This is a genomic window from Moritella dasanensis ArB 0140 (genome assembly GCF_000276805.1).
Lineage (GTDB): Bacteria > Pseudomonadota > Gammaproteobacteria > Enterobacterales > Moritellaceae > Moritella > Moritella dasanensis.
In genome coordinates this window covers 1-57,671 of sequence record NZ_AKXQ01000027.1, presented here as the reverse complement: position 1 = coordinate 57,671, position 57,671 = coordinate 1, and the positions used below count along the sequence as shown (strand labels likewise).

Annotated in this window: 45 protein-coding genes and 1 tRNA gene (1 of these 46 running past the window's edge); 22 read left to right on the top strand and 24 right to left on the bottom strand. The window is 42.4% G+C overall.

Annotated features, from left to right (window positions below; all coding sequences use genetic code 11):
* On the top strand, positions 1–706 hold the 3' portion of the coding sequence (locus tag A923_RS0118500) for a YeeE/YedE thiosulfate transporter family protein (RefSeq protein WP_017223183.1). The gene continues 209 nt to the left of window position 1, outside the view; the window shows 706 of its 915 coding nt (coding positions 210–915); its start codon lies off the left edge, out of view; it ends in the stop codon at positions 704–706.
* Between the two features lie 116 nt (positions 707–822).
* On the opposite strand, the gene A923_RS0118495 is transcribed toward A923_RS0118500, so the two are convergent.
* From A923_RS0118495 to rpsU, 4 genes are all read right to left on the bottom strand, one after another.
* Positions 823–899: transfer RNA gene (locus A923_RS0118495), tRNA-Ile, on the bottom strand.
* Between the two features lie 251 nt (positions 900–1,150).
* Positions 1,151–2,977 (bottom strand): RNA polymerase sigma factor RpoD, encoded by a 1,827-nt coding sequence (gene rpoD, locus A923_RS0118490; RefSeq protein ID WP_017223182.1) that lies wholly within the window; start codon positions 2,975–2,977, stop codon positions 1,151–1,153.
* Between the two features lie 249 nt (positions 2,978–3,226).
* Complete coding sequence (gene dnaG, locus A923_RS0118485) at positions 3,227–4,966, bottom strand: DNA primase (protein ID WP_017223181.1); 1,740 nt, start codon at positions 4,964–4,966, stop codon at positions 3,227–3,229.
* A gap of 276 nt (positions 4,967–5,242) precedes the next feature.
* Entirely contained in the window at positions 5,243–5,458 is a 216-nt protein-coding gene (gene rpsU / locus A923_RS0118480; protein ID WP_006032380.1) for a 30S ribosomal protein S21, read from the bottom strand.
* 219 nt (positions 5,459–5,677) lie between these two features.
* Here rpsU and tsaD point away from each other — a divergent pair, with 219 nt between their 5' ends.
* The 5 genes from tsaD to A923_RS0118455 all read left to right on the top strand — a co-directional run bounded on the left by tsaD (position 5,678) and on the right by A923_RS0118455 (position 10,725).
* Complete coding sequence (gene tsaD / locus A923_RS0118475; RefSeq protein ID WP_017223180.1) at positions 5,678–6,721, top strand: tRNA (adenosine(37)-N6)-threonylcarbamoyltransferase complex transferase subunit TsaD; 1,044 nt, start codon at positions 5,678–5,680, stop codon at positions 6,719–6,721.
* A gap of 192 nt (positions 6,722–6,913) precedes the next feature.
* Positions 6,914–7,405 (top strand): LPP20 family lipoprotein, encoded by a 492-nt coding sequence (locus tag A923_RS0118470; protein WP_017223179.1) that lies wholly within the window; start codon positions 6,914–6,916, stop codon positions 7,403–7,405.
* Positions 7,406–7,459: 54 nt separating this feature from the next.
* Positions 7,460–8,062, top strand: coding sequence for a penicillin-binding protein activator LpoB (locus A923_RS0118465; RefSeq protein WP_017223178.1), 603 nt, complete (start codon positions 7,460–7,462; stop codon positions 8,060–8,062).
* A gap of 9 nt (positions 8,063–8,071) precedes the next feature.
* A complete protein-coding gene (locus tag A923_RS0118460) occupies positions 8,072–9,652 on the top strand; it encodes a COG3014 family protein (protein ID WP_017223177.1) in 1,581 nt (526 codons plus the stop codon).
* A 74-nt stretch (positions 9,653–9,726) separates the two neighbouring features.
* The gene (locus tag A923_RS0118455; protein ID WP_017223176.1) at positions 9,727–10,725 is read left to right on the top strand and encodes an LPP20 family lipoprotein; all 999 of its coding nucleotides are present in this window, start codon (positions 9,727–9,729) and stop codon (positions 10,723–10,725) included.
* A gap of 109 nt (positions 10,726–10,834) precedes the next feature.
* On the opposite strand, the gene fis is transcribed toward A923_RS0118455, so the two are convergent.
* From fis to prmA, 3 genes are all read right to left on the bottom strand, one after another.
* On the bottom strand, positions 10,835–11,134 hold the full coding sequence (gene fis / locus A923_RS0118450) for a DNA-binding transcriptional regulator Fis (RefSeq protein ID WP_006032374.1): 300 nt from the start codon (positions 11,132–11,134) through the stop codon (positions 10,835–10,837).
* A gap of 15 nt (positions 11,135–11,149) precedes the next feature.
* A complete protein-coding gene (gene dusB, locus A923_RS0118445; RefSeq protein ID WP_026006344.1) occupies positions 11,150–12,115 on the bottom strand; it encodes a tRNA dihydrouridine synthase DusB in 966 nt (321 codons plus the stop codon).
* A gap of 326 nt (positions 12,116–12,441) precedes the next feature.
* Entirely contained in the window at positions 12,442–13,323 is an 882-nt protein-coding gene (gene prmA, locus A923_RS0118440) for a 50S ribosomal protein L11 methyltransferase (RefSeq protein ID WP_017223174.1), read from the bottom strand.
* A 436-nt stretch (positions 13,324–13,759) separates the two neighbouring features.
* Between prmA and A923_RS0118435 the strand changes: the two genes are divergently transcribed.
* From A923_RS0118435 to A923_RS0118415, 5 genes are all read left to right on the top strand, one after another.
* Positions 13,760–15,115, top strand: a complete 1,356-nt coding sequence (locus tag A923_RS0118435) for a TolC family protein (protein WP_017223173.1) — start codon at positions 13,760–13,762, stop codon at positions 15,113–15,115.
* The gene (locus A923_RS0118430) at positions 15,116–16,114 is read left to right on the top strand and encodes an HlyD family secretion protein (protein WP_017223172.1); all 999 of its coding nucleotides are present in this window, start codon (positions 15,116–15,118) and stop codon (positions 16,112–16,114) included. It begins immediately after the preceding gene.
* 9 nt (positions 16,115–16,123) lie between these two features.
* Positions 16,124–17,332, top strand: a complete 1,209-nt coding sequence (locus A923_RS0118425; RefSeq protein WP_157532876.1) for an ABC transporter permease — start codon at positions 16,124–16,126, stop codon at positions 17,330–17,332.
* On the top strand, positions 17,325–18,491 hold the full coding sequence (locus tag A923_RS0118420; protein ID WP_026006343.1) for an ABC transporter permease: 1,167 nt from the start codon (positions 17,325–17,327) through the stop codon (positions 18,489–18,491). Before A923_RS0118425 ends, A923_RS0118420 begins: the two co-directional genes overlap by 8 nt.
* Before the next feature lie 92 nt (positions 18,492–18,583).
* Positions 18,584–19,093 carry an aminoacyl-tRNA deacylase gene (locus A923_RS0118415; RefSeq protein WP_017223169.1) on the top strand — a complete coding sequence of 170 codons (510 nt, stop codon included), beginning with the start codon at positions 18,584–18,586 and terminating at the stop codon, positions 19,091–19,093.
* Positions 19,094–19,211: 118 nt separating this feature from the next.
* On the opposite strand, the gene A923_RS0118410 is transcribed toward A923_RS0118415, so the two are convergent.
* The 5 genes from A923_RS0118410 to A923_RS0118390 form a co-directional block, all read right to left on the bottom strand.
* The gene (locus A923_RS0118410) at positions 19,212–20,045 is read right to left on the bottom strand and encodes a mechanosensitive ion channel family protein (protein ID WP_017223168.1); all 834 of its coding nucleotides are present in this window, start codon (positions 20,043–20,045) and stop codon (positions 19,212–19,214) included.
* Between the two features lie 253 nt (positions 20,046–20,298).
* On the bottom strand, positions 20,299–21,024 hold the full coding sequence (gene phnR / locus A923_RS0118405) for a phosphonate utilization transcriptional regulator PhnR (RefSeq protein ID WP_017223167.1): 726 nt from the start codon (positions 21,022–21,024) through the stop codon (positions 20,299–20,301).
* An 89-nt stretch (positions 21,025–21,113) separates the two neighbouring features.
* Entirely contained in the window at positions 21,114–22,832 is a 1,719-nt protein-coding gene (locus A923_RS0118400) for a putative 2-aminoethylphosphonate ABC transporter permease subunit (RefSeq protein WP_017223166.1), read from the bottom strand.
* 1 nt (position 22,833) lies between these two features.
* Complete coding sequence (locus A923_RS0118395) at positions 22,834–23,937, bottom strand: putative 2-aminoethylphosphonate ABC transporter ATP-binding protein (protein ID WP_017223165.1); 1,104 nt, start codon at positions 23,935–23,937, stop codon at positions 22,834–22,836.
* A gap of 240 nt (positions 23,938–24,177) precedes the next feature.
* Positions 24,178–25,185, bottom strand: coding sequence for a putative 2-aminoethylphosphonate ABC transporter substrate-binding protein (locus tag A923_RS0118390; RefSeq protein ID WP_017223164.1), 1,008 nt, complete (start codon positions 25,183–25,185; stop codon positions 24,178–24,180).
* Between the two features lie 304 nt (positions 25,186–25,489).
* On the opposite strand from A923_RS0118390, the gene phnW reads away from it, so the two are divergent.
* The 3 genes from phnW (at position 25,490) to A923_RS0118375 (ending at position 29,178) form a co-directional block, all read left to right on the top strand.
* Positions 25,490–26,596, top strand: a complete 1,107-nt coding sequence (gene phnW / locus A923_RS0118385; protein ID WP_017223163.1) for a 2-aminoethylphosphonate--pyruvate transaminase — start codon at positions 25,490–25,492, stop codon at positions 26,594–26,596.
* A 145-nt stretch (positions 26,597–26,741) separates the two neighbouring features.
* On the top strand, positions 26,742–27,584 hold the full coding sequence (phnX, locus tag A923_RS0118380; RefSeq protein ID WP_017223162.1) for a phosphonoacetaldehyde hydrolase: 843 nt from the start codon (positions 26,742–26,744) through the stop codon (positions 27,582–27,584).
* Positions 27,585–27,714: 130 nt separating this feature from the next.
* A complete protein-coding gene (locus tag A923_RS0118375; RefSeq protein ID WP_017223161.1) occupies positions 27,715–29,178 on the top strand; it encodes an FAD-dependent oxidoreductase in 1,464 nt (487 codons plus the stop codon).
* A gap of 135 nt (positions 29,179–29,313) precedes the next feature.
* Here the strand turns inward: A923_RS0118375 and A923_RS0118370 are convergent, their stop codons facing one another.
* The 5 genes from A923_RS0118370 to acs form a co-directional block, all read right to left on the bottom strand.
* Positions 29,314–30,966 carry an immunoglobulin-like domain-containing protein gene (locus A923_RS0118370; protein WP_017223160.1) on the bottom strand — a complete coding sequence of 551 codons (1,653 nt, stop codon included), beginning with the start codon at positions 30,964–30,966 and terminating at the stop codon, positions 29,314–29,316.
* Between the two features lie 439 nt (positions 30,967–31,405).
* Positions 31,406–32,764: an acetyl-CoA carboxylase biotin carboxylase subunit gene (gene accC / locus A923_RS0118365; protein WP_017223159.1), complete on the bottom strand. Its 1,359-nt coding sequence runs from the start codon at positions 32,762–32,764 to the stop codon at positions 31,406–31,408.
* 14 nt (positions 32,765–32,778) lie between these two features.
* Entirely contained in the window at positions 32,779–33,225 is a 447-nt protein-coding gene (accB, locus tag A923_RS0118360; protein ID WP_017223158.1) for an acetyl-CoA carboxylase biotin carboxyl carrier protein, read from the bottom strand.
* A gap of 11 nt (positions 33,226–33,236) precedes the next feature.
* Complete coding sequence (aroQ, locus tag A923_RS0118355; RefSeq protein ID WP_017223157.1) at positions 33,237–33,695, bottom strand: type II 3-dehydroquinate dehydratase; 459 nt, start codon at positions 33,693–33,695, stop codon at positions 33,237–33,239.
* Between the two features lie 346 nt (positions 33,696–34,041).
* Positions 34,042–35,988 carry an acetate--CoA ligase gene (gene acs, locus A923_RS0118350; RefSeq protein WP_017223156.1) on the bottom strand — a complete coding sequence of 649 codons (1,947 nt, stop codon included), beginning with the start codon at positions 35,986–35,988 and terminating at the stop codon, positions 34,042–34,044.
* A 296-nt stretch (positions 35,989–36,284) separates the two neighbouring features.
* On the opposite strand from acs, the gene A923_RS0118345 reads away from it, so the two are divergent.
* Positions 36,285–37,427 (top strand): 3-phenylpropionate MFS transporter, encoded by a 1,143-nt coding sequence (locus tag A923_RS0118345; protein ID WP_017223155.1) that lies wholly within the window; start codon positions 36,285–36,287, stop codon positions 37,425–37,427.
* An 81-nt stretch (positions 37,428–37,508) separates the two neighbouring features.
* Here the strand turns inward: A923_RS0118345 and A923_RS0118340 are convergent, their stop codons facing one another.
* Together A923_RS0118340 and A923_RS0118335 are read right to left on the bottom strand one after the other, a co-directional pair.
* On the bottom strand, positions 37,509–39,377 hold the full coding sequence (locus A923_RS0118340) for a methyl-accepting chemotaxis protein (RefSeq protein ID WP_017223154.1): 1,869 nt from the start codon (positions 39,375–39,377) through the stop codon (positions 37,509–37,511).
* Between the two features lie 254 nt (positions 39,378–39,631).
* Positions 39,632–40,081 (bottom strand): protein-disulfide reductase DsbD domain-containing protein, encoded by a 450-nt coding sequence (locus A923_RS0118335; RefSeq protein ID WP_017223153.1) that lies wholly within the window; start codon positions 40,079–40,081, stop codon positions 39,632–39,634.
* Positions 40,082–40,293: 212 nt separating this feature from the next.
* On the opposite strand from A923_RS0118335, the gene A923_RS0118330 reads away from it, so the two are divergent.
* Both A923_RS0118330 and cobA read left to right on the top strand, forming a co-directional pair.
* Positions 40,294–40,830 carry an FxsA family protein gene (locus A923_RS0118330; protein ID WP_017223152.1) on the top strand — a complete coding sequence of 179 codons (537 nt, stop codon included), beginning with the start codon at positions 40,294–40,296 and terminating at the stop codon, positions 40,828–40,830.
* Positions 40,831–41,011: 181 nt separating this feature from the next.
* Positions 41,012–41,815, top strand: a complete 804-nt coding sequence (gene cobA / locus A923_RS0118325) for a uroporphyrinogen-III C-methyltransferase (protein WP_017223151.1) — start codon at positions 41,012–41,014, stop codon at positions 41,813–41,815.
* Between the two features lie 106 nt (positions 41,816–41,921).
* On the opposite strand, the gene A923_RS0118320 is transcribed toward cobA, so the two are convergent.
* Positions 41,922–42,536, bottom strand: coding sequence for a TetR/AcrR family transcriptional regulator (locus A923_RS0118320; RefSeq protein WP_017223150.1), 615 nt, complete (start codon positions 42,534–42,536; stop codon positions 41,922–41,924).
* 191 nt (positions 42,537–42,727) lie between these two features.
* Here A923_RS0118320 and A923_RS0118315 point away from each other — a divergent pair, with 191 nt between their 5' ends.
* Entirely contained in the window at positions 42,728–43,930 is a 1,203-nt protein-coding gene (locus A923_RS0118315; protein WP_017223149.1) for an efflux RND transporter periplasmic adaptor subunit, read from the top strand.
* Positions 43,927–47,049 carry an efflux RND transporter permease subunit gene (locus A923_RS0118310; protein ID WP_017223148.1) on the top strand — a complete coding sequence of 1,041 codons (3,123 nt, stop codon included), beginning with the start codon at positions 43,927–43,929 and terminating at the stop codon, positions 47,047–47,049. The genes A923_RS0118315 and A923_RS0118310 overlap by 4 nt, the downstream gene beginning before the upstream one ends.
* 201 nt (positions 47,050–47,250) lie before the next feature.
* Here the strand turns inward: A923_RS0118310 and aspA are convergent, their stop codons facing one another.
* Positions 47,251–48,702 carry an aspartate ammonia-lyase gene (gene aspA, locus A923_RS0118305; protein WP_017223147.1) on the bottom strand — a complete coding sequence of 484 codons (1,452 nt, stop codon included), beginning with the start codon at positions 48,700–48,702 and terminating at the stop codon, positions 47,251–47,253.
* Between the two features lie 710 nt (positions 48,703–49,412).
* Between aspA and A923_RS0118300 the strand changes: the two genes are divergently transcribed.
* Positions 49,413–51,485, top strand: a complete 2,073-nt coding sequence (locus A923_RS0118300; RefSeq protein ID WP_017223146.1) for a methyl-accepting chemotaxis protein — start codon at positions 49,413–49,415, stop codon at positions 51,483–51,485.
* A 71-nt stretch (positions 51,486–51,556) separates the two neighbouring features.
* Here A923_RS0118300 and A923_RS0118295 read toward each other — a convergent pair whose 3' ends face one another.
* A complete protein-coding gene (locus tag A923_RS0118295; protein ID WP_237716242.1) occupies positions 51,557–52,930 on the bottom strand; it encodes an MATE family efflux transporter in 1,374 nt (457 codons plus the stop codon).
* A gap of 311 nt (positions 52,931–53,241) precedes the next feature.
* On the opposite strand from A923_RS0118295, the gene A923_RS0118290 reads away from it, so the two are divergent.
* Together A923_RS0118290 and groL are read left to right on the top strand one after the other, a co-directional pair.
* A complete protein-coding gene (locus tag A923_RS0118290) occupies positions 53,242–53,532 on the top strand; it encodes a co-chaperone GroES (RefSeq protein ID WP_017223144.1) in 291 nt (96 codons plus the stop codon).
* An 80-nt stretch (positions 53,533–53,612) separates the two neighbouring features.
* Entirely contained in the window at positions 53,613–55,250 is a 1,638-nt protein-coding gene (gene groL, locus A923_RS0118285; RefSeq protein WP_017223143.1) for a chaperonin GroEL, read from the top strand.
* 418 nt (positions 55,251–55,668) lie between these two features.
* On the opposite strand, the gene A923_RS0118280 is transcribed toward groL, so the two are convergent.
* Positions 55,669–56,427, bottom strand: a complete 759-nt coding sequence (locus A923_RS0118280) for a DUF1826 domain-containing protein (protein WP_017223142.1) — start codon at positions 56,425–56,427, stop codon at positions 55,669–55,671.
* The gene (gene zigA / locus A923_RS0118275) at positions 56,424–57,629 is read right to left on the bottom strand and encodes a zinc metallochaperone GTPase ZigA (protein ID WP_026006339.1); all 1,206 of its coding nucleotides are present in this window, start codon (positions 57,627–57,629) and stop codon (positions 56,424–56,426) included. Before zigA ends, A923_RS0118280 begins: the two co-directional genes overlap by 4 nt.
* Between the last annotated feature and the right edge of the window lie 42 nt (positions 57,630–57,671).

Genomic DNA, 57,671 nt, shown 5'->3' with positions numbered 1-57,671 from the left:
CACATGGTTTTCGGCTGTTGGTGGATTATTATTTGGTTTTGGCGCGGCAGTAAATCAGGGTTGTGGTGTATCGACCGTTAGTCGCTTGACTCGTGGAGAGACAGCCATGTTAGTGACTATACTTGGCTGGTTAACGGGTTGGGTTTTGCTTGCCTCGTTTATTGATAAAGTCGAAAGTGATGTTTATATCCTGCCGCCAAGTATGCATTTTATGGGAATGGCGTTATTGTCGATATTGTTAGTTGTCGCCTTGTTTCGTTTCAATAACGATAATAAAAAACTGTGGTTGTCGATGTTAAGTATTGGCATGATGGCGAGCATAGTATTTTTGTATGAGCCACACTGGACGCCAAGCGGGCTACTTAAAGATATTAGTTTGTTTGTGTGGTACGGGAATGAGCAACAATGGCCGTCAGCAGAGCGATTTTTATTGATACTTAGTTTAATCTTGGGAATGCTTATTGCGGCTATTTTTACTCGGGCATTTGTTTTCAAATGGATGACGATAAGACAAGCAGTGAGACATTTATTCGCAGGAATACTGATGGGTATGGGGGCTGTACTGGCCAGTGGCGGTAATGATACGCAGTTGTTGTTAGCTTTACCGGCATTTTCACCAGCAGGGCTCATTGCTGTGCTTTGTATGCTGCTTGGTATTTATGTAGGTGGTGTAGCGTCTAACATGACTGTGTTGAAAGTTAATTAGGGGAATATTAGGTCGCTAGGCGTTTATTACTTGCCTAACTATTTGACTAGATTAGTCATTCAGTTTATTACAGACATAAAAAAACACCTGATGTTGCCATCAAGTGTTCTAAAATTTGGTGGGCCCTCCCAGACTTGAACTGGGGACCTGCCGATTATGAGTCGGATGCTCTAACCAACTGAGCTAAGGGCCCTGATCTTTCAAACGTTCTTACGACGCTTTAAGATGCAGAAAGTATATAAGTATAGTTTCAGTGTGTCTAGGTCATATTCAATAACTTAGACAAGTAACCAACTAACTGTTCAATTATTCATCGAAGATACTGCGTGTTCTACTCGTGCTCACAGATAGGCACATTATTATTCATTTTATTGCAGGCATAAAAAAACACCTGATGTTGCCATCAGATGTTTTTGTAATGCAGAAGAGTATCTAACGATTCAATTACTCGTCTAAGAAGCTTCGTAGCTGTTCGCTGCGGCTAGGATGACGTAATTTACGTAATGCCTTAGCTTCAATCTGACGGATACGCTCACGCGTTACATCGAACTGTTTACCCACTTCTTCAAGTGTGTGGTCGGTATTCATATCGATACCAAAACGCATACGTAGAACTTTCGCTTCACGGGCTGTTAGGCCTGCTAGAACGTCGTCTGTTGCGCCTTTAAGGCTATCTTTTGTAGCAGCGTCAACTGGTAAAGAAAGCGTTGTATCTTCAATGAAATCGCCTAAGTGAGAATCTTCATCATCACCGATAGGAGTTTCCATTGAGATTGGCTCTTTAGCAATCTTCAATACTTTACGAATACGATCTTCTGGCATCATCATGCGCTCAGCCAATTCTTCTGGCGTAGCTTCACGGCCCATCTCTTGCAGCATTTGACGCGAAATACGATTCAGTTTATTGATTGTTTCAATCATATGCACTGGAATACGGATTGTACGTGCTTGGTCAGCAATAGAACGCGTAATTGCCTGACGGATCCACCAAGTAGCGTAAGTTGAGAATTTGTAACCACGACGGTATTCAAACTTATCTACGGCTTTCATCAGACCGATGTTACCTTCCTGGATTAAATCTAGGAATTGTAGACCACGGTTGGTATATTTTTTTGCAATCGAAATTACCAGACGTAAATTCGCTTCAACCATTTCTTTTTTCGCACGGCGGGCTTTCGCTTCACCAATACTCATACGACGGTTGATGTTTTTGATCTGAGAAATAGTCAGACCAGTAGTGTTCTCTACTAATTTCAATTTGTTGATGCAACGGCGTACGTCAAAATCGATACGTTGTAATGCTTGCGCATAAGGTGCCGCTGATTGTTGTGCTTTTTGGAACCATGCGCCATCAGTTTCGTGACCCGCAAATGCTTCTACGAAAGCTGCTTTTGGCATTTTACATTGTTCAACACACATCTTGATTACAAGACGTTCTTGCACACGTACGTGATCCATCATGTCACGCATGTTATTTACAATGCGATCAAATTGTTTTGGGATCAGACGGAAAGTACGGAATACTTCACCTAGCTTTTCAACATGTAGACGTGTTTTAGGATGTTCTAAACCGTCTTCTTTAATGCCTTTTAGTAATGCTGCATGCAGTTTACGTAACTCGGTGAACTTTTCAGCTGCTTCTTCAGGATCAGGCCCTTTATTGCCTTCTTCCTCTTCTTCGTCATCATCGCTATCAGACTCAAGCTCTTTGCTTGGTAATTCTGAGCCGATATGTGTTGCTGTTGGTGCTACATCGTCCGCATTCGGGTCGATGAAACCAGTGATGATGTCGCTTAAGCGAGCTTCTTCAGCAAGGAACTTGTCGTATTGTGCTAATAACGAGTTAATTGCTTCTGGGTATTCTGCTACGGCAGTTTGTACCGCGTAGATACCTTCTTCAATACGTTTTGCAATTTTGATCTCGCCTTCACGAGTCAACAGCTCAACAGTACCCATCTCACGCATGTACATGCGCACAGGATCGGTAGTACGACCAATTTCAGATTCTACAGAAGCAAGCGCGGCTGCTGCGGCTTCTGCGGCATCATCATCAGGTGCAGTGGTATTTTCTGCCATCAATAGGTCATCTGCATCAGGTGCTGTTTCTAGCACTTGAATACCCATGTCATTGATCATTTGAATAATATCTTCAACCTGATCTGAATCCACAATATCTTGTGGTAAATGATCATTTACTTCGGCATAGGTCAGGTAACCTTGTTCTTTACCTTTAGCTACAAGAAGTTTTAATTGTGATTGAGGGGATTCCATAGAATACTTCCACTCCGGTGACGTGGTTCAAAGATACAGACGCAAAAGCACTGCGCAAACAAAGCAGTATAGTGCTAAACGGTGCTTTTTTCTACTTATTGGTATAATTATTGTGGTCAAAATGCACGTAAACATAACGGTTATCACGTTATATTAGGCGAAAACTTTCAACTCAGCGTTCTGAACCGATTTAATTCGGCTCTTTTTGTTAGATCTTAAATGGGGCTTAATGAATCGGATTTCAAGCCATTATGACGATTTTAATTCATCTAAAATGCTTTTATACTCCAAACGCTCAGATTTGCTTAAACCACCTTGCGCTATTTTTAATTGTAGTTCACCGAAACGCTGTTCGATGACTTGGGTCGAAAGAACAAATAATGTATCGAAAAACTCAGCTTCAACCGCGTCATCTGCGCCATGATCCCACACAGCCAGCTTTATCAGTGCTTTCTGCTCTGGAGTATCACGCCAATATTCTAATAATTGTGCGGTACTTATTTGATCGCTACTGTTTGTTTGTGCTAACAATTTTAATAAAATATTGATACCGGGTAATTTTAATTGCGGTAAATCATCGAATATTGGTAGATTAAAACCAATGTGCGGATTTTGCAATAATAGACCAATAGCGCGACGTATCGGTGTTATTTGGATCGCTTTTTTAGTTGGCTTTGTCGTGGCTACGGCCGTAAACAGCTTATTTAGCTTAGTTTCATCCCAGCCTAAGAAACGTGCTAGTTTTTTCAGTACGATACCACGGTAGAAACCGTCGGGCATTTTTTCAATTAGCGGTTTGGCTTGGCTGGCTAATTTACTGCGTCCCGCATCGGTATGGATCTCAATATCTTGACTTAAACGGGCAAATAGAAAATCCGGTAATGTTTGGGCATCTTTAAACAGTTGCTCAAGTGCGTCTTTACCTTGGTTACGGACAAGTGAATCAGGGTCTTCGCCATCGGGTAAAAATACAAAGTTGAGTTCTTTACCATCGCGTAATTGCGGTAAGGCATTTTCGAGTGCGCGCCAGGCGGCATCACGACCGGCTTTATCACCGTCGTAACAACAAATTACTTGATTGGTATTGCGGAACAAGGTCTGCATCTGATCGCCAGACGTAGAAGTACCCAATGACGCAACAGCATAATCAATGCCAAACTGCGCCAAAGCCACCACGTCCATATAGCCTTCAACTACGACAATTTGGGGGATCTCTTTATACGCTTGGCGTACTTCGTATAAACCATAAAGCTCTTTACCTTTATGGAAGATCGGCGTTTCCGGCGAGTTTAGGTATTTGGGTTTTTCATCGGTAAGTACCCGGCCACCATAACCAATCACCCGGCCACGCTTATCGCGGATCGGGAACATCACGCGTTCACGAAAACGATCGTAACGACGTGATTTATTTTCGTTCTCGGTTAATACACCCGTGGTGAGTAACTGTTCTTCGGTATGTTTGTCACGGCCAAAGCGTTTTAAGACGTTATCCCAACCTGGAGCGGCGTAACCAATGCCATATTTAGCTATCACTTCCGCTGTCAAACCACGTTGTTTTAGATAGTCATTAACAACTTTTTTGTTTGGATGTTCTTTTAATTGGTATTGATAAAAGCGCGTGACACTTTCGAGCAGTTCGTAATAATCTTTACGCTCGGGTGCTGTCGGGCCGTTATTATTACCACCTTCTTCTCTGGGGACTGCAACACCATAAAAACCCGCTAGATCTTCAATGGCTTCGACAAATTCAAGGTTGTCGTATTCCATTAAAAAACCGATGGCATTACCGTGGGCACCACAACCAAAGCAATGATAGAACTGTTTGTCTTGGCTGACAGTAAAAGAAGGGCTTTTCTCATTATGGAACGGGCAGCAAGCCTGGTAGTTTTTACCTGCTTTTTTAAGCTTTACGCGTTTTTCGACGATATCTACGATATCAGCTCGACCTATCAAGCCATCGATAAAGTCGCGAGGTATTCTACCGGCCATATGTACCTAACTAATGAGTGTGGAGATGATTGATAATATTAATGACAGCAACAATTACAATTACAGTAAATACGTGACTTATTTAAGTTGAACAAATCAGTTATGTACTGGCATCGATATAAGACTGCGTTATAAATTTAATGGGTATTTAAAAGCAAACAAGCCGTGACTCTAGGAGTTCACGGCTTGTTTATAGGCGTATCTTCAGCAGATTAAGTCAGAGACTTGCTCAGTGGGATAAGCCTAAATGCATACAGTATTTATACTAATCAGGGATTAGTATAGACGTACGCGACGTGCGTTTTCACGAGACAGTTTCTTAGCTAGACGCTTAGACGCTGCTGCTTTAGCACGTTTACGAACTGTAGTAGGTTTTTCGTAATGCTCACGACGACGTACTTCAGATAAGATACCTGCTTTTTCGCAAGAGCGTTTGAAACGACGTAGAGCAACGTCAAACGGTTCGTTTTCACGTACTTTAATTACTGGCATGTTTGCTTCCAACCTATAGGTTAAATGGTTCCAAGTTATCTGGAACCTAAAAATATTTTTATAGCAATACTATAAAAATGGTGTCGAATTGTACTCTAAAACCCGATTAAATGTAAAGAATAATAACTTGTCGCTAGGGAAATAAGTATAATTTGGCGCTGGAGAAAAAGCCATTGCACAGGTACTATTGTCGAGTCATGTTTAAGGTGAATGAATAAAATGCGCGTAATAGGAATAGAAACATCATGTGATGAGACCGGCATTGCAATTTATTGTGATGAACAAGGGCTAATGGCTCATCAACTTTATAGCCAAGTAAAACTGCATGCCGATTATGGCGGTGTCGTACCGGAATTAGCGTCACGTGATCATGTGCGTAAAATTATTCCACTGATTAAAGCAGCGTTAGCAGAAGCGGGCTGTACTAAAGATGATATTGACGGTATTGCTTATACTACCGGTCCTGGTCTGGTTGGTGCATTAATGGTGGGAGCGACGGTTGGCCGTAGTATCGCCTATGCATGGGATGTTCCGGCATTAGGTATTAACCATATGGAAGGTCATATGTTAGCGCCAATGTTAGAGGAGGAAACCCCTGACTTTCCGTTCTTAGCGATGTTGGTGTCGGGCGGTCACACGCAAATAGTCCGTGTTGATGGTCTGGGTCGATATACCTTGTTAGGCGAGTCTGTTGATGACGCGGCTGGTGAAGCATTTGATAAAACAGCGAAACTACTGGGTTTAGATTACCCAGGTGGACCTCGCTTATCGGCATTGGCTGATAACGGTGTCGCAGGACGTTATAAGTTCCCGCGTCCAATGACAGATCGTCCAGGCTTAGATTTTAGTTTCTCAGGCTTAAAGACATTTGCGGCGAATACCATTGCTAAAGAAAGAAAATTAGCGGAAGAAGCGGGTGCTGATGGCATTGATGAACAAACGCGTGCGGATATTGCCTTTGCATTCCAAGACGCTGTGGTTGATACCATTTCCATTAAGCTAAGACGAGCAATCAAAGAAACTGGCATTCGACGTCTGGTTGTTGCTGGTGGCGTGAGTGCCAATAAATACTTACGCATCAAATTAGCTGAAATGATGGTGAAGCAAAACGGTGAAGTTTTCTATCCGCGTATTGAGTTCTGTACCGACAATGGTGCGATGATCGCTTATGCCGGTTTACAACGTTTACGTCACGGTGGTGATGACAGCTTAGAGATCACGGCTCGTCCGCGTTGGCCATTAGATCAAATGGATGCGATATAAGTCATAACTATTTGATTTTTTTGTTGTCATACTTACTTAAATGGGTAAATTTGAACAACATAAACCAGACTATCGGTAGGTAGTCTGGTTTTTTTATAACTACGAATCAATAGCGTGAGTGGATTTGGCTTAATACTATTTTAAATTATAATACGATATATTATGTGAATACTTTTTAGGGACCAATTAATCATGAAAATAGCAACATTAAAAATGACCGTGGCAGCCGGTATAATGGCTTTATTATCAGCATGTTCTAGTCAAACTAACATTGAAAGTGATCTCGACATTAGTGGCGCTCCGGACTGGGTGAATATCGGCACGCAAACGGTCGATGATGATTCTGGTCGTTTATTACACGGTGTGGGCATGTCAAATGACATTGCTGACCAATCCTTACAAAAATCTGTCGCTGATAATCGTGCTCGTGCTGAAGTTGCGCGTATCCTAGCTACATCGGTTGATGCTATGCAGGCGGATTATACTGCCGCGGCCAATGGTGAAGTCAGCGCCAATGTTGAACGTGAAATTAAAGCGAAAACTAAATTAGCACTCAATGGCGTTAAAATTATTGGTCGTTGGAAAAATCCAGAAAATGGCGATATTTATGCCTTTGCTGAATTAGACCTGTCTGATCTGGACGCGGCAATTAAGCGTGCGACAGCGTTAGCACCACAACAGTAATGGTATTGATTAAGTGTTTGTTAATTTTATTAAATTTAAGAAAGGAAATGATCAATGAATAAGTTGTTAAAATTAGTATTGGGTTCGGTTTTAGTATCGACGTTAGCGACCGGTTGTAGCACCTCTGTTGAGCGTGTTGATGCGGGTCAAACTGTCGATTTAAGTGGTGCGTGGAACGACACTGACTCACAAATGGTGGCACAAGAAATGATCAGTGATGTGTTAGCACGTCCTTGGTATAACAAGTTCACTGCGAAAACGGGTCAAGCACCTTCAGTGATCGTCGGTACAGTGCGTAATTTAAGCCATGAACACATCAATACCAAAACCTTTGTTAACGAAATGGAACGTGAGCTAATTAATAGCGGCCAAGTTGAGTTTGTCGCATCAAGTGATGAGCGTACTGAGATCCGTGAAGAGCGTATTGACCAAGATTTGAATTCAACTGAATCAACACGTAATGCAGCGGGTCAAGAACAAGGCGCTGACTTTATTCTGAAAGGTCAGATCAATACCATTATTGATACCGCAGATAGCGAGCAAGTACGTTATTACCAAGTTGATTTAAGCTTAATCAGCCTAGCGGATAACCGCAAGGTATGGGTAGGTCAGAAGAAACTGAAGAAATTAGTGTCTAACGGTAAACTACGTTATTAATAGGTCGTGATGAAAGCTGTATTAACATTTTTACGTTCGCGGCGTTATCTCGCTGTTATTGGGTTTAGTTTATTGCAAGGTTGCTCAATGCAGCAGCATCAGCTAAACGATTTGGCACAAACATTAGATAACGGTAATGCGAGTCAAGTATTGTCCGAAGTTGCGCAACGGGAATACCCAGAGCGCGATCTCGCCCAATATAAACTGACACTCGGTTTGTTACGTGCTGTGAATGGTGATTTTGCTGGTGGCATTAATGAATTGCAGGCCGCTAAAACGGAAATTAACCAACTGCAAGCGTTAAGTATTAGCGAAAACATTGGGGCGGTAACGGTCAACGAAACCTTGCGTAGTTATACCAGTACAGCCAGTGAACGGATGTTATTACAGCAATTATTGATCTTATCTTACTTGATGGAAGATGATCTTGATGGTGCGCGGGTTGAAGTCTTGCAGATGCAAGAATTAGCCAAAAGCTTACCGGACAGTGGCCTGTCAGGGTTAGTATCAAGTAGTTATTACTTGGGTGGTTTGGTGTATGAACTCGGTGATGAAACCGATAGTGCCATGATCAGTTATCGTCAAGCCTACCAAATAATGAAAACCAGTAAAGTCGCGATACCGTTGGTATTACAAGACAGCTTATTACTGGCGTCAAAGCAGTTGGGGCTCAGATCTGAACATGAAAAATATGTGCAAGAATTTGACCATGACGTAAAGCCGTTAGATCGAAATAAAAGCCAGCTGGTCTTAGTGTATTGGGGCGGCGTTGTGTCGGCCAAGCAACAGCAATACATGAGCGTATATGCTCCAAGTTTGGGTTATAACATTTCCTTGGCGCTACCTTACTATGCCAAGCATTATGTCAAACCGGTACCTTGGCGTTTTACCGTGTTAGGAAAAACGGCTGAAACCGAAATATTTGATGATGTAAACTTATTGGCGCGTGCCGATCTGGAAGCTGAATCAGCGGCGATTTATGCTGCCGCTTTAGCACGGGTTATTATCAAGCAAACCGCATTACACGAAGTACAAAAAAAGGACGAGGACGGATTAGCGACCTTGTTATTGAATATTACCAGTATGATCAGCGAAATGGCGGATGTACGTAGTTGGAATATGCTACCTGCCAGTATTCAAGTACAACGTCTAACACTGGAACCTGGCACTTATTATTTACAGCAGCCGAGCCTGACTCAAGGCTTTTCTGTTACGGATATCGCGCCGATAATTCCGGTATTAACGACGCCTGAGTTAGTTGCGCCAGTATTGGTGAATGCCACGGCAAGTATTGCAGATGATATTGCAGAGAGTGCCGCCAAGTCTGATAACGGTTTAAGTTTACCGCCATCGAATACGGCGCTAGCAGATGCTGCTAACAACTCAGGTACTATCAGCTCCGATATTAGTAACTCAGATACGACTAGCCCAGATACGCTTAACTCAGAGTCCGTTGCCATGACCAACTTCGGTAATGTGCCAACGGCTGTTACGGTCGGGACGGATCCTTTGTTGTTAACACCAGGGAAAACCGTTTTACTGTTTTATTCAAGTGCGGCTAAAAAAGCATACACCCCCTTATCACCTTAATTATTCATGAGCGGCCGCCCACCGATTAATGTGGGCGTGTGCTTAAGTCACGGTTTGTTACAGGACACGACAACATGATCAATAAATTATTTTCTACCAGTTTAATTTCTGCCGCGGCCATCTTAATGAGTGCTTGTAGCAGTACGCCTGAGCGTCCCACTTGGTTAGATGGCGCAGATGTTAATTATCCTCAAAACGTCTATTTAACCGCGTCTGGTCAAGCTAAAACTAACAGTGTTGCCGATAACCGCGCATTAGCTAATTTAGCCAAGATATTCGAAGTATCGATTGCCGATGAAAGCATTGATTTTAGCGAAGCCAATATCAGTCAGAGTAATGTTAGTGGCACCACGGTCCGTCAGGTGGATAATAAGCAAACTTTATCGCGCTTTGTAAATACCCAAGCCCAGCAAGTATTGCAAGGCACCAGTATTGTCGAACGCTGGCAAGATCCGGTGACGGGTCAACAGTCTAGTCTGGCGGTGATGAAGAAAGCGCCAGCTGCTGCATTGTTCATGCAGTCGATACGTGCCGCAGATGAGCAAACAAGCGCTGCAGTGAAGTATGCCGAGCAACAAGCACCAAACCCACTGATAGCCCTTAGTGCATTAGAAAGTGCCCGTGAGCGTCAGATCACACGCTTAAATGATAATAATAATCTGCGCGTAGTGACTGGCAACGACATCAATGTGGAATACTCGGTAGAAACCTTAACGCAGATGATTAAAAGTCGCTTAGCGGCATTATCGTTTGCAACGGCAGCAACGGATGAACAAGCGTTATTATCGTTGCAAAGTGGCGCCGCTGAAGTCGGCGTACAGCTTAAAGATGATAGCCAATACAAATTAGTACTCACCTTGGATAAAGGGGCTGTAGAGCAACGTCAGGCGTGGTATTGGTTACAGGGTAACGTTGTCTTGAATGTGATGGATGGTACCAAGAGTATTGCGAATAAACGCTGGCCCTTTAAGATCTCGGCGCAAAGCGAGCAATTATTAGAACAACGACTCGCGGTTAAGCTAAATAAGGCAATGCCGGGTTATGTTTATCAAGTATTAACCCCAAAAATGTAAGCTAGCTTTACTTTTTACCGCTTAGTTTGACTCGTTTTTGAGATATAAAAAAGCCAGCCCTGATAAATCAGGGCTGGCTTTTTATTACATTACGTTCAGGCAATAAAGCTTAGTTCATGCCGTAACGTTTTAGTTTCTTCCGAAGAGTACCACGGTTGATGCCCATCATCACAGCTGCACGGGTTTGGTTACCGCGCGTATACTGCATAATGATATCTAGCATTGGCGCTTCAACTTCTGCTAATACCAAGTCATAAAGGTTTTCTACGTCTTGGCCATTTAATTGTGCAAGGTAATTTCGTAGTGCTTGTTGGACAGAATCACGTAATGGTTTCTGTACAATTTGCTCAGCTTGTTGCACGGTTGCAGAAGTTGTTAAGGCACTAGGAGCCAGATTTTGTTCAAACATATATTGCTCTTCTCGTTAGCTTAAATCATCAAAATATTTCATTAATGCAAGGTGTTGTTCCGCAGAACTATCCAATGCATTAAAGCTTTTACGAAACTCAACACCATTAGTCTGGTGTTGTATGTACCAACCGACGTGTTTGCGCGCAAATCGAACGCCTTTAAACTCACCGTAAAACTGGTGTAGGTTTTCGACATGTTGCAAAATGACTCGGCGAACTTCATCAGCAGTTGGCACGGGTAATTTTTCACCTGTTTTAAGATAGTGATTTATTTCCCGAAAAATCCAAGGATTACCTTGAGCTGGACGTCCGATCATCAGACCGTCAACACCCGTGTACTCAAGTACCCGTTTAGCTTTTTCTGGGCTATCGATATCACCATTTGCGATCACAGGAATGCTAATGCTAGCTTTAATCGCCTTTATAGTGTCGTATTCTGCATTGCCCTTGTACAGGCAAGCGCGAGTACGACCATGAACCGCGAGGGCTTGTATTCCAGCTTGCTCGGCGATTTCAGCTATCTCTATACCATTGCGATGTTCTGGATCCCAACCGGTACGTATCTTTAGTGTTACCGGAATATCGACCGCGTTTACTACCGCATCCAATATCCGTTTCACTTGTTCCGGGTGCTGCATTAATGCAGAACCAGCAAATTTCTTGTTCACTTTTTTCGCTGGACAACCCATGTTGATATCAATGATCTGCGCACCATTTTTTACATTATGCTGTGCAGCTGCTGCCATCAACTCTGGATCTGCTCCTGCTATTTGCACGGAACGGATCCCGGTTTCGCCAGCATGATCCATGCGCTGTAACGATTTTTCTGAAGACCAAACTCGAGGGTTACTCGATAACATCTCTGACACAGCCATACCAACACCCAAATCACGACAAAGTTGACGGAAAGGACGATCGGTTACACCAGCCATCGGAGCCAAGAATAATTGGTTATCCAGAAGATAAGGACCTATTTTCATCTGTTGCGGCTCATTTGCTCTAAGGCGGCGTATGTTACGCATTTTTCACCCGAGTTAAAAGGTTAATAATTAGACTATTGAATATTTTTTTAGTTAAAATCATTAAATAGTCAAAAAAACACCTCTAAATCAAATTATAACAACAGATAATCGAGCTAAAGTGCTTATTCTTCAATTTTCATTGAAGTTAAATGAGAAATTGAGATAGCGTGTATTTTAGCCTGATTAATTACCGTTAGCACGTTTTTTACGTGTTTACTGTTCATTTAATCTACACAAGCCTAATTTTTGCATTTGCTTATGTAGAGTAAACAGTATGGGTAATATTATTTGATTTGGCCGTTTAATCGCGCCCATTCATCAGACAGTGTTGGTTCATCCATGATGCAGTGTTGACGATAAATTTCGTTCAATTCTGCTGCTTGGTGATCCAAGATGCCTGACAAGGCGATTTTACCACCTGGCTTTAAGAAGCTAACGATAAGCCCTGATAACTCACGTAGCGGTGCTGCAAGGATATTTGCAACGACTACATCGGCTTTGATGCCTTCAGGTTGATCAGCAGGTAAGTACAATTCGATTTTATCGGCAACGCCATTACGTTCAGCGTTATCACGACTTGCTAGGATTGCTTGTGGGTCGATATCAACACCAATGACGCGCTTTGCGCCTAATTTAAGTGCTGCGATAGCTAAGATGCCTGAACCACAACCGAAATCGACAACTGTTTTGCCTGTAAGGTCTTGGCCATCTAACCATTTAAGGCATAATGCTGTTGTTTGGTGGGTACCGGTACCAAATGCTAAACCTGGATCAAGCATCACGTTAACCGCACTTTCATCCGGTACTGGACGCCAGCTTGGGCAGATCCACAGACGTTCGCCAAATTGCATCGGGTGGAAGTTTTCCATCCATTCGCGTTCCCAGTCTTTGTCTTCGAGTATTTCTAATTTGTAGCGGAAATCTGGACCTAATACCTTGGTTTTTGCTAAAAACGCTAAGATTGGCTGCATGTCTTTATCAGCCTCAAATAAACCAGTGACATCAGTATCACCCCAAAGTAGAGTTTCACCTGGCAATGGCTCAAAGATTGGCGAATCTTGTGAGTCCATAAATGTGACTGCACTTGCGCCTGCACCAGATAGCATATTACCTATCTTCTCAGCTGTTTCTTCGCTAGCATTAATTTTTAATTGGATCCAAGACATCTATTTTCTCTCAGTTATTTCGTGGGCGTAATTGTACGCATCTAAGCTATAAGACACCATCGGTTAATGGTAATTAAATGCAAATTTATATTTTTTATTGCGTTAACCACATCCTGTGAAGGCCTACAGTCGAGCGTTTGTTATTAAGCTGTTATTTAAATTAGTCTCATACTGGCGTAGTGCTCGACAAATTTATGCGTTATCATTTGTTTTTGGTTATGCATTGCCATGTTTACTGCGCTATTTTTAGAGTATAAACTCTATTGTTGGTTGCTAGGATATAAACATGACGGTGTGTACAGTTTTTGAATGTATTACCCACCGCTGTTTAATCATCTGATATTAATAGTTTAATTATTTTATATTAATAGCTTAGTTCGTTGCTATATTAATAGGGATGCACTATTCGACAACGGCGTGATCTTAGGAATCAAGTATGAAAACAGTCTTTTATGGCGTAATGACTGCCATTGCATTGAGTTGTAATGTGCAAGCTGCTGCTATCGATTTTTCTGAAGCTTGGTATCAAGTTGCACAGAAAAATGATGCGCTGCTGGCAAAGAAAGAAGAAGTAAAATATTCGGAAGCCTTACAGGATGCAGCCAAGTCGCTGTATTTACCCAATGTTGATATTACTGGCTCGTATACCCATTTTGATAAACCTGTCGAAATTGATACGTCAGGAGTGGGTGCTGCATTACCTATTCCGCTACCTTTTGCATTACCGAATCTACCGTTAACCAATCAAAACTTTGCCCATTCGTCATTGAATGCAGTCTTACCTGTGTACACGGGTGGCCGCATTACTGCTGCGCAAGATATTCGTCAAGCGCAAGTAGACGAAGCGCAAAGTAATTATAATTTAGCCACCCGCGCTACCTTTACTCAATTAGTACAATATTATTTTGGTGTGGTATTAGCAGAGCAAGTCTATCAAGTGCGTCTGGATGCGGTGGACGCGTTAGCCGATCACTTAAATCATGCGGTGAAGTTTGAGCAGCAGGGTCAGATTGCAAAAGTAGAACGTTTGATGGCGCAGGTATCGTTAGACAAAGCGCAAATTGAAGCGCAGAAATCATTACGTGATTATGAGATCGCTAAATTAGCGTTAACCAAAATGCTCAAGCAGCAAGAGTCTGTACTGCCGACTACGCCACTGTTTGTAAATAACAGTGTCACCTCGGTAACGCCGTATTTAAGCAAAACCTTAACCGATCATCCCGGCATTGCCATCTTAAATGCCAAGCGCGAACAAGCTAAAGGCATGGTGGATATGGCGTCGGCTAAGCATTTACCAGAAGTGATGTTATACGGTAATTATAATTTATATTCCGATGATTCAGTGACTGGTGAGTTATTACCTGAATGGATGGTAGGTGTGGGTGTGCGAATTCCTATTATAGAGCGCTCTGGCACGTCACAAGAAGTCGTGGCCGCAAAAAGTTCGGTACGTCAGGTCAATTTATTACAGCTGCAAATGCAGCAAGACTTATCGATTCTAGTCGAAAAAACCTATGCCGAAATGAGTCAGGCATTAGAAGAATATAATTCATTGGCATCAAGCCAAGCCTTGTCAGAAGAGACCGTGGTACTGCGCCAAAAGGCCTTTAGCCAAGGTTTATCCACTTCATTGGAAGTGGCTGATTCACAATTATATGCCACCAGTATTCGGGTTCAACGTCTGTCTGCAAGCTATAACTATGTTAAATCGCTGGCGCAATTATTATCTGTGAGTGGCGAGGTTGATCGCTTCATGGACTATCTACAAATCAATGGTATCGAGGTTAAATAAATGAGTAAAGTTAAGACAGGCATCATTGCGGTAGTCGTGCTAGCTATTATCGGCTGGTTAGTATTTGAATTTAACAAGGCGTATGAGCCTAAAGCTATCTTGTTACAAGGTCAGATTGAAGCCGAGCAATATAATGTTTCTTCTAAGATCCCTGGACGTATTGCGTCAGTGGATGTGAAGAAAGGTGAGCGAGTGAGCCAAGGGCAATTAATTTTCTCGTTAGCGAGTCCTGAACTCGATGCCAAGCTGGTGCAAGCAAAAGCCGGTCGTTCAGCAGCGACTGCCATGCGCGAACAAGCTGAAACTGGTGCCCGTGAGCAGCAAATTATCGCCGCGAAAGATCAGTGGAAAAAAGCTCAAGCCGCAGCGCAGTTGATGGAAAAAACCTATCAGCGCGTGGATAATCTTTATAATGACGGTGTATTGCCAGAGCAAAAGCGCGATGAAGTATATACCAAATGGCAAGCGTCGAAATATACCCAAAATGCGGCTTATCAAGGTTACCAAATGGCGAGAGAAGGCGCACGTAAAGAAACCAAACAAGCGGCTATAGAGCAAGAGCGTATGGCACAAGGTGTTGTTACTGAAGTAGAGTCATATACCAAAGATACTAAACAATATGCTCTGCGTGATGGTGAGGTAGTACAAATCTTATTGAAAGAAGGTGAGTTAGCGCCGACTGGTTTCCCTGTGGTGAGTATTGTCGATATTAACGATAGTTGGGCGGTATTTAATATCCGCGAAGATTTATTACCAAGATTGACAAAAGGCACGCTATTAACTGCACGTATCCCTGCGATTGGTGATGCGACGTTCCAGTATGAAGTGACGCATATTGCGGTGATGGGTGATTACGCGACTTGGCGTTCGACCGATAACGCTAAAGGTTTTGATTTACGCACTTTTGAGATTGAAGCAAGACCGGTTCAACCGATTGCCGATCTGCGCGTGGGTATGAGCGTACTCGTTGAGCTGGCCCCGTCAGCCACTGCGCAGTAAGTTGGTTTGATGATGCGTTCATTCATTACTCAGATCAAAGCGGTTTGGCAGCGTGAGAATAGCTTGATATTGGCATCGAAATGGCAATTATCACTGGTGACTTGGTTGCCGTTAGCTTGCATGTTGCTGATATACGCTATTTTTTCACAAGGTATTCCGCGTGATCTTGCGGTCGCGGTGGTTGATCAAGACCACAGTCGAATATCACGTAACTTGGTGCGTTATATTGATGCGAATCCTTCACTTGCCGTGACCCACCAAGTGACCAACCTGGCCGAGGGTAAAGCCTTGATGCAACGCGGTGAAGTGTATGCGGTGGTGCAAATACCGCGTGACTTTGAAAAAAAAATCTATCTCGCAATGACACCGGAAGTCAGTACTTTTTACAATGCCCAATATGTGCTTATTGGTAAGCTGGTATCGTCTAATATGGCGAAAACATTTGCCACTTTCAACGCCAAAATTGATGCAGTCAAAACCCTGGCGAGTGGTGGTAATCTGGCGTTAATCAAAGGTACGATAGCCCCAATTTCGACCCAGGTTAATCCGCTTTATAATGTCTCGACCAATTATGTGCCATTTTTGGTGACGGCTGCCGTTCCGGCATTATGGCAAATCTTTGTGTTGGTTTCGGTGTTACTCGCATTTGGGTCGGAATATAAAAATAATACCCAAGCGAATTGGTTTCAACGTGCTGATGGTGCCGTCGTGAGTGCGGTGATAGGCAAGTTATTACCCTATACCTTGTTATCCGTGGTACATGGTTTGTTGTTTTTAAGTTTCTTTTACGGTTATTTGAGTATGCCAATGCATGGCAACTGGGGTTACTTATTGTTAATTCTGATCGTGGCCGTATTAGCGGGGCAGGCTATCGCTCTATTGATCTTTACTTTGACCATGAATCTGACGCAAGCGATTAGCATGGGGGCGGCGTATTCGGCACCTGCATTTGCCTTTATCGGGGTGACTTTCCCTGCTGAAAGTATGCCGCAGTTAGCGCTGATATGGCGCGCACTATTGCCGATCACCCATTATATGCAGTTACAGATTGGTCAGGTGAATTACGGTCAGGGCTTTATGGCTTTGTTGCCGCAGTTAATATCGTTAGGGTTATTTACCTTAACCTTTGTGGTGGCGATATATCGAATTAAGCGTCATCGCGATAGTACGTTGTTAGCAGATAATAAGGTGATCTTAGCGGGGCATGACGATGAATAAATTCTTAGTATTGGTGGTGCTCGAAATTAAAAGCATTTTTGCCGACCGTAGTATTCTATTAACCATGTTTGGCGGCATTATCATGTACTCGCTCTTGTATCCTCTGCCGTATTCTCAGCAGGTATCAAGAGATGTTGAAATTGTGGTGATTGATTATGATCGCAGTTCGGTCAGCCGTGAGTTGATCCGCATGGTTAATGCGACCCCTGATACCCATATTGCTGGGCAGGTTGATTCAGTTCGTGATGCCGAGGCGTTAATTGAGCAAGGGAAAATTAAAGGTTTTTTGATTATTCCTCAACATTTCCGTCGTGATTTATTGATGGAAAAAGCGGTGACGTTATCACTCGGTGGTGATGCCAGCTATTTCATGGCTTACTCGACCATTGCATCGGGCATTCTGAAAGCGGGTGGCACCTTGTCTGCACAGATTAAAGTCGCGAGGTTAACGGTGGATGAAGAGAATATCTTGCTGGCTAAAGCGCAATGGCAACCGACCTCGTTAAACCTACAGCCTGTGTTTAATCAGGCAAACGGTTATTTGGATTATGTGGTGCCGGCGGTATTTATTTTGATCTTGCAGCAAACGCTATTAATCGTCAGCGGTATTTTATCTGGCAGTCAAAATGAACGCTCACGCGCCCAAGAACAGGGTTATTGGTTAACGGCCTCGCCGACATTATTGTTACTGGCACGTTGTCTGGTATTTTTAAGCCTGTATTTGGTGTTTAGTTTGTATTATTTCGGTTTTGCATTGGATATTTATGGGGTGAATAGACTCGCTGCGGCGTTGGATATTCTTAAACTATTAGTGCCATTCTTACTGGCGGTTGTCTGTCTTGGTGTTGCACTAGGGCAGTTGTATAACCAGGCGGAAACTGCCACACAGGTGATTCTGTTTAGCTCTATGCCCGTCTTGTTTAGCAGTGGTTTTATTTGGCCGGTGAGTGAGATCCCAAATTGGCTGGTGGCGATATCGCAATTATTCCCAAGTACTGCGGCTATCCAAGGTCTGTTGCAGTTAAATCAAATGGGCGCTGATTTTGAGATGGTCCATCATTTTCAAACCCAGTTGTTAATCCAAGGATTTGGTTATGCTGTATTAGCGATTATCTTGCTGACTTACAAACAGCGTAAATATAGACTTAGCGCGAGTTAATATCTCGCCTAAATAATTAGCTGATTAGCTCGCGTTGTCACGATTTAGCTTCCATACTTTACTTGTAGAAAAAGTATTTTATGGAGGCTAAAATGAGTATGGCAACCAAAGTTGGCCAGTTTTTAGCGAGTCACAACATCGACTTTAGTTTAGTTAAACATCGTCACACCGCAAGCTCGTTTAATTCTGCCCTGTCTGCACACGTCCCGAGTTCACAAGTCGCCAAAGCGGTGATTTTACGTGATATTGGTGGCGATTATTTAATGGCCGTTGTACCCGCAAACAAGCATGTATTAATTGGTGAAATTAATCGGCAAACGGGTAAGCAATATTATTTATTGGCTGAGCATGAACTGGCAACACTGTTTCAAGATTGTGAGCCCGGGGCAATCCCATCATTAGGACAGATCTATGGTATGGATATGTTGGTGGACGATATGTTGTTCGAACAAGACCAGCTATTTATGGAATCGGGCGATCATATGAATCTGATTAATTTAGATAAACGCCAGTTTGGTAAAGCAATGGGTAGTTTACCGCATAGTCATATTAGCGGTTATAGCTTTAAAGAAGGTCCCTTGTTTGAACGTCGCGACCTTTGATTACAGAGGGCTGTAAAAACCAAGGTTAACAGAAGTAAAAAATCAACAGTAACAAAAATGGGCGCCTCTCAGGCGCCCATTTTATTATCGTTCACTCACTATTATCAATCGCTAACGATTAGCTTGCAGGTGGCGTTGGGTTCCCTTGTACATGCAAATCTAATTGTGGGTAAGGGATGGCAATACCGGCAGCATCAAGCGCTAATTTTAGCTCTTCTTGCATGCTAAAGTAAGCGCCCCAGTAATCGGCTGTTTTCACCCAAGGGCGCACTGCGAAATTAACTGATGAATCGGCTAATTCTAGAATGCCGACTGTGTAATCAGGATCTTCTAGGGTAAATTCGTTGTTCTTGATCACCTCGATTAAGATCGCTTTCGTTTGCTTAATGTCCGCGTCATACGATACGCCAACCACAAGGTCTAAACGACGTTTACCCAGTGCCGAGTAGTTCGTAATTGTGCCATCCATGATTGCTGCATTTGGCGCAATAATCACTTTATTATCAGGTGTGATTAAACGTGTTGAGAAAATAGTAATTTCATCAACTGTACCAGATACACCAGCGGCTTCGATATAATCACCGATACGACAAGGGCGGAAGATAACGATTAATACACCAGCGGCAAAATTCGATAATGAACCTTGTAGCGCAAGACCTACGGCTAAACCAGCAGCACCAATAACAGCGACCAGTGATGCAGTTTGCACACCGAACTGACTTAGCGTTGCAATAACCGTGAATGCAAACACCACACTCCAAGCCATGTTACCAATAAAAGACGCAACGGTTTTATCAATATTACGTTTTATTAATAAGCCTGAGGTTATTTTTTTCATCACATTGGCAAGGTATTTACCAACGATAAAGATCACTAATGCCATCAGTATTTTGGTACCGTAAATGGTAGCAAGCTCTGGCGCTTGTACGAGTAATTGTTCGAGATATTCCATGGACAAATTCCTATCATTTTGAATGTTAAATATGCGTATACCTGCATAGGGTATTCTAGACTATATTAGTCAGCCTTTTTTGATATGTTACATTATTTCTAATACATGACAAAGTACAGTCTATTTAATGCGTTAAAGTGATAATTTTGGTGCTTATATATGCGATAACTATATGCGATAAAAAAGCCGACAGGTTATTATCGACGTTTACTTCTGGTGATTTTTGGCGCTTACAGTGAACCATTATGGATGTTTATTGTTGGCGAGTTGCTTGCGCTTCAATCGTTACTGCATCATGACGCCAGTACTCCTGATCGCAATCCAATAATTTACCATGTTGATCATAATTAACCCGTTCTATATACATAGCGGCGCAGCCTGACGTGGCACGTAATGGCGCTGCGGTATTAGCCACTAATGACGAAGAACGAATACGATAATGAGTTTGTTGATAAAGGGTGCCGTAGTGTTGTTGATAGATATCGGTTAATGACGCCGACAGATCGTGACTGAGTAAATTAGGCAGCCGTTCAGGTAACACATAATTAGTCACTAATACCACAGGGCGTTCATCTAAATAACGCAGGCGGTGAATACGGATCACGGCTGTCTGCGGTGCTATCTGTAATAACTCGGCAATATGCTTATCGGCCGGCACTATCGTAGCACTGATTAATTCTGTTTTTGGTGTACGTTGTTGGCTGAGGGCTAAATTATGAAAATTGGTGGTATTGGTCGGATCATAGCGTAATGGTGTTGGGGAAATAAACCAGCCGCGACGGTCTTCACGGTAAATCCGCCCTTCTGATTCTAATAACGATAATGCCTCACGCAGGGTCACGCGGGTGGTATTGAAATCCTCTGCTAGTTTACGCTCTGATGCTAACTTCTGTCCTGGCGTGAACTTTTGTCCTGATGAAAATAATGAACCGGATTCTATCTGCAGTAAAATTTCTTGTTTTATTTTTAGGTATTGCACAACAGCCTCTGATACTAGGAGATTAATCTGCTACTGGGTTATTGTTTTACACAGTAGCAGATAGATGCTTAATTTGACGTATTAAGTAATTATTTTTGACGCCAAGCTTGGGTTCTTTTATTAATAAATGACGCGGCAATTAAGTGGATCACTTTCGCCAGTGCTGCGGTGACTAAGATCATCACAGCCATCGCGGCTGCAGAACCTGTTTGTCCGGCATCATCCATGTTTAATACCGACACCGAGGCTGGAATTGTATCGGTCGCATATAAAAATACCACGGCGGAAGTGGTGGTTAATGCATTAATAAATAAATAGGCCGCAATATCCATGATAGCAGGTGCACAAATCGGTAGGGTGATAACAAAGAATGATTTGTACTGTGGCATTTTAATGGAGGCTGAAATCGCTTCAATCTCTGCGGGTAATTGTTTTAGCGCCGTTAATGCAGTCATGTGACCGACGGTGTAATAATGCACCACGGTATTAATCACCAGTAATATCATGGTTGCATATAGGCCATTAAGTGGATTATTGACATCGTTGAAAAAGAAGATATAACCCAGGCCTAATACGATACCTGGTACGGCCATTGGAATGATAGTTATCATCTGTAGTAGCTGACGGATAGGACCAAAGCCACGGCCTTTTTCGATAACATAAGCACCAATAAAGATGATCACTGTACCGAATACCGCTACCCAGCTCGCTAATGTTAATGAGTTAAAGTAAGGGGTCCAACCATAAGTACTGACTTCACTAAAATTATAATTGTTGAAACTTAAGCTTAAGTTCCATGGCCAAAATGTCACGAATGACGCGTAGATTGCCATGCCAATAACAGCCAGGATTGCCAGCGCAATTGTGCTACAGAATAACAAGCAAATACCATCACGTACTTTATGTGGTTTAGGGGTGTAAGCAACAGAACGTGAATCAAATAAATTTTGTTGTTTGCGTTGTACATGGCGGTCAATCATAAACGCTAATACCGCAGGTAATAACAGCAGAACACTGGTTACCGCGCCCATGGCAAAATTTTGTTGACCTACTACTTGTTTGAAAATATCCGTAGCTAATACATTATAACTACCGCCGATCACTTTTGGTACACCAAAGTCACAAACCACCAAGGTAAACACTAAGATCAAGGTGCTGATTACGCCATACTTTGCTGCCGGTAAGGTCACCATGAAAAATGTTTTAATTGGGTGGGTTTTTAATACGGTTGCGGCTTCATATAAACGTGCATCGGAAGTGCGTAACGCCGTGGTTAAGATCATCAATGCATGGGGGAAAGTCCAAAACGCCATGCCGATGGTAATACCGATAACCCCATAAATAGATGCGCCGCCCAGTAACTCTTTGGCAATACCTTGATTACCAAACAAGTAAATCAAGCTGATCGCAGGCAGTAATGACGGTGCTAAGATTGGCGCTGAACCGACAATTTGAAATAAGGTTTTAAAAGGCATGCAACTACGGGTTAACGCATAGGCATAACTGAAAGAGAGTACGCCGACAATCGCTGTTGTGATTAAACCCACGGTAACGGTATTGGCAATCGAGTGCAGCATGGCACTGGATTGGAAATATGCCGTAAAATTGCTTAAGCCAATGAAGTTACCATTTAGATCTTGGACACTTTTGGCAAACATCGTCAACATAGGCGCAAGAATGAAAAAGCCCATCAGCACGGTTAAAATAATTAAGATACCGCCCAGCAACGCGCTATCTCGACTAAATGACAGACTTAATCGTTGTAGATAGTTTGGCGTCGCCAGCTTTCTATTGATGCTTGTGTCCATGTTATACCTCTACCGCAGATGTATTGGTTGTTGCTGATTGATTTAATTTACGTGGGAAAATGTGGCTGAATTCATTGCTATAACGAATGCGGCGAAACTCACCATTATTCAGCCCGAGCGATCTTACTTCACGAATTGGCACATCGATTTTAATCATCGGGGCATTCATTTCCCCGATTAACTGACAATCGGTGCGCACATAAGTCCCTTGGAATTCCATCGCTTTTATTTGCACGGGTAAGTCTTGTTTGTCTTCACTAAATTGGATGTCTTCAGGGCGTACGGCCAAATCAAACAGGTCACCACGCTTTAAGGACTCTTTAGGTTTTGGCAGTAGGGTTTCGGCAATACGAATGTGCTCATCGCTGACCACTGAACTGGCAATGAAATTCATGTTACCCACAAATTCGGCAACAAAACGCGATGCTGGTTTATCGTAAATTTCTTGTGGGGTACCGACTTGTTCAATCACGCCGTGATTCATGACCACAATACGGTCAGCCATTGCTAAGGCTTCTTCTTGATCGTGGGTTACCATGATAGTGGTGATACCGAGCTTACGTTGTAGGGTGCGGATTTCTTCTCTTAAGTGAGAACGTACTTGTGCATCGAGTGCTGAAAGCGGTTCATCGAGTAATAATAATCCGGGTGATAACGCTAATGCTCTTGCCAGTGCCACACGTTGTTGCTGGCCACCGGATAATTGGCTTGGATATTTAGGTGCCGAATCGGATAAACCGATAATGCCAAGCCAGTGATTAACGATATCGACCGCTTCGGCGACTGACTTACCTTGGTTGTGTAAACCAACACTGATATTTTCGGCAACCGTTAAGTTGGGGAATAGCGCATAAGATTGAAATACAATGCCGAAATCACGTTTCTCTGGCGGTAAGAATGTGGTGTCTTTACCGTCTTGTAAAATAGACCCTGACGTTGCTAAGTCGAGGCCCGCAATGGCCCGAAGTAGGGTGGTTTTACCACAGCCAGATGGGCCTAAAAAGCAGATGAATTCGCCTTGATTGATCTGCAACGATATATCGTTTAATGCAGTGAAATTGCCGAATTTTTTAACAAGATTATTGATATTGAGATACGTGTTCATCTGACTACTCATAAGTAAATTGGACTATACCAGTATGGTAGGCAGAGTAAGTGACAGTTTGATGACAAGGGGGGCTTTTTACGCAGGCTTTACATTTATTATGGGTAATTTAAGGTATTAATTTCACAGCAGATTACGTTTTTTTGGATGTGTTAATAATAGCCTGTAAACGACTAAGCTAGGCGTCATTTCTAACTCCTAGCTTGGTTATGTGTCGCGCTTAAATTGCGTGGTTAGCGGTTATTTAGCTTCAGATTTTGAATCAAACTTTTCTGACCAGGTATGTAATACTGCTTTACGGTCATCGGCCATTTTACCAAAGTCCATTGCGACCATCGCGTCTTGAACATTTGGATAGTTCGTCACGGCTTTGCTTACGTCTTTATGACCAACAAGCGCATATGATTCGTTATATAATTCGTTGGCTTGTTTTGAGATTGACCAATCAATAACACGCTTGGCTGCTGCTGATGGTTTTACCAGCCCTACTGCTTCTGATTCCCAACCGATACCGCCGTCTGGCAAGATCACATCAAGTGGTGCGCCTTGGGTTTTTAATTTAGCGCCACGTAATGCCATAGACACCCCGATCGCCACTTCACCCATGCCTGCTTGCACGCAAGGTTTTGAACCTGAGTGAGTATAGTGAGCAATATTCTCGTTTAACTTGGTCATGTAGCTCCAACCCTTATCTTCACCCATAGTTTGTAACCATGCTGATACTTGCATATAACCAGTACCTGAGGATGCCGGGTTAGGCATGGCGATGTGACCTTTATAAATTGGTTTTAGTAGATCATCCCATGATGTTGGTTTTGGTAGGTTGTGCTGTTTAGCTACGTATTCGTTAAAGCAAATGGCATTGAACCAAGCGTCATTGCCATACCATGCTTTGTTTTCTTCAGGGTCGATCATGCTAGTACGCAGATTCTCGACACCTTTTGGTGAGTAAGGTTTTAGGATGCCAGCGTTTTTAAGTAATGCCATTGATGAACCGGCTAGGCCCCAAACTACTTCTGCACGCGGGTTATTTTTTTCGGCTAATAATTTTGCCGTCATGATGCCCGTTGAGTCGCGTACCCATTTGATATCGATATCTGGGTTTTCTTTTTCAAAGGCAACTTTGTATTTCGCTAATACATCTGTTTCAAAGGCGGTGTAAACCACCACGGCTTCTGCGGCAAATACTGGTGCAGTAAATAAAGCGCTTAGGGCTGCGATAGAACCTATCATCCAACGTTGTTTCATTCGGTAACTCCAAAAATTATTAACGGTTGATTCTGGTCTGTACCAGATTTGTTGGGAATGATAATAGAGCTGTTTTATGACAATAATATGACCGCTTAATGGCAGTTTTATTAATTAATATATTTTATTGTTTTTTATTTCTGGTTTTTTATTTCTGGTTTTTTATCTCTGTACTTTTCTCGCCGTTTTTTCTTAACGTTTGCGAATATGAAGCTTTTGTGAATTCTGCTGTTGGGCTATTTACCCAGCTAGTCATCCACTGCTAGAGTTCTCATCAACTGGTATAGTCCAAATGGAAGCAGAGATGAAAAACGAATATTTATTACTAACACCGGGTCCACTTTCTACTACAACAAGTGTTCGAGAAGCCATGCTAAAAGATTGGTGTACTTGGGATGATGAATATAACAAAGATATTGTTGAAGTTATCCGCGCTAAGTTAGTTCAATTAGCAACCCCACAAGCGGGTTATACCAGTGTATTGATGCAAGGTAGCGGTACCGCATCAGTGGAAGCAACAATTGGTAGTGTTATTCCTGCCGATGGCAAACTGCTGGTGGTTGATAACGGCGCATACGGTGCCCGTATCGCTCAAATCGCTGATTACTTAAATATTGCTTGTGACGTTATTGCCCCAGGTGAAACGGCGCAACCAAGTATTGCTGAAGTCGAAGCGAAATTAATCGCCGATGACAGTATTACCCATGTCGCAATTGTGCACTGTGAAACCACAACAGGCATGTTAAACCCGATTGATGAGGTTATTCAGCTAGCGAAACAACACGGTAAGATCGTTATCTTGGATGCGATGTCGAGCTTTGGAGGCATCCCGCTGGATGTGGCTGAATTAGGGGTTGATTTCCTGATCAGTTCTGCCAACAAATGTATTCAGGGTGTACCGGGTTTTGGTTTTGTTATCGCCCGTCAAAGTGAACTAGAAAAATGCAAAGGATTAGCGCGCTCATTAACGCTGGACCTATATGACCAGTGGCATTGCATGGAAAAAAATGGCGGCAAGTGGCGCTTTACGTCACCAACTCATACGGTGCGTGCATTCTACCAAGCGTTATTAGAACTTGAGGAAGAGGGCGGTATTGCAGCGCGTCATCAACGCTATCAAGAAAATCAAACCACGTTAGTTGCGGGTATGGCGAAACTGGGTTTTTCTACGCTACTTGATGCGTCATTACATTCACCAATCATCACCTCATTCTATTCTCCGACACACAGTGATTACCAATTCAAAGCATTTTACGACTGCCTGAAAGAGCAAGGTTTTGTTATCTATCCGGGTAAGGTGTCAAACGCTGATTGTTTCCGTATCGGTAACATTGGTGATGTCCATCCTAGCGATATTCAACGTCTATTAGTGGCGATGGAAACAGCGAAGCATTGGGAAATAAAGGCATAATTAATAACATGTTAAGACAATCGTTAACACGGATATAGGCAATTATTCATACATAAATTAATGAATGAAATTATTCACAAATCATTAATAACATCATCATTAATAACATGATCATTAATAAAAAGTTACTTGGGAAAATATTATTATGTCTAACATCGTACAAGATCAGTCAGTAAAGCTTAACCATGTTCAATCTGTTATTTTTGATTGGGCGGGCACTATCGTTGATTTCGGTTCATTTGCCCCAACGACTATTTTTATTGCCGCATTTAAAGCGCAGTATGATTTTGACATTAGCTTAGCAGAAGCGCGCGTACCAATGGGTCTGGGTAAATGGGATCACATTAAAGCAGTATCTGAATTACCCGCTGTAGCAGCACGCTGGCAGGCGCAGTTTGGCACAACAATCAGCAAAGCTGATATTGATGCAATTTACGAAACATTTATGCCGCTACAAATTGCTAAAGTAGGTGAGCATGCCGATCCTATTCCACATGCATTAGATGTGGTAAATGGCCTAAAACAGCAAGGCGTTAAAATTGGTTCATGTTCTGGTTATCCACGTGTAGTCATGGACAAGTTAATACCCATTGCGGCAGAAAAAGGTTACGTGCCAGATTGTGTTGTAGCGACGGATGATTTACCTGCTGGTGGTCGTCCTGCACCGTACATGGTACTTAAAAATGTGATTGATATGGCAGTGACGGATGTTGGCGCTTGTATCAAGGTTGATGATTCAGTACCGGGTATTGAAGAAGGTCATAATGCCGGTATGTGGACTGTCGGTTTATTGTTATCAGGTAATGAAGCAGGTTTAACCCTCGCTGAATACCTTGCTGCAGACGAAGCGACATTACACCAAGCACGCGAAAAAGCCCGTGACCGTTTCACGCCATTTAATGCTCATTACTTGATTGATACGATTGCAGACCTACCACAAGTCGTTACCGATATTGATGCCCGTTTAGCCGCTGGAGAACGTCCATAATAGTGGTGTTGAGTCTTTTGGTTTTAGTCGTTCATGGCTAATGCTTAAACCTTAAACCTTAAACCTTGATAGCTAGCCACATGGTTAGCTATTTTTTTACATTAAAATAAAAACTACACCGAGTGTGATCATGACTAAGCAGCCTGAGTTTCAACCTTTTTGGTTCCAGCAAGCAATGGATCTTGAATCGGACTACCGCAATAACGTGTCACCACAAACGCTCACCGCTGATACCGTTGCAGATGTGTGTATTGTCGGTGGTGGTTACACTGGGTTATGGACTGCGATCCAGCTCAAACAGCAGCAACCAACACTTGATGTCATGATCATAGAGAAAAGTCTCTGTGGTAGTGGGGCATCAGGACGTAATGGTGGTTGCATGTTGACGTGGTCGACGAAGTATTTGTCAATGCAACGTTTGTATGGTGAAGCGCAGGCGGTTGAGTTGGTCAAAGCATCAGAGCAAGCGGTGGATGAAATTGAAGCCTTTTGTTTAAAGTATCAGATTGATGCGGAATTACGCCGTGATGGCACTTTGTTTACTGCCACCAATACCGCACAGACTGGTGGTTTAGACGCGACATTAGCGGCGTTAGATAAACATGAATTAAACAGTTGGCAGGCATGGCAAGCGCAGAAAGTACAACAGCATGCGGGTTCTAAATTACACCAAGCAGGGCATTTCTCTCCGGTTGCGGCGAGCGTGCAACCGGGTAAATTAGCTCGTGGTTTAAAGCGCGTAGCCGAGCAACTCGGGGTGCGTATTTATGAAAATACCCCGATGTTAGCGATTAAGGATAATTCACTAAACTCGATTAACTTAAGCAATAGCACTCAGGACACCAAGCATAAGGTTGTGATTAATACCCCGCAAGGCACTATTTATGCGACTAAATCAGTGATGGCGCTGAATGCTTGGATGTTAGAGCAATTTCCGCAATTTAAAAATAAAATTGTGGTGGTGTCTTCAGACATGGCGATCACCAAACCGATACCCGAAAAGTTAAAAAAGATGGGGCTAGTTGATGGTAAAACCGTATTGGATTCTCGCACGTTTGTGCATTATTACCGTACTACACCAGACGGGCGATTAATGTTAGGTAAGGGCGGAAATCATTTTTCTTATGGTAATGCAGTCAGACCTTTATTCGATCAGCCTACAGGGTATGGCAAACTACTACGCGAATCGTTTGATAAATTGTTCCCGATGCTGGTGGATGAAGAATTTGCAGTGACTTGGACTGGCCCATCGGATCGTTCGGCGACGGGACTACCATTTTTCGGCAAAATTGAGGACTCTGGCAATATTTATTATGGTTTTGGTTATTCCGGTAGTGGTGTTGGCCAAACTTGGATTGGCGGTAAGATCTTATCCTCTATGCTATTGGGCAATAATGATAAGTGGAGCCATAACGGTTTAACCACTGGGCCTAAGGGCAGCTTTCCACCTGAACCGGTACGTTGGATAGGTACTATGCTGGTGCGTAACGCCATTCGCCGTAAAGAACGTTGTGAAGATAATGAAACGAGGCCTTTCTGGTTTGATAAACAGTTGGCTAAGTTTGCCAATGCGGCCGGTAAAGCAGATAAATAATTCGTTTATCATCTAGTTACTCTAGTCGTGAAAAAGCCAGTATTAACGTTTGTTAATACTGGCTTTGTTTTTAAATCATGTTTAAATTATCTGTCTTTAAGTTGCTTGATTTAGAAAGCGTTTAACTATTTTATACTAACGCCAAACTCCCCATTCGCCAGTCGTTCCTGGTTCTTCACCTTTCGTCCACCATTGCGCTGTCCAAGTCGCGCCGTTATGAGTAACTTTATCGTCTTTGACATAAGTACTACCTACTTGCCAATCATCATCACTCACAGCATCACTGACAACGGTAACGATACGTTTATCAGTCATATTCTGCTGATTGTCCTGACCATAAAGTAGGGTGTAAGTTAGCTCGTATACGCCAACGGCATTAGTATCAACTTCACCTGTAACGGTGATATTGGCGGTGAGATCACCTTGCGTCGGATGGCTGGCACTAACGCCTTGCATTGAATCAAATTCATTACCAATGACAATGGTGGTATCAGTTATACCTGTAAAAGCAGGCAATATTTCGTATACGGTTATCTTACGAGGTTGCTTAGTGGTTTCATCATCACTGCTGACGCTGTAAGTTAATAGGTAGTCACCGACTTGATTGGTATTAACACTTCCTTCTACAGCGATATCTGCAGTTATATCATTACCTTGATAGTCTTTGGCTGTGATCCCGATTAATGGATCAAAGCTGCTGTTGAGCTCGACACGCGTATCGACAATCCCCGATAAGGTCGGCGTCATATCTGTCACGGGCGGTAATTGATTATGGATATAATTGCCATAATCTTTAATAAACTGCTGGTTGTAACTGTTGTTTGCTGCGTTTGTTCCCATATCCCAGTTGATTGACCAAGTCATCACGCCACGTAATGGCTGGCCTTGGGCTTTTAAACGCTCAAAAGCGTTATATAAATCCTGTGGGTCTTTAATGTATCCGGTCGCCGCCGCATCGATACTCGAAGGTAGGCCAAAGACTAATTTATCATGTGGGATCTTATGGTAGTTACGGGTGCCGTTAATCAGCGAGTCAGCAATGTAGTAAATAAACTCTTCTTTTAACGCGTCATTATCTTGTGCTATCCAGCCGAGCCCTTCAATCCAAAGGCCATCGCCACCTTGGTTGTAGAACTGCGGATTAATAAAATCATAATAACCATCAAGTTCGGAGAGGTATGGAGTGTAAGCGCCATTGGCGGTTAAGTAAGGAAACTCCGGTGCCATGGTGATCATAAAATTATCACCCGTTTTACGGTAATGATCTTTCACCATTTTTAATGCTGCAGGAATAACAAATTGATTATCTTTTGCTGTTATGGCGGCTTGCTCTAAGTCGATATCGAGCCCATCAAATCCATAAAGATCCGTGAGTCTAATGATTTCTGCGGCGAGTGCATCTTCGTCACCACGTGTTAGTTCGATATGCGCATCAGCGCCGCCGAGCGCGATTAATACACTACGTCCTTGGCTGTTAAGCGTATCAATTTGAGCGATAAATTCTGCTTCACTCAGGCCTATCGTTGGGTCAAGTTTAAATGTTGGAATACGGCCTTCAGCGGTATCATAAACTTTCATGAATGAAATATTGACGACGTTGTATTGTGGGTTAACTGCTTCGAGTTCGACACAGGGCGCGTTACCGCCTTGATAACCACGACCGTCACACCAGTTGTGCCAATAACCAACGACGACATTATCGTCCTGTGATGTGATTGTCCCTGCCATAGCGGCTGTTGAGCATAAGCCAGTAAAAATGGCTGCTGAAAGTATCGATTTAAGCTTCATAATGATTCCCTATAATAAAATTGAAGCAATGACATATCCTATCTCATTGTTAGCATTGCTATTAAACTACAATAAAATTTATAGTGGTAACAAGGGCTTGTACACAGTGCGTTTCTTTCCGGGAGTAAAAAAAGTGCCTATAGGTAAAACTATTTGCAGGATCATAATAAATGATCTAAGCAACGAGATTTAAAGTTATAAATGGCTTTAAGCCTACGTTCATCAGATTTTTTTAAAGTTTTTTATGTCTTATTTTTTACAGATTTTGAGTCGGCAGTGAGGATTATGATTGGCTAATATGGCGAGTTAGCTGTTTTATTTCACAGGTAGTACCAGATAATTATGATGATGATAACGATGTCGGTAATCAAAATAGGGGTAATAAAAAACCCAAGACGAGTAAATCGCTTGGGCTTTCCTGTATTTATTAAAGCTTAGCTTATTTTTTACTTTCTGCTTTAAGTGCTAATTTCTTCTCTAAATAATGGATGTTAGTGCCACCATTTTGGAAGTTTTCATCTTTTAAAATTTCAAGATGCAGTGGGATATTAGTCTTGATACCATCAATAACCATTTCGCTTAATGCATTACGCATTCTGGCAATAGCTACGTCACGATTTTCACCGAAAGTAATTAACTTACCGATCATTGAATCGTAGTGCGGTGGCACTTTATAACCCGCATAAACATGCGATTCCCAACGAACACCAAAACCGCCAGCGGCATGGAAACGTTTGATTTGACCAGGACTTGGAATAAATGTCACTGGATCTTCAGCGTTAATACGGCACTCAATTGAATGGCCGGTTAAACGAACTTCATCTTGTGATATCGTTAATGGCATACCAGCAGCAACACGTAACTGTGCTTTGATTAAATCAATGCCAGTAACCATTTCTGTGATGGTATGTTCAACTTGAATACGGGTATTCATTTCGATGAAATAGAATTCGCCGTTTTCATAAAGAAATTCGAACGTACCAGCACCACGATAGTTGATATCAACACAAGCACGGCTACAACGTTCACCAATATGGCGACGTAGATCAGCAGTAATACCCGGTGCTGGTGCTTCTTCAACTACTTTTTGATGACGACGTTGTAGTGAACAATCACGTTCACCAAGGTGGATCGCGTTACCTTGACCATCAGCCAGTATTTGCACTTCGATGTGGCGTGGGTTTTCTAGGAATTTTTCCATGTAAACCATGTCATTGCCAAAGAATGAACCGGCTTCATTACGTGTTAACGCAATTGAATCAAGCAAGTCAGCTTCTTCATGAACAACACGCATACCACGACCACCACCGCCACCGGCAGCTTTAATAATGATCGGGTAACCGATGCGCTTAGCAATTTTCTTGTTACGTTGTGCGTCAGTATCAAGTGGACCATCAGAGCCTGGTACACAAGGTACGCCGGCTTTTTTCATTGCCGCAATCGCAGATACTTTATCGCCCATTAGACGAATAGTTTCAGCTTTAGGGCCGATGAAAATAAAACCTGAGTGTTCAACTTGCTCTGCAAAATCAGCGTTTTCAGCTAGGAAACCATAACCCGGGTGAACGGCAACCGCGCCCGTGATTTCTGCTGCACTTAAGATTGCAGGTACATTTAAATAACTGTCTACAGCCGCTGGTTTACCAATACAAACTGTCTCATCAGCTAATAATACGTGTTTTAATTCACGATCTGCTGTTGAGTGTACTGCAACCGTCTTAATGCCTAATTCTTTACAAGCACGAAGAATACGTAGTGCAATTTCGCCGCGATTGGCGATAACAACTTTATCCAACATTGGAAACTCCGTAGTTATTCAATGATGAAAAGAGGTTCATCAAACTCAATAGCTTGACCGTCTGTTGCTAGGATAGCTTTCACTACGCCGGCTTTATCTGATTCAATTTGGTTCATCATTTTCATTGCTTCTAAGATACATAGCGTATCGCCAACATTAACTGTTTGGCCGATTGCAACAAAAGGTGCAGCGCCTGGAGAGACTGCATTATAGAATGTGCCAACCATAGGAGAACGAACTTGATGGCCCGCTACTTCTGCTGGTGCAGCTTCAACGGCAGCAACTGGTGCCGCTGCGATAGGTGCTGCAGCAACTGGTGCTGGTGCATACTGCATTTGAGCCGGTGCTGTGCTGCTAAAACGATTGATTCGAACTGACTCTTCGCCTTCAGAAATTTCTAATTCTGCAATGCCAGATTCTTCAACTAGTTCAATCAGTTTTTTAATTTTACGGATGTCCATAATGATCTCTTTTATTTGTTGTTAGTTTGCTTGAGCTGTTTGACAGCAGAAAGCAGTGCAAATTCATAACCGTCAGGACCTAATCCACAAATAACGCCTTTAGCGACATCTGATAGGTAGGAATGATGACGAAACTGTTCTCGTGCGTGTACATTAGAGAGATGTACTTCGATAAATGGGATTGAAACCCCTAATAATGCATCTCTAATCGCCACGCTAGTGTGCGTATATGCCGCTGGGTTGATAATGATAAAATCAGTATTGCCCATTGCCGCATGAATATGATCAATGAGCTCGTGTTCTGCGTTGGATTGTTCATGGCGCAGATCAATAGCGTGCTCAGTTGCAACATCGGTTAAATGTTCTACAATGTCACTAAGTGTTTGATAGCCGTAAGTCTCAGGTTCTCTTTTACCTAAAAGATTTAGATTCGGTCCATTGAGTAACAATATTCTTGATTTGTGCGACATATTGCTTCCATTGTCTGGTAAAATGACACTAACTTCGTAAATAATGCCTACATCGTTAGCCTTTCTGAAAACTCCAATTGTAGATGTTTATAAAATACAATTGTTGCTAATTCTCTACACATTATATGATTTTCGGAGAATATAACAGCATTTGACTGGTCTTATCTGATATTTTATTAAAGTTTAAACTCTAAGTAAAACCTGGCGCACATTATCAATTGGCTGAATGTCGGCGAGTTGGTGACGGGGATTTAAAACGAAAAAAATCGATGTAACTAAGGCGAAAGTTACACCGATAAAGGTTAATCAAGCGCTAGCGGACAATTGCCCACTAACGGTTTTTATTTCAAGCTTCTTGTTTCTCGGCAATTAAAGTATCAACCACACTAGGGTCTGCTAGTGTTGAAGTATCACCTAACGAATCGGTGTCATTGGTCGCGACTTTACGTAAAATTCGACGCATGATCTTACCTGAACGCGTTTTTGGTAATGCTTGGGTCCAATGTAGAGTATCTGGCGTAGCAATCGCGCCAATCTCACTACGTACCCATTGCTTCACTTCTGCAAGCAAGGCTGCATCAGGTTCTTCACCAGCATTCAAAGTAACGTAGGCATAAATACCTTGGCCTTTAATATCATGTGGTACACCGACAACCGCTGCTTCAGCAATTTTACTGTGAGAAACCAGTGCACTTTCAATTTCAGCTGTACCCATACGGTGACCAGATACATTCAGTACGTCATCGACACGACCAGTGATCCAGTAATAACCGTCAAGATCACGCTTCGCGCCATCACCAGTGCAATACATGTTCGGGAATGTAGAGAAGTAAGCTTCCTCAAATCGATCTTCATCGCCGTAAATACCGCGCATTTGGCCAGGCCAAGAATCTAGAATAACTAAGTTACCTTCATTCGCACCCTCTAATATGTTGCCTTCATTGTCTACTAGCGCAGGGCTAATACCAAAGAATGGGCGGGTTGCGGAACCAGGTTTTAGCATCGTTGCACCAGGCAGTGGGGTAATTAAAATACCACCCGTTTCGGTTTGCCACCACGTATCAACAATCGGTGTTGATGCATTACCTATGGTGTTGTAATACCATTGCCATGCTTCAGGGTTAATAGGTTCGCCCACCGAGCCCATTAAGCGTAATGAGGTTCGTTTGGTGCCTTTAATCGCATCGTCACCTTTCGCCATCAGTGCGCGAATGGCTGTTGGTGCTGTATAGAGCGTTGTCACTTGATGTTTATCTACAACTTGGCTCATACGTGCCGTATCAGGGTAATTTGGTACACCTTCGAACAATACCGTGGTTGCGGCATTAGCCAGTGGTCCATAAACTAAATAGCTGTGACCTGTGATCCAACCAACATCGGCGGTACACCAGAATACGTCTGTGTCTTGATGATCAAAGACATATTTAAAGGTCATAGTGGCATAAACAAGGTAACCACCAGTGGTGTGTAATACACCTTTTGGCTTGCCAGTAGAGCCGGAAGTATAAAGGATGAATAATGGATCTTCGGCATTCATTGCTTCAGGCACACATTCAGTTGGTTGGTCTTTAACGACATCATGCCACCAAAGGTCACGGCCTTCATGCCAAGCGATATCTGCTTTAGTGCGAGCGAAGACAATGACATTGTTAACAGTGGTCACTTGTGGTTTAGCTAGCGCGGTATCAACGCAATCTTTTAAGCGAGTAATACGGCCAGCACGTACACCTTCATCGGCTGTAATGACTAATTTAGCGCCACAGTTATCAATACGGTCGGCCAGTGCTTCAGCTGAGAAACCAGCAAATACAATCGTATGCACAGCACCAATACGAGTACAAGCAAGCATCGCAATCGCGGCTTCTGGCACCATTGGCATATACAGACAAACGACGTCGCCCTTTTTAATGCCTTGGGCTTTTAATGCATTAGAGAATTGGCAGACTTTTTCATAAACGTCTTGATAAGTTAATTTTTCAGAATCTTCTGGGTTATCGCCTTCCCAAATAATCGCGGTTTTGTTGGCGTTATCTTTTAAGTGACGGTCAAGGCAGTTGGCTGAGACATTGAGTTGGCCGTCTTGGAACCATTTAATGTCGACACTACCAGGCTGAAAACTGGTGCTTTTAACTTGGCTATAAGGTTTAATCCAATCGACGATGTGCCCTTGCTCGCCCCAAAATGCTTCAGGGTCGGTAATTGAATGCTTGTACATGGCTTGATAAGCACTGTCATTTAATAAACTGTTTTGCGCAAATTCTGCAGGTACCGGATATAGTTTAGTGTCGCTCATTATTCTTCCTTAATAATATTAAATTCCTTGTCCACATCTGGATGTAAGCATCTTTTATCGAGAGTTATGTTTACATCTGCTGTGAATAAAAATGCCATGGCCGTCAATATCTAGCAATACGACTTTAGTATTAATAGTAGTTTTTTGTGATGGTTTTGCTTTAATACACGGTTTATTTTGATGAAACAGCGGCTAGATCGTCATAATATTTTATTGATAAATAGCGATTATCTATTACTAAGGGCGTAGAATGTCGCTCATTATTGGACTGATATTTCATTATTTAGGGATTAAATATGGGCTTTGCACTGCCATCATCAATATGGATGGGATTTTATTATGCTTTTTTCTTCGGGGTGTTTGGTATTCTGCTGCCGTTCTGGTCGCTATGGCTAAAAGGCGAAGGTATTTCTACAGAAATGATCGGCAGTATGCTGGCATTTGCATTGGTTGCTCGTTCTGCTGGCGCCTTATTATTGACCCGGAATTTAGTCTCTACAGCCTCGTTATTAACTCGCGTTCAACGCTTAAGCCTCACGGCCATGGTGGCTTTTAGTGGTTTTTATTTCCTCGATAATGTCTACGCGATCTTCTTATTAGTGATCTTAACCAATTTTATTTTTTCGCCTTTAATGGCTTTAGGCGAAGCCATTGGTGCCAAGTTAGTGCGCTACAATAATATGGACTATGGCAAAGTACGCTTGTGGGGCTCGATTGGTTTTATGCTATCGAGTGCATTAACGGGTTTTCTTGTCGAAAAATTTGATCATAAAATTATTCTGCTGTCGATTATCGTTGGTTTGGGGATCTTATTTTTTCTTACCATCACACCGGCTAAGAATATGCCTGAAGGTCAAAGCGCAGCGAGTAAACCCAGTTCTGGTATTTTGACGATATTAAAGCGTCCGGCATTCTGGCCATTTTTAGCGATTACGTCATTATTACAGGGCGCGCATGCGGCTTATTATGGTTTTGGTGCAGTGTACTGGCAAGATATCGGCATTAGTGAAACCTACATCGGTTATTTTTGGAGTGTCGGCGTTGTCGGTGAGATCTTCTTCTTGGCTTTTGGTAAACGCTTCTTTGGTAAAATAAGTATTGCCACGATGTTTGCCATCGCAGCAGCAGGTAGCGTGCTTCGTTGGACCACATTAGGTTACGCTGTTGATGTTGCACCAATTATGGTGTCACAGTTATTACACGGGGTGACGTTTGGCGTTGCACACATGGCATCAATGCGTTACATGTCTGAATGTGTCAGTGAAGAAGATGCGGTCGCGACACAGTCTATCTATGCGGCGCTGCCATTTAGTCTCGCTATCGCTATGCTGACCTTTGTATCGGGATTATTTTATCCAATCGTAAAAGAAGATATCTTTATTTACATGGCGATTGCTGTCCTTCCGGTATTGGTATTGGTCCGTAGTAAACATATCTAGGCTAGCTACGTAGTCATATAAGCCTCCGACAAGGAGGCTTATTTCAATAAACGAGTTCGGCTGTTTCTGCTGTGTTGCCTATTACACGATGAACTTACTTAGAATATTTTCTTGTTCTCGTACATTTTCGGTTTGAACCTTCATTGCTATATTCGCGTCATTTGCGCCTTCGGAAACTTGCACAGAAAAATCTTTAATTTTTAAAGTATTGGAATTAATTTCCTCTGCCACTAAGCTTTGTTCTTCTGCCGCTGAAGCTATTTGCATATTCATATCAGTGATGCACTGTATTGCATCTCGAATACGTTGCAGGGCATAGTTTGCTTCTAACGCTTTATTGACGGTACTTGCCGCACTTTCTTTACTTAACCCCATCGCTCTGACCACTGAGCTTGTACCAGACTGAAGTTGCTCAATCATAGTACGTATTTCCATAGTAGATTCTTGTGTTCTTTGCGCAAGGCTTCTAACTTCATCGGCAACGACAGCGAAACCACGGCCTTGCTCACCTGCACGTGCCGCTTCAATCGCAGCATTCAGTGCCAGTAGATTGGTTTGGTCTGCTATATCGTTAATCACTTGTAAAACTGTCGCGATACTACCAGTGGCATTTTCTAATGATTTAACTTCGGCGACAGCCTCATCGATACGACCTGAAAGTTCATTGATAGACTCGGTGGTATTATTCACAATCGAGGTGCCTTGTTGAGTCGCCTCATCAGCCTCTTGAGCTGCAGCAGCTGCGCCTTGGGCATTACCTGCCATATCCGTTGATGTTGCCGCCATTTCATTCATCGCGGTTGCTAACTGCTCAAGTTCTTCAAGCTGATTTTGCATGGCTATTGTCGCGCCTTCCGAACCTTGAGCTGTCGCTTCCGCATTCTGCAAAATTTCGCTGCCAATCAATTTAAGTTGGGTGATCTGACCTTGTAAGTTTTCTGTAAAAACATTAAACCCAGAAGCAAGGATAGCAAACTCTTTATCAACATCCGTTTTGAGACGTTGCGTTAAGTCGCCATCTCCAGATGCTACATCTTGAATCGAATCACTTAAGAAACCCAGTGGTCGCATCAATTTAGTAATCAATAGTAATAAAATAATAATACTTATAATCAGCGCGAAAACTGTAAATATTATCGATTCTGTGCGCATTTTTGCCACCGAAGCAAAGGCGATATCTCGGTCAAGAGCGACACCAATAAACCAATCTTGATTCGGTACTTTGACAAAATCAAAAACAAACTCGGCACCGTTTATATCAACAGATTGGGCTTCTTGTTTAATTTCAATATTTGCTTGATAAGAGGTAAACGCTTTACCATTTTTATCTTTATCTGGGTGAGCAATTGTTGCGCCATTACTATCGACAATAAATAGATAACCAGCATCAAATAGATTGACGTTATTGACCAGTTCTGCAAGCCCTACAAGACTAACATCAAAAAATAACGCGCCCATAAATTGACCATTTTTGTTAAGCGGGGTGGCGATAGAAATCAAAATGTCATTGGTTACAGAATCTGCATACGGCGCGGTGACAATAAGATCATTGGTTTTTTTTGCATCTTTATACCAAGGGCGTTGGCGTGAGTCCCACGACGGACCTGGATCCCAACTCGCACTGCCTGAAATTGCTTTGCCATTAGTATCTAACCCACCACCGACGAGTAGAAACGGCTTACTAAGGGCTGGTTGTGCTAATGCGCTCTTGATTGCAGCGGGTGACAAGTCTTGCTGAGCAATCTCGGTGACATAGCGCGCAATATCTTTACGGCCTTCCATTTCAGCGACTACGTTATTTTTAACACTTTGCATTATATCGTCAATGCTGTGTTCAATCGTACTCTCAAGTTCTGACTGAACAGTCATGACCTGCTTTACCGAGAGCAAGCTAACCGTCGTTATAATTAAAATGGAAGACGCAATAACAATTTTGTGGCTAAATTTCATATAATTCCCTTTTAAGTGCTCTCTTTACAGAACTATTTTTCAGATACTTGATATTAAATATGGTGTTTAAGATCTAATCTACGCTCAATTCACCGCATTTATCAAATTAATGTGGCGAGAATGAGAGCTGGGTTTCGATGTTTATTATTTTATCGACAACCCAGAAAAATCAACTCATATAGTGATGCGTAGACCTGCCGTAAAGGAGTAAGTCTTATTAGGTAATATTGAATTTAGTGACATTATTTACAGTATTATTGGCTAATAAATGTTTTTGTCATGGGTGGGTAGCATAACCCTGCCACTGCACAACCTTGATAGTGAATGATGACTTCACTTTTGGCTGCTAGCTCGGCAATGGGTACTGACAACTGTAACTCGTACTGAAAAATTTCCACATCGCCAAAATATTCATCATGATAATCTTTACCTGCAGGCAAGCCTTGGACCGTGTGTTCATTACCATTAATGCTAACACGCAGTTTGTTCTTATATAAATAATAACCGTCGCTAATTTGCCAGAACACATTGAGCTGTTGGCCTTGCTGTAATTGCGAAAATACAAAGGCTTCTTCGACAGGTAAGAATGCCGGCGGGCTTTGTTGTTTATTGGCAAATAGGCTAAAATTATTATTGGCGAATACGGGTATTGTGCTTTGCAGAGCGAGGCTACTGGCTAATAATAGGATCGATTTTAGATTCATTTTTTCCAACTTTATGCTGTTTTAGTTGTCTTAATTACACTGTCTGCCAGTTAGTATTATGGACTATCTATTAGGCGAGAGCTTGAAAATGGGGCTAATGCCCTTATGTTACTTTATATCATAACCGTTTTTTACGGATTTTGTAGATAAGTGCATGACAAGATTATTGCTTGTTATACTGTCTACCCCCAACTGAATTTTGAGAGGTTAATGTGTTAGGTCGTTTATTTTTCCTGTTTACTGCGATGACATTAATTGAAGTGTATGTACTAATGTCGATAGGCTCGTTATTAGGTGCAGAACTGACTATTGGTATTATTATTTTAACTGCGTTTGCTGGTTCGTATTTAGTACGTAGCCAAGGCGTACAGACGGTGCAAAAATTACAAGCACGTTTAGCAGCGGGTGAAGCACCGGGACAAGAGATTGTTGAAGGCATTATGCTACTTGTATGTGGTGTATTACTGGTTACCCCAGGTTTTGTGACTGATGCGTTAGGTTTGTTAGTCTTAACACCACACATTCGTGGCCGTTTAGCTAAAGCCATTATCGCCCAGTACAAAGATCGTATTATTCCGCAATCGACGTTTACGGGTAATGCGCAAGGTTTCAGCTATTCATCAACGCATTCTTCAAGCGAGTCATCACCATTTCAACAACCGCCAGCGGCAGATAGCCAGGCTAAAAATGACGGTGCTATCGAAGGTGATTTTGTTGAAGTAAACCGCGATGATAATAAGCTTAATTAATAATCGATAAACAAATACATACCAAAAGGCGCGGTCGAAAGATCGCGCCTTTTTTGATCTTGCTTCGCTTGGTATAACTTATACTACTCCGCTATTGGTAAGCCTTGCACAGCTATGGTATTTATTAGGTATATAAAAAGTGGCTAGTCGAGATGGCTGGCGTAGTAGCTAAGGATATAGAATGACTGGACAAACAAGACCAACAACAGAAAATGAGCTACAGGCCATAAGTCAGACAGGGAAAGTGATTTTGGTAGGCTCGGGTCCAGGTGATCCAGACTTACTCACCGTTAAAGCATTACGTCTATTACAACAAGCTGAAGTGGTTGTACACGACCGCTTGGTATCGGATGAAATCATCGCGTTAATCCATCCCGATGCAGAATGTTTTTTTGTCGGCAAGCAAGCGGGCTATCATTGTGTGCCACAAAGCGGGATTAACGATCTGTTGGTTAAGCTAGCCTTGCAAGGCAAACAAGTGATCCGTTTGAAAGGGGGAGATCCGTTTATCTTTGGCCGTGGTGGCGAAGAACTCGAAGCCTTATTACCGTTCAATATACCTTTTGAAGTGGTACCGGGTATCACGGCCGCGTCAGGCTGCGCTGCATACGCAGGGATCCCGCTGACTCATCGCGATTATACTCAAGGTGTGCAGTTTATTACCGGACATTTAAAAGATGATGCGCATCAGCTAGATTGGGCGTTACTCGGAAAATCCACCAATACCTTAGTGTTTTATATGGGCTTAACCCAAAGCAGTGGTATTGCGAGTAACCTTATCGAGCACGGTATGGATGCAGATATGCCGGTGGCGATAGTTGAGAAAGGCACGAGTAAACAGCAGCGTACATTACGCGGATCATTAAAAGATCTTGGTGATCTTGCCGCCCAAGCAGAAAGTCCGTCATTAATTATTATTGGTGGGGTAACGCAGTTGGCCAGCAAGTTAGATTGGTTTAGTGCCACGCTTAACAGTGGTGAATAGCGCCATATAAAAAGAAGGTAATAAACAGGGTTATGCTAAACCAACATCTGCAAGTTCAGTATAGCCCTGATGACTTTTGTGTTTACTAAAAGCTTAAGTTTAAATCCTAACCTAAACTTTGATATCCTCGCACAAACAGACGCACAGAACGTTGTAAATAATGATTAATTTCCTGCTCTGTTAACGACTCTCCAATATTAAACTCTAACCGTGTCCATTGCTCACCTTTAATCATAGCCAGGAGCTGAATTGCTGCTTCACGGCAGTCTTCGATATCCAGCTCGCCACGGCGATGATACTCGGCTAAACAACTAGCTAATTTATCGATAACAAATAGCGGGCCGGCTTCAAAAAACAATCGAGATAAATGCGGGTGGGCAACACACTCGGCTGCGCAAGTTCGATGTACGGCCATAGAGTCAGCTGATGTGATCATGGTAAAAAAGCCTTGTGCGAATAAGGTTAAAGTTGATTCAACAGGCCCTAGATTCTCAGGTAATAATTCGCTTACGCCCAATAATTCGCATTTATAACTGATGGCGGTAATAAATAACTCATCTTTATTACCGAAGTGGCTATAGACCGTTTGTTTAGATACACCGGCTAGTTTGGCGATGAGATCCATGCTGGTGGCTGCGTAACCATGCTGGGTAAATTGCACTGTTGCTGCATCAAGTATTTGATTTCTTTTCAATTCACTTTTTATTCTAGGTTTAATCATCTATTCACACCGCTAATAATTGCACATACATTTTTGTGACTAAATGTTGTATTTAAGTTAAATTTATTCAAAATAGACTGTACGGTCCAGTTTGGTTTTGCTATCTTCTTGGCTAGACTGTTGAGTCTAGTTTAGAAAAGGCCGAAACAAAAGCTTTGCGTGGGAAAGTGCGTAAAAAAGGGATATTGATTATGTTTAGAAAGAGTTACCTATCTGTACTGCATACAAAATCAGCACAATGGATAAGTATATTGCTATTTCCGCTCACACTGCAAGCGTGCGGTGATGTTGTTGCTGACGAAACGCAGCCTGCGTCACAGTATTTACAGGCCAGTAGTGAACATTTAACACTACAAGACAGTTACCAAGTCGAAAATAAATTTGTTGGTAAGGTGATTGCACAGCAAGATGCTAATTTAGGATTTGAATTTGCTGGCATTATTAAAACCCTGCATGTGATTGAAGGGCAGCAAGTGAAAAAAGGCCAATTGCTGGCCGAGCTTAATACCGAGTTACTCTTAATCGAACGTAACCAGCTCGAAGCACAACTGCAGCAAGCGGAAGCAGAATTTGATTTGATCCAAGCCAATCTATCGCGTTTAAATTCATTGAGTAAGCGTGGTTTTACCTCAGAACAAAATATCGATGAGTTGTCGTCGCAAAAACGTGTCATCGCAGCTAATATCCGCAGCACATCATCAGGGCTGGATGCAAGTCAGTATCGTATTGATAAATCAAAACTGTTAGCGCCGTTTGATGGCATTATCAGTAGTCGTAAAATTGCTCAAGGTGAAGTGGTTGCCGCGGGGTCTACAGCATTTAGATTGTTGCAAACTGGAGCTTCAGAAGTGACAGTTGGCGTGCCAGCTAGCTTTATTAAGCAGATTAAAGGTAAGGAACATCAGCTCGAGATCGCGGGTGCTAACTATCCAGCCACTTTATTAAGTATGGGTAATGAAGTGGATACGGTGACGCGAACCATTAGCCTGCGTTTTGCATTAGCGGATAATAGTCCAGTTTATAATGGTCAACTGGCCTACTTAGCGTTGTCTCAAGCATATCAACAACCGGGTTATTGGATCCCATTAAGTGCCATCACAGATGGGGTACGCGGAATGTGGAATATCTACACCTTAGATCAAGATATAGCGCAGCGGGATCTTGATGATCCTACCGCCCTAGCACCGGCATTGTTTCAATTAAAAAGCACTACGGTGACGGTATTACATGCCACCGCAACAGCGGCTTATGTACAAGGTGATTTGAAGAGTAATCAAGCTTATGTTAATGCCGGTATTCATCGCTTTGTGCCGGGACAACGCGTAACGCTTAGCCATCAGCAAGCGTTTGCTAATAAAGCGGCTGGCGACAGTGTGTCGGAGAATAAAATATGATCAAGGCGTTTACTGAAAATAATCGCCTGATGGCACTGCTGATTATTTTGTTAATCGTGGCGGGGCTGGGCGCATTATCAACGTTACCGCGCACCGAAGATCCACGGATCACTAATCGGATCGCCAGTGTGTTGACGTTATTGCCAGGTGCCAGTGCTGAACGAGTTGAAGCTTTAGTCACTGAAAAAATTGAGCAGAAGTTACGTAAACTCGCTGATATTAAACGTATAACCTCAACATCACGAGCGGGTATCTCCATTGTGCGACTCGAATTGCATGATAGCAACTATGATCCTGTGCCGGTTTGGTCTCGAGTACGAGATCTACTTAATGATGTCACTAATGAGCTGCCTCCATCAGCGGTAGCACCACGATTAGAAGATGACCGTGGTTACGCTTATACACAGTTGATCGCGGTAAAATGGCAGGGTGATAGCGCTGTCGATCTCACCACGTTAGGCCGTTATGGTAAAGAATTACAAAATCAATTAAAGGTAATATCTGGCACTGACATCGTCAGTTTATTTGGTCGTGGTGAAGAACAAATATTGGTGGAAATAGATAAACATTTAGCGGCGAATTTGTCATTGTCTACACAAGCTATTTCCAACATTATTTTAGCGGCCGATGCCAAAGTTTCTGCCGGTAATATCATTAATGATTATAATCAAATGCAGATCGAAGTTGCCGGATCGTTTGATTCTGTCGATAGGATCCGTCAGATCCCGTTGCTTAGTGACAGTAAAGGTGGCGTGGTTCGCTTAGGTGATATTGCTCAGATCAGAAAAACATTACAGTGGCCAGCACAAGAGATAGCCTTGGTTGATGGTCAATATGCTGTCGTCGTATCAACGCGTATGTTACCTAATTTACGTATTGATAAATGGAGCGCTGAGGTTGATAAAATCGTTGCTGGCTTCAATTTGCAATTACCGTCGTCATTAACCACTGAAGTGTTGTTTGATCAATCACAATATACCGAAGACAGACTGCAAGGGCTGGTGGAAAATATCTTAATTGGTTTCTCTATCATTGCAGTGGTGTTGTTAGTTACCTTAGGTTGGCGTGCGGCATTAATTGTTACCTTGTCTTTACCACTAACCGTGCTGTTTACCTTAACGGTGATGAAGTATTACGGTTTACCTATTCATCAAATGTCGGTAACGGGTTTAGTTGTCGCACTTGGTATTATGGTGGATAACGCGATTGTAATGGCTGATACCATTCAGAAGCGTCGCCAGCAGGGGTTAACGGCGAGTGTTGCGGTGCAAGGCGCGATTAAGCATTTATGGTTACCGTTATTAGGCTCAACGTTAACGACGATATTGGCCTTTATGCCGATAGTGATGATGCCGGGTCCATCGGGTGAGTTTGTCAGTGGTATTGCGTTAAGCGTTATCTTTGCCTTAATCGGTTCGTATCTGGTTTCGCATACGATTGTTGCCGGTCTATCTGGGCGTTTTCTGGTTGGGTCTTCGCAAAATGAAGTTAGGCAAAGTGGTTCGACACAAGGTCAATCAGTACCAGCTGCAACTTGGTATAATAACGGCATTGAATTAGCTGGGTTAGCCAAGTCTTTTCGCCAATCACTAGTATGGGTATTAGCGAGACCTAAACTCAGTATTGGTTTGGTGTTTATCTTACCGTTAAGTGGTTTTATATTAGCGAAGCATTTGGATGAACAGTTCTTTCCGGCATCAGATCGTGACATGTTTCATATCGAACTATTCATGCCAGTGCAAACCAGTATTATCGCCACTGAAGCTATGACCAAAACCATCAGTGATTTGTTGGCACAGCAGCAAGGGATCAGCAAAGTACGTTGGTTTATTGGTAATAATGCCCCGTCGTTTTATTATAACTTGATGCCGAATAAAGACGGTGCCCAGTATTATGCCCAAGCGATGGTCACGGGTGATAGCTTTCAGCGTGTCAACGAGCTGATCCCGTCATTGCAAATACTGCTTGATGATGCGATTCCACAAGCGCAGATATTGGTGCGTAAATTAGAACAGGGCCCTCCCTTTAGAGCGCCTATCGAGTTACGCCTCTTTGGTCCTAATTTAGATACTTTAAAAACCTTAGGAGATGAAGCCAGACGGATCTTAATCGGTACGCAAAATGTGATCCATACACGCGCTACCATCCAACCTGGATTACCAAAAATATGGCTGAAGATTAACGAAGATGTTAGTCAATTAGCCGGTTTAACCCTGACGGATGTAGCAACACAATTACAGTCGACGTTACATGGCACGGTGAATGGCTCGATTATCGAGGGTACTGAATCGGTGCCTGTTCGCGTACGTATTGCGAATGATGAGCGCAGTAGCTTGTCTGATCTTGCTAACATCAGTCTAAGTTCGCCGCAATCTCAAGGCAGTATTCCGCTGGTGGCATTAACTGAATTAGCGTTAATGCCGAGTCGTGGCGCTATCCCACATCGTGATGGTGTGCGGGTTAATACGGTTGAAGGTTACTTAGTTTCAGGGGTATTACCTTCGACAGTGTTGAGCGCGTTTTCAGCACGTTTAAGCAGTGAGAACTTTGTGTTACCGCCGGGTTATCGTATGGAGTTTGGTGGTGAATCTGCTAAACGTAATGATGCGGTAGGCAATCTGTTAGCCAGTGTTGGCGTGATCATGATGTTATTGATTATTATCGTGGTGCTGTCATTCAACTCATTCCGTTTGGGTGGGGTGATCGTATTATCTGCGATCCAATCGGTAGGTTTAGGACTACTCAGTGTTTACGTGTTTAATTACCCGTTTGGCTTTACCGTTATTATTGGTTTGCTCGGCCTAATGGGGCTTGCGATCAATGCGGCGATTGTGATTTTAGCAGAATTAAAATCAGATCCAAAAGCAGTTGCCGGTGATACCGATGCGATTATCAATGCCATCACTAGTTGTACAAGACACATTACCTCGACGACGATCACAACAGTGGGTGGCTTCTTACCGCTTATCTTAGCGGGTGGTGGTTTCTGGCCGCCATTTGCCATTGCTATCGCGGGTGGTACGGTATTAACGACGTTATTATCGTTTTACTTTGTACCGGCAATATTCGTGTTGATGAGTCGTAAAAGACCCTTTGAAGTGACCGCTGTCGCTGCTTAATTGTGAATAGCGATAAAGTGTCACAAAGCATTGGACAGGCTGTTGCAAGGTTTGTAAGCAATCGCTATAAAAATTAATTGTGTGATAAAAAATCCCCTTTACTGGTTATGACTGTAACGGGGATTTTTGTTTAAACAGTTACTTTTTAGTAACGTGCTTTAATACTAGCGCGAGTAAATAGCGTTATGAAGTCGGTTTTAATTAAACCGCTTTAGAAAAACGTTGCGCTGTATATTTTGGATTCATTAAGTTTTCGATAGAGAATATCTCATCTAATTCCGCTTCAGACAGTAAACCTCGCGCCAATACCACTTCACGTACGCTCTTACCTGTTTCAGCACAGATACGACCGATAGTATCGCCTTCATGATGACCAATGAATGGGTTTAAATAAGTGATAATACCAATTGAATTTAACACGAAGTCTAGGCATACCTTGCGGTTAGCGGTAATGCCTTTCACACATTTATCTTGTAGCGTGAAGCAGGCATTTTCTAATAACGACAATGATTCAAACAGGCATTGGCCAATCACAGGTTCCATTACGTTTAATTGTAATTGACCCGCTTCAGCAGCCATCGTGATGGTTAAATCGTTACCACATACTTTAAACGCCACTTGGTTAACTACTTCAGGGATAACTGGGTTTACTTTGGCTGGCATGATTGATGAACCGGCCTGCATTTCTGGTAAGTTAATTTCATTCAAGCCGGTGCGTGGACCAGAAGAAAGTAGGCGTAAATCGTTACAGATCTTAGATAGTTTTACCGCTAAACGTTTTAATCCGCTCGACAACATCACATAAGCGCCACAGTCAGACGTTGCTTCTACTAAATCTTCTGCAGGTACAAATGCATGACCGGTAATTTCAGCTAGTTTTTCAATCGCGAGTGCTGAATAGCCCACTGGCGAGTTTAAACCGGTACCGATTGCTGTTGCGCCGAGGTTGATTTCAAGCAGTAATTCTTGGCAACGCTTGATGCTCTTGATTTCTTCTCTTAAGGTAATACCAAACGCACGGAACTCTTGACCTAATGTCATCGGTACCGCGTCTTGTAACTGCGTACGCCCCATTTTTAATACGTCATTAAATTCAGCTGACTTGGTTAAGAACGTTTCGCTTAATGACGTTAGCGCGATTAATACAGCGTTAGATCGTTCAAACAAAGCCACGCGGAAACCAGTCGGGTAAGCATCATTGGTGCTCTGACTTTTATTCACATGATCATTAGGGTTAATGTGGCTGTAAGCGCCTTTGGTATGACCCATTTGCTCTAAGGCGATATTGGCTAATACTTCATTAGTATTCATGTTTACCGATGTGCCAGCACCACCTTGGAACGCATCAACTGGGAACTGGTCATAAAAATGCTCGGTGGCGAGTAGGGTGTCACAAGCCTTCACAATCGCTTCGCTAATATGTTCTGGAATAGTACCTAAGATACCGTTGGCTAATGCTGCCGCTTTTTTGGTTTTAACCATGCCGCGTACAAATTCAGGACAGTCACCGATTTTCTCATTACTGATGTGGAAATTTTCCATCGCTCTTAAGGTATGAATACCGTAATAAGCGTGTGCTGGTATTTCTTTAACACCTAATAAGTCAGTTTCTAAACGGGTTTCTTGAGTAAAATCGGTTGCTAATACAGTCATCAGTACACTCTGCTATTTGATCGAAACGTAGGGGGAATACAACATTTATGTGCGGATAATACGTGGTATTTTTGGCAATAAAACGGCTTTAGATCACCTTTCTAAATAAAGTTTTAAGAATGCTAAATATATTTTATTTTTGCCTAGGAAACAGCAAGCTTGGTGGATTATTAGTGCATATTCGACCTGTAAATTTGGTCTTTAGGGGAGGATCCATTAACACTGGTGAATTAGCTGAATATGTAGACTGCTAGGCAGGCTTTTTACTCGGTAATTGATTGCTTAATAGAGCGTTTAATTCAGACACCGTTCGATGTGTAATTATTGGCGATAATGTATAGCGATTAGAGCAACATGAGTCGTTAATTGGTAAATAGGGCACAAGGATTGAATATGTTAGTGGCGTAATTTAATTGTTAAATATGGATTATCTTATTAATCTGAATTTATTTTAAGTTGCTGATTTAAATAAGTTATGTGTTTGTCTGATGGTTTTAGAAGACTGGTTTATTTGATGTGGCTATTTTCAGTGTGTGTAAATTGAACAGATTTTGAGCGAGTAATGTTCTACATCAATATTTGCGAGCGACTTCAAATAAAAGCATTATGCCAAGATTGTTTTTATGTTAATTTCCTCTTGACAGTAATTTACACTCGCTTACGGTTGTTTACGCTGAAGTGGCGCTAGTTTTTGGAGAAATGAAACCCTAATGAAAATGACTATTAAGATTAAATTAATCGCAACCGTGTGTGTTGCATTACTGGCTGTGAGCAGCTTCTTTATTATCAGTATGCTGAATATTGAAAAGTCAGTACTTGCAGAAGAAAAGCATAATGTCAGTACTCAAGTTGAGAATGTAATAAAAAATAATTTGCTGGGACAAGTTGATACCATCACGTTATCACTTGCTAACCTCTATGAGCAGTCTAAAGTTGAAAATATAAAAGCAGAGTTACTCACTGAGAGCGCTACGTTTAAGCAAACCATCAATAAGATGTATGAAGCGAGTGATTCGCCTGAAGCTGCAAAGTTGAATATTTTTGCTTTCATCAATAATTACCAATGGGGTCATGGTCGTTATATCTTTGCCTATGATGCCGATACCGTCGCGTATGTAGCACATGGTTCAAACCCTAACGTTATTGGCCGTAATAGCTATGACGCGACCGATAAAAAAGGTATTTTCTACGCCCGAAATATTGTCTCATCGGCCAAGAAACAGGCATTCGGTATTAGCCGTTACACTTTTTCTAATCCCGCAACCCAAAAGATGGAAGACAAACTGTCGGTATCATTTTACTTTAAACCGTTAAATATTGTTGTCGCTACTGGTGAATATATCAGTACTTTAAAGCAAGGCAAGATTGATACAGCGCTGAAAAATATTGTTGCAGCTAAGTATGGTAAAAACGGCTATTTTTGGATCCAAGATTCGAGAGGTAAAATCCTTGCGCATACTAACAGCGCGCTAGTCGGTCAAACTGTGAAAAATACGCGAGATACAGTAGTCGCTCTAGCGAGTAAGAACGATGCATTTTTGCTGACCCCTTTCGTGAATCCAGCGACTAATAAAACTGAAAACAAGATCTCTTATGTACGAAAAATTATGCCAGAGTGGAACTGGATTATTGGTACTGGTGCTTACGAAAGTGATGTTACTTCGATCCAAGAAAGCTTAACCGATGCAACTGAAGCGATCTTTGCTACCGAGGTATCTAATAGTCTCGGCTTTGCAGCCGTATTATTTGTGCTGTCGGTGTTGGCATCTATTTGGGTGGTGAACAAGATAGTTAAAGAGTTAGTCGTGTTGAAAACACGTATCGATACACTGTCTACTGGCGAAGCCGATTTAACTTCGCGCCTTGTCATAATCTCTGAAGACGAAGTGGCTGATATTAGCCATTCGGTAAATACCTTTATCGGTTATCTGCAATCTATGATGTTGGAAATTTCACAGGCTTCGGGGCATATTACCGACGGTATTCAGCAGATTCATACACAATCAGAGCGTAATAGTTTGGCGCTAAACAACCATACTGCAGAAACCGAACTTGCGGTTACTGCCATTACAGAAATGAGCACAACGGCGGATATTGTGGCGCAAAATGCGGTACAGACAGCAGCGAATACTCAGAGTGCGACAGATGAGGGTATGGCCTCTAAGATAACCGTAACAGAAGCATCGAACAGTGTTATGGCTTTGGTTACTGAGATGGAAACGGCGTCAGATAGTATTCACACCATGAATAATAATACGCAGCAGATCGCTACCGTATTAGAAGTTATCGGTGGCATTGCTGATCAAACCAATTTGCTTGCGCTTAATGCGGCTATTGAAGCGGCTCGCGCTGGCGAACAAGGACGTGGTTTTGCGGTTGTGGCGGATGAAGTTCGCTCCCTTGCTGCGCGTACGCAGGACAGTACCGCTCAAATTAGTGAGATGCTGACGACACTGCGTCGTGATGCCACTACTGCTGTAGATGTGATGGATGGGACAAAGCAGAGTTGTGAGCAGGTTGCAGACAATGCCTCGAGAGTTGCAGAGAGCTTAGATATTATGACCGAATCAATTGTGGTTATTAATGATCTGAGTGTGCAAATTGCGACAGCATCAGAAGAACAAAGCTCAGTCACCGAAGAGATCTCTCGCAACATGCATACCATTCAGGGGATGGTGCAGGAGTTGACGGAAAACGGGCAGGAAACGACAGCAAGTACCCAAAACTTGGCTTCGGCAAATGAACAGTTGGCTGCACTGGTCAATAAATTCAAGCTGTCTTAATCGTTAATTTAGCCCTCTTTCGTGGAGGGCAATTTAGTTAATTGTGCTTGAGTCGTCATGCCGAGAGAGGATTATGTATCAGCTGTCGGTACTACCCCAAGTTGTAATTCATGACGCAGTTCTAGCTGTAATCGCTGGGCATAATACAAGGCTAACAAACCGACTAATACGTTGGCGCTGGCGATACCAAAGAAGATACCTTTCTCACCATAATAATGACCACCGATACTCGATAGGCTAATGATTAACAGTGAACGCAGCACGCTAAGCGTCAATGCTGACATTGGTCGGTTAAAGCCGTTTAAGCTCGACGCCACCGCCATCATAATACCTTGCATCGCAAACGATGCTGGGATGATATAAAGGTAGAGCGATAGATGACCGATCACTGCCACATCATCACTGAACAAAGCCGCGATATACGGCGCGGTTAAGGCAATAAACAGGTAAATAACCAGTTGTGAGATTAATGCATAACGGATCGCGAGCTTGATCGCGGTTAAACAACGTTGTGGGTTATTGGCTGATGAATTTTGCGCGATAAAAGGCGAAAGCATAGAGCTCACCGCGATCATACCGATTAATAAAATCGCTTCCATGCGAGTACCGGCACCGTAAGCAGCAACAGCTGTCGTGCTAAATGCCGCAAGCTGCCACATGACGAAAGCATTGTTGACTGGACTCAGCATATTCGTTAAAGACGCTGGCATACCAATCGCAGCAATCTTACGCCAATTTTTAAGCATGTTAGCTAGATTTGGTCTGGTTAATAACAACAGTTGTTCACGATAGCGCAATAGGTATATCGCCACCGCAAAGGTAATTAACCACGACAGACCAGAGGCAATTGCAGCACCTTTAACGTCGAGTTCAGGAAACGGACCAAGTCCAAAGATTAATAACGGATCGAGCAGACCATTCATGAAACCAGCGATGATCATGACTCTGCTGGGGGTCTTGGTATCACCGGTAGCTCGGATGGCGGCATTACCCACCATCGGGATGACTAAAAAGGGAATCGCGACATACCAATAAAACATATAATCTTGGATGTAGACCATCAAGGTATCACTGGCACCAAGTAGTCTGAATAATGGCTGTATACTGTTAATGCCAATGGCGGCAACGATGAGTACCGTAGTCAGTGCTAACAATAGACCGTCGGAAGTTAACCGCGCGGCGTCTTGGTGCTGACCTTGACCTAATAAACGCGCTAAACAAGCAGATAAACCCGTGCCTAACCCCATGGCTAATGCCGAGACAAAAAAGGTCACCGGGAAGGTAAAGCTGATCGCGGCTAATGCCTGCGTACCCAGCAAGCTGACAAAATAAGTATCCACTAAGCTAAAGCCAAGCACGGCTAATAAACCGTAACCCATAGGCACGGCCATCTTTGTCATTACCTGAGAAACGGGAGCGGAGAGCAGGCCGTGTTTATCTTTCAATGCTACCTACCTAAAATACCTAAAATGCGTTTGGTCTTTTGTTTTTGCTAAATCTAGCGAAAATTTTATCGGGCTATTTTACGCTTTTCTTCGTCAACCAACAGCTTTGTGTTGCACTTTTACCAGACATTTACACTTCTATATGTGGATACAATCTAAAAACTGCTATTTAAGGTACGAATTTAGTAACTATTTTTAGCTTTTCCCTTGAGTTGGAAAGCAGTTGCCCCGATATATTATGCCATAGTCATGGTATTGGTAAATAACCGGCCATTGATATTCGCAACATGTATTCTTTAGGAGATCTTCAAATGACAATTCGTCCACTACACGATCGTGTGATCGTTCGTCGCCAAGAACAAGAAACTAAATCAGCAGGCGGTATCGTGCTTACTGGTGCATCAGCATCATTATCTACTCGCGGTGAAGTTATTGCTGTTGGTAACGGTCGTTTAATTGATAGCGGTGAAGTACGTCCTTTAGCAGTTAGCGTTGGCGATACAGTTATTTTTAATGAAGGTTATGGCGTTAAAGCTGAAAAGATTGATGGTAAAGAAGTTTTAATCATGAGCGAAGCCGATATTTTAGCTATCGTTGAATAAATCTTAGTATTTATTTTTGATAGACCTAAACCCATAAATTAATAGATCGATATTAACAGATTTTAAAAGGATTATTTAAGATGGCTAAAGACGTAAAATTCGGCTTAGACGCACGTGATAAAATGCTTAACGGCGTAAACATCCTAGCGAACGCAGTAAAAGTAACATTGGGTCCTAAAGGCCGTAACGTTGTTATCGATAAAAGCTTTGGCGCACCACTTATTACTAAAGATGGTGTGACTGTTGCTAAAGAAATCGAACTAGCAGACAAATTCGAAAACATGGGCGCACAAATGCTGAAGGAAGTTGCTTCTCAAGCAAATGACGCAGCTGGTGACGGTACAACAACTGCAACAGTACTTGCACAAGCAATTGTGAACGAAGGCCTGAAAGCGGTTGCTGCTGGCATGAACCCGATGGATCTGAAACGCGGTATTGACCAAGCGGTTAAAGCAGCAGTTGCAGAACTAAAAGAATTATCTGTACCTTGTTCAGATACCAAAGCGGTTGAGCAAGTTGGTACTATTTCAGCAAACTCTGATGCAAGCGTGGGTAAAATCATTGCTGAAGCAATGGATCGTGTTGGTAAAGAAGGTGTTATTACGGTTGAAGATGGCCAAGCACTTGAAGACGAACTAGACGTTGTTGAAGGTATGCAGTTCGACCGTGGTTACCTATCTCCTTACTTCGTAACAAACCAAGAAACGGGTAGCGTTGAATTAGAATCACCATTTATCTTATTAGTAGATAAAAAAGTGTCTAGTATCCGTGAATTACTGCCTGTTCTTGAAGGTGTTGCTAAAGCATCTAAGCCACTACTTATCATTGCTGAAGACCTTGAAGGCGAAGCATTGGCGACATTAGTAGTGAATAACATGCGTGGTATCGTTAAAGTTGCTGCTGTTAAAGCACCTGGTTTCGGTGACCGTCGTAAAGCGATGTTACAAGATATCGCGGTACTAACTGCGGGTACAGTTATCTCTGAAGAGATTGGCATGGAACTAGAAAAAGCAACTGTTGCTGAACTAGGCCAAGCTAAACGTATCATCATCACTAAAGATGAAACGACTATTATCGACGGTATCGGTGACGATGCGACTATCAAAGGTCGTGTAGCGCAAATCCGTAAGCAAATTGAAGATTCATCTTCAGACTACGATAAAGAAAAACTACAAGAACGTGTTGCTAAACTTTCTGGTGGTGTTGCGGTAATTAAAGTTGGCGCAGCAACTGAAATCGAAATGAAAGAGAAAAAAGCCCGCGTTGACGATGCTCTACACGCAACACGTGCTGCTGTTGAAGAAGGCGTTGTTGCTGGTGGTGGTGTTGCACTTGTTCGTGCTGCTGCAGCAATCAAAGGTCTTGAAGGCGCAAACCAAGATCAAACAGTTGGTATTAACGTTGCACTAAGAGCAATGGAAGCACCATTACGTCAAATCGTGCAAAATGCCGGTGATGAAGCATCTGTTGTTGCTAACAATGTACGTGCAGGCGAAGGTAGCTACGGTTACAACGCTGGTACTGGCGAATACGGCGACATGATTGCTATGGGTATTCTTGACCCAACTAAAGTAACACGTTCTGCACTACAATTTGCAGCATCTGTTGCGGGTCTTATGATCACGACTGAAGCAATGATCACTGACGCTCCAGTTGAAGGCGGCGCATCAGCTATGCCTGATATGAGCGGTATGGGTGGAATGGGCGGCATGATGTAAATTAAATTTTACGTCTTAACTTAGGTTAAACTTTGATTTAATTAACATTTAAAGTTTACCGTAAAACCTTCGAAGCATACTATGTATATTTTATGTTTTGAGGGTTTTTTTATGTCTACTGAATAGTCAAAAAACTGCGTAATTATATAAAAACCATATCTAATGATACTAGCCTCTTAGAACCCTTTCTAAAGCTGATTAATAAGCAGTATAAAGAGAAGCCTATAACCTTACTTGATGGGCTTTCAGTTTATAGACAGAGCAATACCAACAACTATTCATATCGAATTAATAATCCATTATGGAACATCTCTAGAAATTGAAGCCGTTAATCCCGACATGCGATATTGAAATGACCCCCAATAGTTGGACGACCAATTACTGGGGGTCATTTCATTGATAGAAGCCGACTTTATTTTTAATCACTAATAAAGTCGAGTGTTAGAAACAATCTACGTTCGCCTTGAGAAGTCTCAGGTGAACGATGAACAAGGCCTGCCCCTTCATTTTCATTCCAATTCTCGCCTTTAAGCAATGCAATATCACCTTGTGTTAGTTGATTTATATCTGCGATATCTCGTATTAGACCTGATTTCTCATCGGTTTCTTCTTGGTATTCTGCGCCTAGTTTCGTGCGATCAATGACACTATTATTAAGCCATTGTGTGCCGATCCCTTTGTATGTTGTCACTAAACGGCAAGGTATACGGTCAACATGAAAACGGGGACACATAGCTCGGTCGAGTATTGTTAATCTTAATCCAGCTTGTTTTAGGCCAAACAGGCAACAAAACATATCAACTACTAAGGTGATATCATTAATTAACGTTGTTATATCGTCTGATTTTTCAAATTTTTCACTCAATACTTTAAAACAATCTTCTGGCGTTACAATCAATAATAACGTTAATGTTGGCTTATGTTCTAACAACTGGTTAACCGCAATAGTTAATTTATTGTCAAGGTTACGCTGCCAAATCGCAATGTTTGTATCATCTCGATATATATCAGTTAATACGGTAGGGGAAATGCCTTCAACTAAGCCCGGTGAATGAAAGCTGGGACCATCCTTGTTAATGTGGCTTTGTGTATTAGCCTTGATGTTATTGTTATTGTTATTGTTATTGTTATTGTTATTGTTATTGTTATTGTTATTGTTAATGCTTAAGGTGCTCATTCGTGTTCCTCCCATTGAGGAAAAGGGTCATTTAATGTTGCCCAGAAATGCTTACCTTTTAGTAATTCTTCCTCAGTTAATAGGCATTCATCCAGCGCGTTTGTCATTCTTTTTTGATCTAAATTTTGGCCGATAAATACGAGTTCTTGACGCATATCACCAAAGGGCTCAACCCACTGTTTTTGTATATCATCGAGAGATTCTTGATCTGTAGGCCAGTCTTTTTCTGGGATTGATTTCCAAAACATACCTGCAAAACCATAATGTGCTATTCCGCCGGCTTGGCTCCATTGGCCGCAAAATTGCGGACGAGAAGCTAACCAAAAGTAACCTTTGGAACGAATAAGTTTGCCAAATTGTTCTGTGTTGTGCAGAAATTGATAAAACTTTTCAGGATTAAATGGTTTTCGTGCAACATAGTTAAAACTGCCAATACCATATTCTTCTGTTTCAGGTATTTTTTCACCACGTATTTCTTTGAGCCAACCTGGCGCTGCTTTTGCTTGTTCAAAATCAAACAAACCCGTGTTTAGTACGTCATCGATATCAACTTTCCCCAAAGATATGGGAATAACCTTAGCGCGTGTATTAAGCACTTTAAGGATGGCACGAAGTCTTTCTATATCACCTGGTTTGGCTAAATCTGTTTTGCTAATAAGAAGAACATCTGCAAATTCGACTTGATCAACCAATAAATCTGTTACGCTTCGCTCATCTTCATCGCTAAGATATTCACCTGCCTCACGTAGATATTTTGCTTCATCATAATCTTTTAAAAAATTAACAGCATCTACTACAGTCACCATGGTATCTAACGTCGCTGCGTCTGATAACGAAATGCCATTTTCATCGGCAAAAGTAAACGTTTCAGCGACGGGGAGTGGCTCCGAAATGCCTGTTGATTCTATTACGAGGTAATCAAATCGACCGTCTTTGGCTAATTTATCAACTTCTAATAGAAGATCTTCACGTAGTGTGCAACATATACAGCCGTTGCTCATTTCCACAAGCTTTTCGTCACTACGGTTGAGTGATACTTCACTTTTTACAAAGGCTGCATCAATGTTTATCTCACTCATGTCATTAACAATGACAGCAACCTTTTTTCCTTCGCGGTTATGAAGAATATGGTTGAGTACTGTTGTTTTTCCTGCTCCAAGAAATCCAGAGAGTACAGTGACAGGTAACTTTTGTTTAGCCATGATTATATCTACGTTTTAATAATTAATTGTTATGTTATAACA

Excerpts from the sequence above, each read along its gene's own strand:
- rpoD (WP_017223182.1), bottom strand. The coding sequence starts at position 2,977 with ATGGAATCCCCTCAATCACAATTAAAACTTCTTGTAGCTAAAGGTAAA.
- dnaG (WP_017223181.1), bottom strand. The coding sequence starts at position 4,966 with ATGGCCGGTAGAATACCTCGCGACTTTATCGATGGCTTGATAGGTCGA.
- rpsU (WP_006032380.1), bottom strand. The coding sequence starts at position 5,458 with ATGCCAGTAATTAAAGTACGTGAAAACGAACCGTTTGACGTTGCTCTA.
- tsaD (WP_017223180.1), top strand. The coding sequence starts at position 5,678 with ATGCGCGTAATAGGAATAGAAACATCATGTGATGAGACCGGCATTGCA.
- A923_RS0118470 (WP_017223179.1), top strand. The coding sequence starts at position 6,914 with ATGAAAATAGCAACATTAAAAATGACCGTGGCAGCCGGTATAATGGCT.
- A923_RS0118465 (WP_017223178.1), top strand. The coding sequence starts at position 7,460 with ATGAATAAGTTGTTAAAATTAGTATTGGGTTCGGTTTTAGTATCGACG.
- A923_RS0118460 (WP_017223177.1), top strand. The coding sequence starts at position 8,072 with ATGAAAGCTGTATTAACATTTTTACGTTCGCGGCGTTATCTCGCTGTT.
- A923_RS0118455 (WP_017223176.1), top strand. The coding sequence starts at position 9,727 with ATGATCAATAAATTATTTTCTACCAGTTTAATTTCTGCCGCGGCCATC.
- fis (WP_006032374.1), bottom strand. The coding sequence starts at position 11,134 with ATGTTTGAACAAAATCTGGCTCCTAGTGCCTTAACAACTTCTGCAACC.
- dusB (WP_026006344.1), bottom strand. The coding sequence starts at position 12,115 with ATGAAAATAGGTCCTTATCTTCTGGATAACCAATTATTCTTGGCTCCG.
- prmA (WP_017223174.1), bottom strand. The coding sequence starts at position 13,323 with ATGTCTTGGATCCAATTAAAAATTAATGCTAGCGAAGAAACAGCTGAG.
- A923_RS0118435 (WP_017223173.1), top strand. The coding sequence starts at position 13,760 with ATGAAAACAGTCTTTTATGGCGTAATGACTGCCATTGCATTGAGTTGT.
- A923_RS0118430 (WP_017223172.1), top strand. The coding sequence starts at position 15,116 with ATGAGTAAAGTTAAGACAGGCATCATTGCGGTAGTCGTGCTAGCTATT.
- A923_RS0118425 (WP_157532876.1), top strand. The coding sequence starts at position 16,124 with ATGATGCGTTCATTCATTACTCAGATCAAAGCGGTTTGGCAGCGTGAG.
- A923_RS0118420 (WP_026006343.1), top strand. The coding sequence starts at position 17,325 with ATGAATAAATTCTTAGTATTGGTGGTGCTCGAAATTAAAAGCATTTTT.
- A923_RS0118415 (WP_017223169.1), top strand. The coding sequence starts at position 18,584 with ATGAGTATGGCAACCAAAGTTGGCCAGTTTTTAGCGAGTCACAACATC.
- A923_RS0118410 (WP_017223168.1), bottom strand. The coding sequence starts at position 20,045 with ATGGAATATCTCGAACAATTACTCGTACAAGCGCCAGAGCTTGCTACC.
- A923_RS0118400 (WP_017223166.1), bottom strand. The coding sequence starts at position 22,832 with ATGGACACAAGCATCAATAGAAAGCTGGCGACGCCAAACTATCTACAA.
- A923_RS0118395 (WP_017223165.1), bottom strand. The coding sequence starts at position 23,937 with ATGAACACGTATCTCAATATCAATAATCTTGTTAAAAAATTCGGCAAT.
- A923_RS0118390 (WP_017223164.1), bottom strand. The coding sequence starts at position 25,185 with ATGAAACAACGTTGGATGATAGGTTCTATCGCAGCCCTAAGCGCTTTA.
- phnW (WP_017223163.1), top strand. The coding sequence starts at position 25,490 with ATGAAAAACGAATATTTATTACTAACACCGGGTCCACTTTCTACTACA.
- phnX (WP_017223162.1), top strand. The coding sequence starts at position 26,742 with ATGTCTAACATCGTACAAGATCAGTCAGTAAAGCTTAACCATGTTCAA.
- A923_RS0118375 (WP_017223161.1), top strand. The coding sequence starts at position 27,715 with ATGACTAAGCAGCCTGAGTTTCAACCTTTTTGGTTCCAGCAAGCAATG.
- A923_RS0118370 (WP_017223160.1), bottom strand. The coding sequence starts at position 30,966 with ATGAAGCTTAAATCGATACTTTCAGCAGCCATTTTTACTGGCTTATGC.
- accC (WP_017223159.1), bottom strand. The coding sequence starts at position 32,764 with ATGTTGGATAAAGTTGTTATCGCCAATCGCGGCGAAATTGCACTACGT.
- accB (WP_017223158.1), bottom strand. The coding sequence starts at position 33,225 with ATGGACATCCGTAAAATTAAAAAACTGATTGAACTAGTTGAAGAATCT.
- aroQ (WP_017223157.1), bottom strand. The coding sequence starts at position 33,695 with ATGTCGCACAAATCAAGAATATTGTTACTCAATGGACCGAATCTAAAT.
- acs (WP_017223156.1), bottom strand. The coding sequence starts at position 35,988 with ATGAGCGACACTAAACTATATCCGGTACCTGCAGAATTTGCGCAAAAC.
- A923_RS0118345 (WP_017223155.1), top strand. The coding sequence starts at position 36,285 with ATGGGCTTTGCACTGCCATCATCAATATGGATGGGATTTTATTATGCT.
- A923_RS0118340 (WP_017223154.1), bottom strand. The coding sequence starts at position 39,377 with ATGAAATTTAGCCACAAAATTGTTATTGCGTCTTCCATTTTAATTATA.
- A923_RS0118335 (WP_017223153.1), bottom strand. The coding sequence starts at position 40,081 with ATGAATCTAAAATCGATCCTATTATTAGCCAGTAGCCTCGCTCTGCAA.
- cobA (WP_017223151.1), top strand. The coding sequence starts at position 41,012 with ATGACTGGACAAACAAGACCAACAACAGAAAATGAGCTACAGGCCATA.
- A923_RS0118320 (WP_017223150.1), bottom strand. The coding sequence starts at position 42,536 with ATGATTAAACCTAGAATAAAAAGTGAATTGAAAAGAAATCAAATACTT.
- A923_RS0118315 (WP_017223149.1), top strand. The coding sequence starts at position 42,728 with ATGTTTAGAAAGAGTTACCTATCTGTACTGCATACAAAATCAGCACAA.
- A923_RS0118310 (WP_017223148.1), top strand. The coding sequence starts at position 43,927 with ATGATCAAGGCGTTTACTGAAAATAATCGCCTGATGGCACTGCTGATT.
- aspA (WP_017223147.1), bottom strand. The coding sequence starts at position 48,702 with ATGACTGTATTAGCAACCGATTTTACTCAAGAAACCCGTTTAGAAACT.
- A923_RS0118300 (WP_017223146.1), top strand. The coding sequence starts at position 49,413 with ATGAAAATGACTATTAAGATTAAATTAATCGCAACCGTGTGTGTTGCA.
- A923_RS0118290 (WP_017223144.1), top strand. The coding sequence starts at position 53,242 with ATGACAATTCGTCCACTACACGATCGTGTGATCGTTCGTCGCCAAGAA.
- groL (WP_017223143.1), top strand. The coding sequence starts at position 53,613 with ATGGCTAAAGACGTAAAATTCGGCTTAGACGCACGTGATAAAATGCTT.
- A923_RS0118280 (WP_017223142.1), bottom strand. The coding sequence starts at position 56,427 with ATGAGCACCTTAAGCATTAACAATAACAATAACAATAACAATAACAAT.
- zigA (WP_026006339.1), bottom strand. The coding sequence starts at position 57,629 with ATGGCTAAACAAAAGTTACCTGTCACTGTACTCTCTGGATTTCTTGGA.